We start from the raw sequence: 57,671 nt of genomic DNA, 5'->3' as shown, positions 1-57,671 counted from the left end.
TTCTAAATTATGGAAGCTATTCACCAGCAGCCCAGCTTTTGCTGAACTGGCTCCACGGACGCAGACTGATTACAGATCGTATGAAAAAAACCTGGTCCCAGTGTTCGGGAATATGCGAGCAGATGACATAAAAATTGAGATGGTCAGGATCTATATGGATAAACGTGGCCAGCGCAGCATTAACCAGGCAAACCAGGAACTCGGAGGGATGTCGCGTGTTTTCTCATGGGGATATGAGCGAGGGTATGTGAAAGGAAATCCGTGCAAAGGAGTGCGCAAGTTCTCTTTAAAAGCCCGCGACGTGTACGTGACGGACGAAGAATATCAGGCAATTTATGAAGAGGCGGCACCAGCTCTCCGGGTTGGCATGGAGATATCTTACTTATGTGCAGCTCGCGTTTCCGATGTTCTTTCTCTCAAATGGTCGCAAGTAAGCGCGGAAGGCATTTTTATCCAGCAGGGAAAGACCGGGACTAAACAAATAAAAGTCTGGACCGAGCGGCTTCATAACGCCATCGAACTTGCAAAGACCCTGGGTGGGCGGGAAACGGTTATCTGTAGCAGCAAAAAAACTAAATATTCAAAAAGTGGGTTTAATGATCTGTGGGAAACCGCAAGGGAAGCTGCAGGGAAAAAACTGGATAGAAAACTGCCGTGTACTTTTCATGATCTCAAAGCCAAGGGAATATCTGATTACGAAGGATCGAGTAAGGACAAGCAACTATTCTCAGGTCACAAAACTGAAAGCCAAGTTGTGGTTTATGACAGAAAAGTGAAAATTTCTCCCACACTGGATCTTCCAGTATTGGGCAAATCAGAAGATGATGATGGTGAGTTTTATACCAAGTGAATATACCAACACTATACCAAGTGTGACATGAGTCGTTGAAAGGAATTGAGCTAAGTGTTTGAATAGTGGCGGAGAGAGGGGGATTTGAACCCCCGGTAGAGTTGCCCCTACTCCGGTTTTCGAGACCGGTCCATTCAGCCGCTCTGGCATCTCTCCGTTCTGGTGGTTGCCATGATGCCAGGTAATTTGGCATTTTAACAGACCCAGTTCCGTCAATTTCGTTCAAGTGACGAGTTTGCGAGCAAAACGATGATTAAGTGGCCCTGGAAAGAGCAAGAAACAGCCCGGAATGATGACTGGCCCTGGGATGATGCCCTGGCAATTCCTCTTCTGGTGAATCTTACTGAACAAGAACAAGCCAGGCTTATTGCCCTGGCCGAGCGTTTTTTACAGCAAAAAAGATTGGTTGCACTACAAGGATTTGAACTGGACGCACTAAAAAGTGCACGAATTGCTCTGCTTTTCTGTTTGCCTGTTCTGGAATTAGGCATCGAGTGGCTTGATGGTTTTCATGAAGTCCTCATTTACCCTGCCCCGTTTGTCGTGGATGACGAATGGGAAGATGACATTGGGCTGGTGCACAATCAACGGCTTATTCAGTCAGGCCAAAGCTGGCAACAGGGTCCGGTGATCCTGAACTGGCTTGATATACAGGATTCCTTCGATGCTTCCGGCTTTAATCTGATTATTCATGAAGTGGCACATAAACTTGATATGCGTAATGGCGATCGCGCCAGCGGCGTTCCGGCTATCCCGCTGAGGGAAATTGCGAACTGGGAGCACGATCTCCATGCCGCGATGAACAACATCCAGGATGAAATCGATCTAGTGGGTGAAACGGCCTGCAGTATAGATGCCTACGCAGCAACCGATCCTGCAGAATGCTTTGCGGTATTATCCGAGTATTTCTTCAGCGCCCCCGAGTTGTTTGCACCACGTTTCCCGGCATTGTGGCAACGCTTTTTCCAGTTCTATCGCCAGAACCCAATGCTTCGGTTGCGCGATAGCCAGGAAGAAGACCATTTTCGCTCATCAAATGTGCATTAATACTGAATTTGAAGATTAATTAACCAATTGATATGGCGTATTAATTTTACTGTTGACACGTCATGGTGAGGTCAGTAATATGCGCCTCGTTCACACGATTCCTCTGTAGTTCAGTCGGTAGAACGGCGGACTGTTAATCCGTATGTCACTGGTTCGAGTCCAGTCAGAGGAGCCAAATTTAAAAAGCCTGCTTAGGAAACTAAGCAGGCTTTTTGCTTTATATTTGATAATCAATCATCACTTCATCAGGCTCCATTGCCTGGCGTTTAATCTCTTCCACAGATAAACCTGCGTTGCATAGCTCGATGAAGCGCCAGACGTAATTGCGCTGCAACTGACCGCGTTTGAGCCCCAGCCAAACGGTGTTCGCATCAAATAAATGCCGGGTATCAAGGCGGGTTAACGTCCCCTCCTCCTGCTCGCCACTGGATTGCTCCGCCACCAGTCCGATTCCCAGCCCAAGCGCGACATACGTTTTAATCACATCCGAGTCCTGTGCACTGAGGATAATATCCGGCACCAACCCTTTACGCGCAAATGCCTCATCAATACGTGAGCGCCCCGTAATACCCTGCCGATAGGTAATGAGCGGCCAGTGAGCAATAGACTCAAGCGTAAGCGGGGAAGCCTTAACTAATGGATGATCATGTGGAACGAGCAGGCTGTGCTGCCAACGAAACCAGGGAAACGCCACCAACAGCGGATCGCTGCTGAGTCGTTCACTGGCAATACCAATGTCAGCGCCACCATTTTGCAGAAGAACGTCAATTTCTTGCGGTGTCCCCTGGATAAGCTCCAGGCGAACCTCCGGGAAGAGTTCACGAAATGCTTTGATCACCGCAGGCAGACTATAGCGGGCCTGTGTGTGTGTGGTCGCAATGGTCAGCACACCAGACGTGTCATTGGTAAACAGGTCCGCCAGTCGGCGAACATTGCTGGCTTCATTAAGAATACGCTCAGCGATCACCAGCAACGCCTTCCCCGGTTCGGTCATGCCAAGTAAACGCTTACCACGGCGAATAAAAATTTCGATGCCAAGTTCATCTTCAAGTTCGCGAATATGCCGACTTACCCCCGACTGCGAGGTATAAAGAATATTCGCGACTTCCGTCAGGTTGTAATCCTGACGGGCCGCCTCGCGGATTATTTTAAGTTGCTGGAAATTCACTTTTCGCTCCGGGTACATCAGACATTACGCTATTGTTAAAGTCTGATGCCCGGCATAACAAATAATAAAAACCTGCATCTTATTCCTGGCTGGAATAAGGTTTAACTCACCAACTGTAGCTCACGATTGTCCAGAGCCGGACGGCTAACCAGCGACAACAGAATTTCTTTCACCGCCTGAGCCTGTGGTGTCAAACTGCCTCTGGCTGACATATTAAGCGAGAGGGGCAGATTCATTGAGGGCGTTGTAATCCGCGCCATCCAGCCATTCGCTGCATGACATAATGCTCGGGCTGCTGATTCAGGCAAAACCGTCACCCCCATACCGCTGGCAATCGCGGCCGTTAGGGTAGAGATAGAATCAATTTCACCTATTACTTTGGCCGTTAAGCGGCGCAGTGAGAAGGCTTCGTCAACACGGAGGCGAACCGCACTGTAATCCCGTGGCAGAAACAAATTCATCTGCGCGACTGCCGTTAAATCGACACTTGGCCCAGGACATTCACGCGTCCCCACCAGGAAAAGATCCTCTTTGAGTAACGGTTGACTGGAAATACCCGCGATCGGCGAGCGCTCGTAGAGCACCGCCATATCTAATTGACCACTGAGCAATTTATCGTTCAGCACCGCCCCGCTGTTTTCATGCAAATAGACCAGTACATCGGGCAGCTCGGCGCGAACGGTCTGTAATAACGGCATGGTAATTGATGATGCTGCAGTGCCAGGTGCCAGGCCAATAGAGACGTGTCCACTCAGGGTCTGCCCTACATTATTGACCGCAAGCTGTGCCTGTTCACACTGACGTAATATCGTCCGGGCGTGCGTATACAACACTTTCCCCGCCTCCGTCGGCGTCACCCCGCGTTTAGTGCGGATCAACAACTGTTGATCCAGTTCCCCCTCCAGCGTAGCAACCTGCTGGCTCAGCGCGGGCTGAGCGATATGCAATACTTCCGCTGCCTGGGTCAGGCTACCAATATCGACGATTTTCACGAAGTATTTCAGTCGTCTGAAGTTCATTTTGCCTCCTGTCGGAATACCAGAACCCATGCTGGCAGTCATGAAACTCAGGATTGCAAGATACTTGCCAGTTTCATCTGTAGACGAGTATTTAATGTTAAGCTCCCGTTAAGTAAGGGATGGCGCAGGAAAGGGATAGCTTCTCCTGATTCCGCCTTTTCCCGGACTGCCCCACAAGAGGTAGACGCGCACCAGAATGGGGCAAATGTCTAAAAAGCATGAAAGATCGCCGCTTTGTTGAATTTGTCAGCAAACGAACACACAATTTCATTTACCCCTTTGACAACCCCCATCGCCCCCGCTAATATGCGCCTCGTTCACACGATTCCTCTGTAGTTCAGTCGGTAGAACGGCGGACTGTTAATCCGTATGTCACTGGTTCGAGTCCAGTCAGAGGAGCCAAATTTAAGAAGCCTGCTTAGGAAACTAAGCAGGCTTTTTGCTTATTAATTTCTTCAATCGTCTTATTTTTCATCTTGCCCTCTTGTAAGGGATAAAATCGTTTTATCTTCACGTCTGTCGCGGTAGTCTCATTACAGTCGTTTATATCTCGACTGCAATGTGCGTAACCTAACTCCAATACTAATAATTAAAAAACAGTACAGACAGGATAACTATGGATTCCACCCTCACCTCCACGGGTCCCCAGCAGGACACCTCATCGCTTAACCGTGCCCGACGCGCCGCACTCGGCAGCTTCGCGGGTGCCGTGGTCGACTGGTATGACTTTCTGCTTTATGGCATCACCGCCGCGCTGGTATTCAACCGCGAATTTTTTCCGCAGGTTAGCCCAGCAATGGGGACGCTCGCTGCCTTCGCCACCTTTGGTGTCGGGTTTCTGTTCCGCCCACTAGGCGGAATCATCTTCGGCCACTTTGGCGATCGCCTGGGCCGCAAACGAATGTTGATGCTTACCGTCTGGATGATGGGGATTGCAACTGCACTGATTGGTATCATTCCCTCTTTCGACACCATTGGCTGGTGGGCACCTGTCCTGCTGGTGACGCTACGTGCCATTCAGGGTTTCGCCGTCGGCGGCGAGTGGGGTGGCGCGGCATTACTCTCTGTTGAAAGTGCCCCGAAAAATAAAAAAGCTTTCTACAGTAGCGGCGTTCAGGTCGGTTACGGCGTCGGGCTACTGCTCTCTACGGGGCTGGTCTCGTTGATTAGCTCGCAAACAACCGATGAGCAGTTCCTGAGCTGGGGCTGGCGTATTCCGTTCCTGTTCAGCATTGTGCTGGTTCTGGGCGCGCTGTGGATGCGCAACAGAATGGATGAATCGGCTGAATTCGAACAGCAAAAACAGGAACCCCAACCGGTGAAAAAACGACTGCCGGTTATCGAGGCACTCACCCGTCACCCAGGGGCATTTCTGAAAATTATCGCCCTGCGTCTGTGTGAGCTCCTGACGATGTACATCGTCACCGCGTTTGCTCTCAACTACTCCACCCAAAACCTCGGGCTGCCGCGCGAACTGTTTCTGAATATCGGATTACTGGTTGGTGGGCTGAGTTGTTTGACCATCCCCTGCTTTGCCTGGCTTGCCGATCGCTTTGGCCGTCGGCGCGTTTATATTACCGGAGCACTGGTCGGTACGCTCAGCGCTTTCCCGTTCTTCATGGCCCTGGAAGCGCAGTCCATCTTCTGGATAGTGTTCTTCGCGATTATGTTGGCCAACATTGCGCACGATATGGTGGTCTGCGTACAGCAGCCTATGTTTACCGGCCTGTTTGGCGCAAGCTATCGCTACAGTGGCGCGGGCGTGGGCTATCAGGTTGCCAGCGTTGTCGGCGGTGGTTTTACGCCTTTTATTGCCGCTGCATTAGTGACTTTCTCCGGCGGCGACTGGCACAGCGTTGCCATTTACCTGATGGCCGGATGCCTTATTTCGGCCGTCACCGCAATGCTGATGAGAGATAAGCAACACGCGTAAACCTTTATGCGAAGGCCATCGGGTCTTCGCATAATCTTCCTCAACGTCTGACTTTTGTTTCACATTCCTGTGACATACTATCGGGAGAGCAGTACATCTGTGGAACAAGGAGACAGACATGAACAATAAGGGCTCCAGCCTGACACCCGCTCAGGCACTGGATAAACTGGACGCGCTGTACGAGCAGTCTGTAAAGGCTCTGCGTAGTGCCATTGGTAAGTATATTGAAACAGGGACACTCCCTGACGACACCGCCCGCCAAAACGGTCTTTTTGTTTACCCATCGCTTTGTGTCACCTGGGATGGCAGTGCCACAAACCCACCGAAAACGCGCGCATACGGACGTTTTACCCATGCTGGCTGCTATACCACGACCATCACCCGCCCGTCGCTTTTTCGCCCTTATCTTGAAGAACAACTGACGCTGCTGTATCAGGATTATGATGCGCATATTTCCGTCGAGCCATCACAGCATGAAATCCCCTATCCGTATGTAATTGACGGTTCTGAACTCACGCTCGACCGCTCGATGAGTGCAGGGTTAACGCGCCATTTCCCTACTACCGAACTCTCACAAATTGGTGACGAAACGGCAGATGGTACCTACCATCCGGCAGAGTTTTCTCCGCTGTCGCACTTCGACGCCCGTCGGGTCGATTTTTCTCTGGCGCGCCTGCGTCATTACACAGGAACACCGGTTGAGCATTTTCAGCCCTTCGTGCTGTTCACCAACTACACCCGCTACGTGGATGAATTCGTCCGTTGGGGCTGTAGTCAAATCCTTGACCCGGACAGTCCCTATATTGCGCTGTCATGCGCAGGGGGGATCTGGATCACTGCAGAAACTGAAGCACCGGAAGAGGCCATCTCCGATCTGGCGTGGAAAAAACACCAGATGCCAGCCTGGCATTTAATTACCGCCGACGGTCAGGGGATCACGCTGGTTAATATCGGCGTCGGCCCCTCTAACGCCAAAACCATTTGCGATCATCTGGCCGTGCTGCGTCCTGACGTCTGGTTGATGATTGGCCACTGTGGTGGCCTGCGCGAAAGTCAGGCAATTGGTGATTATGTTCTGGCTCATGCCTATCTGCGCGACGACCATGTACTGGATGCCGTGCTGCCGCCGGATATTCCGATTCCCAGCATCGCCGAAGTTCAGCGCGCACTGTATGACGCCACCAAAGAAGTCAGCGGCATGCCGGGTGAAGAGGTTAAACAGCGGCTACGTACCGGCACCGTCGTCACCACCGACGATCGTAACTGGGAATTACGCTATTCCGCTTCTGCGCTGCGTTTTAACCTCAGTCGTGCCGTCGCTATTGATATGGAGAGTGCCACCATTGCAGCCCAGGGCTACCGCTTCCGCGTCCCTTATGGCACGTTGCTGTGTGTTTCCGACAAGCCACTGCATGGCGAGATCAAACTGCCAGGTCAGGCCAACCGTTTTTATGAAGGGGCTATTTCTGAGCACTTGCAAATTGGCATCCGGGCTATCGACCGACTGCGTGCTGAAGGCGACCGGCTGCACTCCCGCAAATTACGTACATTCAACGAACCGCCGTTCCGTTAAGGCCTGAAGGTAACTATGCACAACTCAACTCCCCTTTCCGCCCTGCGCAGTCTGCTATTAGCTCAGGGACTGGATGGCATGATTGTCCCCCGCGCCGATGCTCATCAGAGCGAAGATTGCACACCGCACGACAATAAACTGGCCTGGCTCACCGGCTTTAGCGGTTCCGCTGGTCTTGCATTGGTACTTCGCGATCGCGCGCTGATGTTTGTCGATGGACGCTATCAGGTCCAGGTGCGTAACGAAGTCTCTCTCGATGATTTTGAAATCCATCATTTGCACGATGAACCTCTGGCCGACTATCTGCAGGCTTACGTCACCTCTGGTGCGCGTATCGGCTTTGAACCTCTGCTGATGGTCAACAGTCAATTTGAAGCACTGTCGGCCACTCACTGCAAACTGGTTCCGATGGAACGCGATCCCTTCGACCAGATCTGGCTCGACCGTCCAGCTGCCCCCTGTGGTGTTATTCGTGAAATGCCCATTGAGATAAGCGGTGAAAGTAGCGCGCATAAGCGCGTACGAATAGTGGAGCAACTGACTCAGCATCAGGCCGACGTGCTGGCGATCACGCTACCGGATAACATCGCCTGGCTACTCAATGTACGTGGAGCCGATCTTGCGATGGTTCCGGTTCCTTTTTCGTTTGCCCTGCTCCATCGCAGCGGCGAACTGGAGTGGTTTGTTGATAATAATAAGACGCAGCAACTGCCTGCATCATTGCTGGAGACGGTCACGCTGGCCCCACAAGAGAACTTTCTCCCACGCTGCCAGCAACTTGCCCAAGGTAAGCGTTTCCTGGTTGATAAAGACTATGCGCCAGTCGCGCTGCGGTTCGCCATTGAGCAAAACGGGGGAGAGGTTCTCTGGGCCCCCGATCCCATCACATTAATTAAAGCGCATAAAAATGATGTTGAACTGGCAGGGTATCGGGAATGCCATGAACAGGATGGTGCCGCATGGGTAAACTTTCTGGCCTGGCTGGCGCATGAGGTCCCGCTGCGCGAGGCAGCAGGTAATCCTGTCACTGAACTGGAAGCACAGGCCAAACAGCTGGAGTTTCGCCAGCAGCAGCCAGGATTTATAGAACAAAGTTTCAGTACTATTTCCGCCTCTGCCAGCAATGCGGCGATGTGCCATTACCATTCCAGTGAGAAAACAAATACGCCTATCACCACACAGGCAATGTATCTGAATGATTCCGGCGGCCAGTATAAAAATGGTACTACGGATACAACAAGAACACTCGCCTTTGGTCCACAGGATCCGCAGCGACGACTGCATTACACCGCTGTGCTGAAAGGGTTTTTATCACTGATCTCATTGCAATTCCCCAGCGGCACGCAGGGTCATCAATTGGATGCGTTTAGCCGTCGGGCGCTTTGGGAGTTGGGTCTGGATTTTGACCACGGCACAGGACACGGTGTAGGCCACCAGCTACTGATCCATGAACAACCCCATCGAATTGCAAAAAAAGTAAATCCCTGGCCTTTGGTAGCGGGTAACATTATCACCATCGAACCCGGTTATTATCTGGCTGGACAATATGGCATCCGCATTGAAAATCAGGTGGAGATTATCAATAGCCGACCCGGTTTTTGCCGCTTCTCTACCCTGACGCTGGTCCCCATCGATCTGAACCTTGTGGAATTGCATCTGCTGAGTGATGCAGAGAAACAGTGGATTGATGATTATCATCAACAGGTAAGAGAAACGCTATCGCCACGCGTGGGCAGCGACGCGCGCCCATGGCTGTTCGCTGCAACGGCGCCGATTCGCGTTCAAGCTAATTAAAACATAAAAAAGGCAGCCCGCAGGCTGCCTTAGTTCTCCCCAACTTCTTACTGCTTAGCTGTTACGGATGTACTCATCCATTTCAGTTTTCAGGTTATCGGACTTGGTACCGAAAATCGCCTGAACACCAGAGCCCGCGACCACAACGCCTGCCGCACCCAGTTTCTTCAGGCCAGCCTGATCCACTTTGGCAACGTCAGCAACGCTGACGCGCAGACGCGTGATGCACGCATCGAGGTTAGTGATGTTTTCTTTACCACCGAACGCGGCAACCAGGGCCGGAGCCATTTCGCCAGTCGCGCCCGCTTTATTGTCTTCAGTCGCATCCTCACGACCCGGAGTTTTCAGGTCCAGCGCTTTAATCAACACACGGAAAATGGTGTAGTACACGATCGCATAACCGATACCGACAATCGGGAACAACCACAACTTGCTGCTGTTACCGGACAGAACGATAAAGTCGATCAGACCGTGGGAGAACGATGTACCGTCGCGCATACCCAGCAGAATACAGATTGGGAATGCCAGACCAGCCAGAATCGCGTGGATGATGTACAGGATCGGTGCCACGAACATGAAGGAGAACTCGATCGGCTCGGTAATACCGGTCAGGAACGAGGTCAACGCAGCGGAGATCATGATACCGCCCACTTTCGCGCGGTTTTCCGGTTTAGCAGAGTGCCAGATTGCAATAGCAGCAGCAGGCAGGCCGTACATTTTAAACAGGAAGCCACCAGACAGTTTACCCGCAGTTGGGTCACCAGCCATATAGCGAGGGATGTCGCCGTGGAATACCTGACCCGCAGCGTTGGTGTATTCACCGATCTGCATCTGGAATGGAACGTTCCAGATATGGTGCAGACCAAACGGCACCAGGCAGCGTTCGATGAAACCATAGATACCGAATGCGACAACTGGGTTCTGGTACGCCGCCCACTGGGAGAACGTCTGAATAGCAGTACCGATCGGCGGCCAAATGAAGGACAGGACTACACCGGTGAAGATGGCGGCCAGACCAGAAATAATAGGAACGAAGCGCTTACCGGCAAAGAAGCCGAGGTACTCAGGCAATTTGATTCGGTAGAAGCGGTTGAACATATACGCTGCGATCGCACCGGAGATAATCCCCCCGAGAACACCCGTATCTGCCAGGTGTTTCGCTGTGATCTCTTCAGCAGGTAAATGCAGAACCAACGGCGCAACAACAGCCATGGTCTTGACCATGATGCCGTAGGCAACAACTGATGCCAGAGCAGATACGCCGTCGTTGTTGGTGAAGCCTAACGCAACACCGATAGCGAAAATCAGCGGCATGTTCGCAAAAACAGAACCGCCTGCTTCTGCCATTACGTGCGATACAACGGCTGGCAGCCAGCTGAAGTTAGCGGAACCGACACCCAGCAGGATACCTGCAATCGGGAGTACGGATACCGGCAGCATCAGCGATTTACCGACCTTTTGCAGGTTAGCAAATGCATTCTTAAACATAATTAGGAGTGCTCCTGAGTATTTGTGCTTTTATACACTTCATCCTGCAAGCCGCCTCGGCGCTGGCTGCGTTCATTTACCCCAGTGGCTTACCCACGTAAGCTCCTGGCGATTCACTCACTTGCCGTCTTGACGCAAGCTTGCATGATATTGTGTATTTCTACGTTCTCACGCATTGGCGAGGGGGGAGAACCTCGCCGTGGACAGGGCATCTAAGTACCCTTTATTTATTACACAGAGTAAAATAATTCAGTTCATTTTTGTTTGACGGCTATCACAATTCAGCTGTGGATGGCCGAAAAACTCGCACATTCCGATAAAATGAGTATCTGAATGTTTCCAACTGGTTATTCACCGCCCATTTTGTGGCGGTGAACTTTACTCGCTTTATTTATTAATTACGAGCTTTAAAAAAACTCAGTTAGCGGACTGATTGCAGGCGAGAAGCGTCGATGTGAAACAGGCGGGCAAAGTTATCTGTGGTGATTTGCGCCAGTTCTTCAACGGCAACACCTTTCAATACGGCCATGTACTCTGCGACATCACGAACCATGGCGGGCTGATTCTCTTTTCCGCGATGCGGTACAGGCGCAAGGTATGGGGAATCAGTCTCAACCAACAAACGATCCAGAGGAACATAACGCGCGGCATCACGGAGCTGTTCGGCATTGCGGAACGTGACGATGCCAGAAAATGAAATATAAAATCCGAGATCCAGCAATTTACCCGCAGTTTCCCTGTCCTCTGTAAAACAGTGTAGTACGCCGCCACAATCCGTCACTTTTTCTTCGCGCAGAATCGACAGCGTATCGGCACGCGCATCGCGGGTATGAACGATAACTGGCTTGTGTAACTCACGGCCAATCTGGATATGGTGGATGAATGATTCCTGCTGGCGAACTTTAGTTTCCGGTGTGTAAAAATAGTCTAACCCCGTTTCACCCATCGCAACGACGCCCTCTTCGGCGGCAAAACGACGCAAATCCTCGACATCATAGGTTTCATCCTGGTTTAGCGGATGAACACCACATGAGAAAACCACATTGTCACGCTCACCAACCAGTTCGCGCATACTGCGGTATCCCGGTAGCGTGGTGGCAACGGCAAGACAGAACTTCACATCACGCGCGGCCGCTTTCGCCAACACGTCATCCACGTCCTTATGCAGAGATTGATAATCCAGACCATCAAGATGGCAGTGTGAGTCGACTAAGAACATAATGTCTCTCTCAAAGATGGGGAACAGGCAGTATGGTGCCTGGTTGCAGATAATGCTCAGTACGGAGAATAAGATCGGTTAATACCAGTTCACGGTTTACGCCGGTCACATTTAGCAATTGCTGACGACAGTGACAAACATCACCGAGTATCGCCTGTATCTGCGCAACGGATAACCGTTCTGCGATTGACGATATCAACGCCAGAGCGTCAGGATTGGTTAAATGGGCCACACCATACGGGCGTTTGAGAGCATCTGTAAACAACGTTGCCAGCCAGTGTAAACGGGTCGCAGCTTGCTCATGATTAAGTGCCGCCAACAGGATATACCAGTCGCCGGATTGCAATGTGTTCGCCAGTGCCACACAGAAGTCAGTCCGGTGCGCCCAGCTTTCAGCTTGTAGCAACGTTAATGCCGCTCCGGGCGACCCGGCACTCAGCCGTAATGCGCTCAGTAGCGCCTCCTGAGATGCCGTCACTTCGCGGGCAAGCCAGGAAATGGCATACGATTCAGGCGGGGGAGCAAGATGATGTAACCGACAGCGGCTGCGTAGCGTCGCCAATAATCTTGCCGGCTCTGTGCTGGCGAGGAAAAACCAGGTCTGTGCCGGTGGCTCTTCCAGAGTTTTCAGCAAAGCATTGGCTGCCGCATCGGTCAACTGAGCAGCATCGGGGATCCATACCACCTTTGCCCCTCCCAGCCGTGAGTGCTCGTAGAGCTTCTCACTGACTTCACGTACCGCATCAACACCCAGCGTACTTTTTCCTTTTTCTGGCAGCAGCGAATAGTAGTCAGGGTGTGTACCTGCCTGCATCAACTGACAGCCACGGCAGTGCCCGCAGCTTTTGTGTCCTTCCGGCTGCTGGCACATTAAATAGCGGCTAAGAGCGTAAATCAGCGCGTCGTCACCCATTCCGGGTAACGCCTGAATCAGTAGCGCATGGTGACCACGACCCGCCTGGTAGCTGGCTACCAGTTTTTCAAAATCTGGTCGTAACCATGGATACCATTTCATGCGCCCTGCTCCTTCACCCACTCGGTGATGGTATTGCGGATATCCTCCATCACGACATCAAGCGGCTGTGTTGCATCAATCGTACGAATACTGGCGTCTTTGGCAGCCAGTTCAAGGTAGCGTGCGCGGGTGCGATTGAAGAAATCGAAAGACTCCTGTTCAATACGATCCAGTTCACCACGTGCTCGAGCACGTTTTAACCCTACCTCGGGTGTCACATCCAGATACAGGGTCAGGTCAGGGCGAAAATCGCCGAGCACGGCATCACGCAGTGTTGCCAGCATGTTTTGATCGATGCCACGGCCGCCGCCCTGATAGGCCTGAGTCGACAGATCGTGACGATCGCCAATAACCCAGCGGCCTTTTGCCAGCGCTGGCTTAATCACGGTTTCAACCAGCTGTACGCGCGCGGCATAAAACATCAGGACTTCGGCTTTATCGGTAATCACTTCATCGCCGACCGATTTGATGTCCAGCACCAGACTTCTTAATTTCTCCGCAAGCTGGGTCCCACCGGGTTCGCGGGTAAATACCATGTCGCGAATCCCAAGCTGCTCAAGTGTCTCGACCACTACGTCACGCGCAGTGGTTTTTCCGGCACCTTCCAGGCCCTCGATGACGATGTAATTACTGCCCATTTTTTTCCTTAAGCACTTTCAGATAATCCTGCACGGAGCGGTTGTGACTGACAAGATTAGTGTTAAACGTGTGACCGCCTTTACCGTCAGCCACGAAATAGAGATACGGGGTCTTTGCCGGATGTGCGGCCGCCTGCAGCGAAGCCTCACCAGGCATGGCAATCGGACCCGGCGGCAAACCTGTGATGGTATAAGTGTTATAGGCGGTCGGCATTTCCAGATCCGCACGCGACAATTTACCATTATACCGTGCCCCCATACCGTAAATCACGGTCGGATCGGTCTGTAAGCGCATACCGATACGTAAGCGGTTAATAAAGACCGAGGCCACCTGATCACGCTCGCTGGCAACAGCGGTCTCTTTCTCAATAATTGAGGCCATCGTCACCAGTTGATTTTTGTCTTTATACGGCAGGCCGTCAGCACGCCCTTCCCAGACCGTATCTACGGCTTTAACCATCTTTTGATTCGCACGCTTCAGCAACGCCACATCGGTAGTATTCGCGGTATACATCCAGGTATCTGGCCAGAACCAGCCTTCCACCCATTCCGGGTTTTCCAGCTTCAATGCCCTGGCGACGGTTTCGTAGCTATCATCGCTCAGCGTATGCTTGATATACGGCGCATCGCGCAATTGTTTCAGGTAATCGCTCAGGCGCATCCCCTCGACCAGACGTAACGGAAACTGTGCTTCTTTGCCGCTTTCCAGCAATTGCAGCATCTCGCGTACGGTCATATCAGGCGTTAAACGGTAGGTTCCGGCTTTAAAATGCGAAAGATCGGGTTCAACACGTAACAACCACTGGAATACCCGCGGACGATTAATAACCTTGTCCGTATACAGCTGTTCCCCCAGCGCCAGACGGCCCGTCCCCGCTTTTAGCGTAAAAATAGTCTCTTCTTTGATCAATAACTTACTGTCCGCCAGATGGCGAACTTTCCACATTCCCACTCCCGCGGCAATGCCCAGCACAACCAGCAATAACAGGACAACGAGTAACAATTTTTTCATGACTAATTTGGGTGCTCACAAAGTGGGGCTAAAAAATTGAATAACAAACGTGAAGACAACGGCCTGTCATCACAGGTACGCACGGGGAGAACAGGCATTAATGCATTGCAGACGACGATTTCTTCAGCCTGCATAACCTCCTCCAACCCGGCATACACTTCGACAACCCTGAAAGGCGATTGTGCCAGCATACGTATACAGAATTGTCGCATAATGCCATTCACACCAGCCTGATCCAGCCGCGGCGTATAAACCACGTCGTCTTTTCGCCAGAACAAATTAGCCGCACAGCATTCCGTAACCCATCCCTCGCTGTCAAGCACCAGCGCTTCATCGGCATCCGTCTGTTCAAGATGAGAGCGGATCAGCACCTGCTCCAGCCGATTCAGATGTTTAAGCCCGGCAAGCATCGGATTGCGTCCCAGACGAACAGGACTTAACGCCAGCACGATGCCTTGCTTTCGCCAGCTATCATAATGTGCAGGGTAAACAGAAACGGAGAGGATACGAGTCGGCTCAAGACAGCTTGCCCCACTGTAACCACGACCGCCACTGCCACGACTGATAATCACTTTCAGTACGCCACGTGCATGGCCTGCAGCCAGTTTTTCCATTTCAGCTTGCAGTTCTGACCACTTATCGAAGGGGATAAACAATGCTTGGCATGCGTCCTGTAAACGCTGGAGATGCGCTGCAAAAAAACAAATTTTGCCGTCGGTAATATGCGCAGTGGTAAAGCATCCATCACCAAACTGCGTCGCCCGATCGCTGGCAGCCAGCATTTCCTGCTCACGGCCATTAATTAAGAACATAGTGGCTCCTTATTCGTGGTCCGCTAGTTTGGCAGGATGAGTCACCCAGGACAAGGACTGAAAATTGAATAAAAAAAGGCCCGACAAGCGGGCCTTTTCTCTTAGAGCCTGGTAGGTCACCTTCGGGTACTTAGATCTTTTTGAAGATCACTGAACCGTTGGTACCACCGAAGCCGAAGGAGTTGCACAGTGCATATTCCATACCGCTAACCTGACGCGCCTCGTGCGGAACGAAGTCCAGGTCACAACCTTCATCCGGGTTATCCAGGTTGATGGTTGGCGGAACTGCCTGATCGCGCAGCGCCAGAATAGAGAAAATAGACTCTACCGCGCCCGCAGCACCCAACAGGTGTCCGGTCATGGATTTGGTTGAACTGACCATCACGCTACGTGCAGCATCACCAAACACCGATTTCACGGCCTGGGTTTCTGCTTTATCACCTGCTGGTGTGGACGTACCATGCGCATTGACATAGCCAATACGTCCAGGTTCAATCGCCGCATCGCGCAGTGCATTGACCATCGCCAGTGCAGCACCTGCACCGTTTTCCGGAGGTGATGTCATATGGTAAGCATCGCTGCTCATACCAAAGCCAACCACTTCAGCATAGATTTTTGCGCCACGTGCTTTCGCATGCTCGTACTCTTCCAGTACCACCATACCTGCGCCGTCGCCCAGCACAAAACCGTCACGCTCTTTGTCCCACGGACGGCTTGCCGCTTGCGGGTTATCGTTACGCGTAGACAGCGCACGTGCTGCGCCAAAGCCACCCACACCCAGCGGCGTACTGGCTTTTTCTGCTCCACCCGCAACCATCGCGTCTGCATCGCCGTATGCAATGATACGCGCGGCATGACCGATGTTGTGCACGCCTGAAGTACAGGCCGTGGCGATGGAGATGCTTGGCCCTTGCAGGCCGTACATGATGGTCAGATGACCCGCCACCATGTTAACAATCGTCGACGGAACGAAGAACGGGCTGATCTTACGCGGTCCACCATTTACCAGAGAGGTATGGTTTTCTTCGATAAGACCGAGACCGCCAATACCGGAGCCGATAGCGGCGCCAACACGGTGAGCGTTCTCTTCCGTAATTTCGAGGCCAGAATCCTGCATGGCCTGAACGCCAGCGACAATTCCATATTGAATGAAGGCATCCATCTTGCGCTGTTCTTTGCGCGAGATAATGTCGTCACAGTTAAAATCCTTTACTAAGCCAGCAAATTTCGTTGCATAGGCGCTAGTATCGAAATGGTCGATCAGGCTGATGCCACTCTGACCGGCAAGGAGAGCTTTCCAGGTAGACTCTACGGTATTGCCGACAGGAGACAACATGCCCAGTCCGGTCACAACTACACGACGCTTAGACACGGTTGTCCTCCAGGGAGGGAAAAATAATTCAAGTGGGAAAAAAAGATAAAACTCAGGCGGTCGAATGACCGCCTGGAGATGTTCACTTACGCCTGGTGGCCGTTGATGTAATCAATGGCAGCCTGAACGGTAGTGATTTTCTCAGCTTCTTCGTCCGGAATCTCAGTATCAAACTCTTCTTCCAGAGCCATTACCAGCTCAACGGTGTCAAGAGAATCCGCGCCCAGGTCTTCAACGAAGGAAGCATTGTTGGTAACTTCTTCCTGCTTAACGCCAAGCTGTTCGCCGATAATTTTCTTAACGCGTTCTTCGATAGTGCTCATACTCTTAAATTTCCTATCAAAACTCGCTTTCGCGATGGTTTTCGTAGTGTATAAAATGTTGAAAAATTTGCAACTAAATCCCGGCAGGTCTTACCACGATTTTACGTTATTTTGAGGCCATTCGCCCTAATAACGCAAATATTTTTCAATCGTGGTTAAACCATGTACATCCCGCCGTTGACGTGCAAAGTCTCACCAGTGATGTAACTTGCTTCGTCGGAAGCTAAAAATGCAACCGCGCTGGCGATTTCCTGAGCGCCACCAAGGCGACCCGCAGGAACCTGCGCCAGAATACCCGCACGCTGATCATCAGACAGCGCACGCGTCATGTCCGTTTCAATAAAGCCCGGAGCAACAACGTTTACAGTAATACCACGGGACGCGACTTCACGCGCCAGTGATTTACTGAAGCCAATCAGACCCGCTTTCGCCGCAGCGTAGTTAGCCTGACCCGCATTTCCCATGGTACCAACCACAGAACCGATAGTGATAATACGACCATGACGCTTTTTCATCATAGCTCGCATTACCGCTTTTGACAGACGGAAAACAGATGACAGGTTGGTTTCGATGATATCGTTCCACTCGTCATCTTTCATGCGCATTAACAGGTTATCACGAGTAATCCCGGCATTATTGACCAGGATATCGACTTCACCAAATTCTGCACGAATATTTTCCAGAACAGATTCGATAGATGCAGGATCGGTCACATTCAACATCAGACCTTTACCATTTGCACCTAAGTAATCGCTAATGGCCTGCGCGCCGCTTTCGCTTGTTGCAGTACCGATCACTTTCGCGCCACGGGCAACGAGTGTCTCAGCAATTGCGCGGCCAATGCCACGGCTTGCACCGGTAACCAGCGCGATTTTTCCTTCAAAACTCATGGTTTTCCTCTTTTATTGCTCTAGCGCCGCAGACAACGCCGCCGGCTCATTCAGTGCCGAAGCAGTCAGGGTGTCAACAATACGTTTCGTCAAACCGGTGAGGACTTTACCCGGACCGACTTCATACAGGTGCTCTACGCCCTGAGATGCCATAAATTCAACGGTCTTAGTCCACTGAACCGGGCTGTAAAGCTGACGAACCAGCGCATCGCGAATAGCATCGGCGGTGGTTTCGCACTTCACATCAACGTTGTTCACAACGGAAACAGTTGGCGTGTTAAAGGTAATTTTCTGCAGTTCAATAGCCAGTTTCTCGGCTGCAGGCTTCATTAGCGCGCAGTGAGATGGAACACTCACTGGCAGCGGTAACGCACGCTTAGCACCAGCAGCTTTACAGGCCACGCCTGCACGCTCTACAGCTTCTTTGTGCCCGGCGATAACTACCTGACCCGGTGAGTTAAAGTTTACCGGTGAAACCACCTGACCTTCAGCAGACTCTTCGCAAGCTTTCGCGATAGCGGCATCATCCAGACCGATGATAGCAGACATGCCACCTGTGCCTTCCGGAACAGCTTCCTGCATAAATTTGCCGCGCAGTTCAACCAGGCGCACGGCATCAGCAAAATTGATAACACCTGCACACACCAGCGCAGAGTATTCACCCAGACTGTGACCCGCCATCAGCGCAGGCGTTTTACCACCCTGCTGCTGCCATACGCGATACAACGCGACAGATGCCGTCAACAGTGCTGGCTGCGTCTGCCAGGTTTTATTCAGTTCTTCTGCCGGACCTTGTTGAGTCAGAGCCCAAAGATCATAGCCCAGCGCCGCTGAAGCTTCAGCAAAAGTTTCTTCAACAATTGGGTAGCTTGCTGCCATATCCGACAACATTCCAACGGTTTGAGAACCCTGACCTGGGAACACAAATGCAAATTGCGTCATGTTAAAATCCTTATACTAGAAACGAACCAGCGCGGAGCCCCAGGTGAATCCACCTCCGAAGGCTTCAAGCAATACCAACTGCCCTGCTTTAATTCGCCCGTCGCGGACGGCTTCGTCCAACGCGCACGGTACGGAAGCAGCTGACGTATTGCCGTGTCTGTCCAGCGTGACGACGACATTATCCATCGACATACCCAGCTTTTTCGCTGTCGCGCTGATAATGCGAAGGTTTGCCTGATGTGGCACCAGCCAGTCCAGCGCAGAACGGTCGAGATTATTTGCTTCCAGCGTTTCATCAACGATATGAGCAAGTTCGGTAACCGCAACTTTAAATACTTCGTTACCCGCCATCGTCAGGTGAATCGGGTTTTCCGGATTCACGCGATCGGCATTTGGCAGCGTCAGCAGTTCGCCATAGCTACCATCAGCATGCAGATGGGTGGAGATAATACCCGGCTCTTCTGATGCACTCAGTACAACCGCACCGGCGCCATCACCAAAAATAATGATCGTCCCGCGATCGGTTGGATCACACGTGCGCGCCAGCACATCCGATCCGACAACCAGCGCATGTTTGACCGCGCCAGATTTTACATACTGGTCGGCAACGCTAAGTGCATAGGTAAAACCAGCACAGGCTGCTGCAACATCAAACGCTGGACAGCCTTTGATCCCCAGCATACTTTGGATCTGGCACGCCGCGCTTGGAAATGCGTGGGTTGATGACGTGGTAGCAACCACAATCAGACCAATTTGCTCTTTGTCGATGCCGGCCATTTCAAGTGCACGGTTAGCGGCAGCAAAGCCCATCGTCGCAACTGTTTCATTTGGCCCAGCAATATGGCGCTCGCGGATACCTGTACGAGTGACGATCCACTCATCAGACGTCTCGACCATTTTTTCCAAATCGGCGTTAGTACGCACTTGTTCAGGCAGATAGCTGCCAGTACCAATAATCTTCGTATACATGTACGCTCAGTCACTTTTTGGTTATATACCGCCACGAGCAAATCACTGGTACGTTGACAGCACCCTCAGCCGGCACTGTTACCTGTGCACTCGTGAGTTGATACTTTCGCCACCGTCCAGCAGTTCGAATCCAGCTGGGTATACAGATTCCAGGCGAGCGGCAATTCGCTGAGGAACTTGTCGCTGCACCGCCTGCACTGCCTGTTCAATCGCGACTTCAAATGCTCGCTGATTGGCAGCACCATGACTCTTAATCACCGTGCCGCGCAATCCTAACAGACAGGCGCCATTATACTGGTCGGGGTTGAGGTGACTAAATCGCCTTGTCAGGCTTTTTTGTAACCAACGTTTTAATAACAGCAGCCACCACGACCGTTTTTTGCCCTCACCCTGAGATTTCAGCAGTGAAAGGAACATTCTGACAACACCTTCCATCGTCTTTAATGTGACATTACCTGTAAAGCCGTCGCAGACCAACACATCAGTTTTGCCAGTCAGCAACTCATTGGCTTCAAGATAGCCGATATAATTAATGGAAGGGATTGTTTTTAGCACAGCAGAAGCATCCCGAATACTGTCGAGACCCTTAGTTTCTTCTTCACCGATATTGAGTAACGCAACGCGAGGATTGGCAATCCCAACCACCTCTTCTGCCAACACGGAACCCATGACGGCAAATTGCACCAACATCGTACTGTCGCAATCCACGTTGGCACCCAAGTCCAGTACCACCGTTTTGCCCTTTTGCTGATGCGGTAAAACCGTGACCAGCGCAGGACGCTCAATACCCTCAAGGGGTTTGAGCAAGAGTTTCGCAAGCCCCATTAGTGCGCCCGTATTACCAGCGCTGACACAGGCTTGCGCTCGACCTTCTTTCACGAGCTCCAGGGCGACACGCATTGAGCTTCCACGACTGGCGCGGATTGCTTGCGAGGGCCGGGCATCACTGGCAATAACTGACTGAGCAGGGATAATCTGCAGACGTGAACGTTGTTCGAAGTCAGCTTTGGCAAGTAATGGCGTGATTGTATCGGGATCCCCGACTAAAAGAAGAGTGAGTTGCGAATTAGAATTCAGTGCCTGCAATGCTGCAGGCACTGTCACGGTAGGGCCAAAATCTCCCCCCATGACATCTAACGCCAGGGTTAGACGTGTCAAGGTATCGTCGCTGCCCGGTTAGGTATTTCCCCAGTTACCCGGGGAAAGCCTCACTAAGCTTCATCACGCGTGTGCTCTCTGTCTTTCTCACCGAAGTGGGAAATCCATTGAGCCATGCGTGATTACTTAGCGATTACCTTACGGCCACGGTAGAAACCGTCGGCAGTGATGTGGTGACGCAGGTGTTGTTCACCAGAAGTTTTGTCTACAGACAGGCTGGTGACTGCGGTCAGAGCGTCATGAGAACGACGCATGCCACGTTTGGAACGGGTTGGTTTATTCTGTTGTACGGCCATGGACCTTACTCCTCAATTACTTACGCTTTAAGCTGGCTAATACGGCAAATGGGTTTGGTTTTTGCGCTTCATCAGGCAATTCGCCAAAGACCATGTCCGCCTCGGACACTTCACAGTGTTCAGAATCATGCACCGGAACTACCGGCAAGGAGAGGATAATCTCATCTTCAACCATTGCAAGCAGATCGATTTCACCGAATTCGTTTACCTCAATCGGCTCATACGCTTCCGGGAGTGCTTCAGCCTGCTCGTCAGAACGGACAGGACTAAAACAATATGTTGTGTGAACATGAAGTGGGAACGGTTTCCCGCAACGCTGACACTCGAGCGTGACCGAAACCTTCGCATCACCGGTTATAACGGCAAGGCGCTGGTTATCGATAGCGAACGACATGGAGCATTCCACATCACTGTCCACACTGACTACAGAATCGGCGACGCGCTCAACCAGATCAGAAGTATAGATACCTTCATAATCGAGGCGTTTTTGAGCCGTACGAACCGGATCAAGAGTCAGGGGTAATTTTACCTTTTGCATAGGGCGCGCATATTAACTTTGTAACGTCATATAGTCAAAGAAAAAGGCAGCCTGTGGTTGCCTTTTGCCAATAATTCGCACACATTGCGGGTCATCGACTTAAAATCGATCACGACAAGCCATCGCAGCCAGCTTGAAGGACGAAGTCCATAGTTTAAAATGGCTCTCATCATTACGCTATATGCGGGGGAAAAAATATGCCTCAACTTATTCTTGCGTCCACCTCTCCCTGGCGTCGCGCTTTGCTCGAAAAATTGGCCATCCCGTTTGAATGCGCAGCCCCAGAGGTTGATGAAACCCCCTTACCTGGCGAAACACCTCGGCATTTAGTGTTACGCCTGGCACAGGAAAAAGCGCAATCCCTTGCCCATCGGTTTCCATCACATTTGATAATTGGGTCTGATCAAATTTGTGTTCTTGATGGCGAAATAACCGGTAAGCCATTAACAGAAGAAAATGCCAGACGACAATTAACCAAAGCCAGTGGAAATATTGTCACTTTTTACACAGGACTGGCGCTTTATAATTCAGCTAACGGTCATCTACAAACCGAAGTTGAACCGTTCGACGTCCATTTCCGCCATTTAAGTGAAATGGAAATTGAAGATTACGTGCGTAAAGAACGCCCGTTACATTGCGCAGGTAGCTTTAAAAGTGAAGGATTAGGTATAGCGCTCTTTGAGCGTCTGGAGGGCCGCGACCCTAACACACTGATTGGCTTGCCGCTGATCGCGTTGTGTCAGATGCTGCGCCGGGAAGACATGAACCCGTTAAAAGCCTAGTTAATCTGCCTGATGGCGACGCGGTGCGTCTTATCAGGCCTACGGCGCATTGCGCGATTGTAGGCCTGATAAGCAACGCGTATCAGGCTTTACTGCGCAATACCTCAAGACAGCGTTTCAGCTGATTATCCATCGGCGCTTCAATACGCATAATCTCGCCCGTACCGGGATGAGTAAACTTCAACGCAGCAGCATGCAGGAACAGCCGGTTCAACCCCGTACCCGCCAGTTGCTTATCAAACTCACGGTCACCATAGCGGTCATCAAAAGCAATCGGATGCCCGGCAAATTGCGTATGAACACGGATCTGGTGAGTACGACCGGTTACCGGGCTACAGCGTACCAGCGTGGCAAACGCATAGCGTTCTTCCACTTTAAAACGGGTTTCCGACGGTTTCCCTTCCTGATTCACCCGCACGATACGCTCACCGCTTTGCAGAATGTTCTTTAACAAAGGTGCCTGCACAGTTTTGACATGCGATTGCCACTGACCCCTCACCAGCGCCAGGTAGTCTTTTTGCATCCCTTTTTCACGCAATTGTTCATGCAGTGAACGCAGCGCCGAGCGCTTTTTGGCGACCAGCAACACACCGGAGGTATCACGGTCCAGACGATGCACCAGTTCAAGGAAACGCGCTTCCGGACGTAAGGCGCGTAAACCTTCGATCACCCCAAAGCTTAATCCGCTGCCACCATGAACGGCAGTGCCAGAAGGTTTGTTAAGCACCAGAATATGGTCATCTTCATACAAAATGACATCAGTCAGCGCAGCGACCTTCTGCAAATTCGGAGAAATCGCTTCTTCTTCACGCTCAGCGACACGCACAGGTGGAATACGCACAATATCCCCGTCTTCAAGTTTGTACTCGGGTTTGATGCGTTTTTTATTCACCCGCACTTCGCCTTTACGCAAAATGCGATAAATCATACTTTTCGGCACGCCTTTGAGCTGGGTGCGCAAAAAGTTGTCGATGCGTTGCCCTGCTTCATCGGCAGTAATGGCAACTATTTTTACGGCTGGAGTCTCTGTTTTCATGGGGGCCGATTTTAAATAGCCATCAAGATTCGCGCCACACATTTTTCTATGCTTATATTAACTGCTATACCCTATTACTTAAGTTTGACATAACCGATTTGGTGGTTATTAAAGCAATCACCAGGCGGAAGTGTAAAAACTGTGAGTAACCGGGTGATAAATGGCAAAAGTCATCTTGCTATAACAAGGTTAGCAGTGGAATAATGAGCTTGTTTCCGTGTTGAATCTTGTTAAAACAAGAACTTTTCCGGAATGACCCAATTTTGCCCGACCGATCATCAACGCAGCAATGGCGTAAGACGTATTGATCTTTCAGGCAGTTAGCGGGCTGCGGGTTGCAGTCCTTACCGGTAAGTGCTCTATGGATTTCGCGTTGTAGGAAGGCGGCAAGTCTGGAATTCCCAGCAGCTTACTCCCGTAAGTAGCTGGGGTTAGAAGATGAAGCCAACGCACCAACAGCGTGAAAGACGACAAGCACAATGGAAGCTTCTCTGGAGAGTAATACCCAGACTGTTCCCCTGATAATTGCGCTGTGTTTCCGTATGAAATACAGGCAACCGACACTCTGCGCCTCTTTGAGCTGACGATAACCGTGAGGTTGGCGACGCGAATAGACACGAGGCCATCGGTTCACACCCGGAAAGGCATTTCTCTGCCCGCAGCTTAGTCGTCAATGTAAGAATAATGAGTAAGTTACGATGAAAAGAATGTTAATTAACGCGACTCAGCAGGAAGAGTTGCGTGTCGCCCTTGTAGATGGGCAACGTCTGTACGATCTGGATATCGAAAGTCCTGGACACGAGCAGAAAAAAGCCAACATCTATAAAGGTAAAATTACCCGTATTGAACCGAGTCTGGAAGCTGCTTTCGTTGATTACGGCGCTGAACGTCACGGTTTCCTCCCGTTAAAAGAAATTGCCCGCGAATATTTTCCTGCAAACTACAGTTCCCATGGCCGTCCCAACATTAAAGATGTGTTGCGTGAAGGTCAGGAAGTTATCGTTCAGATAGATAAAGAAGAGCGCGGAAATAAAGGCGCTGCACTGACAACCTTTATCAGTCTGGCAGGCAGCTATCTCGTTTTGATGCCAAACAACCCGCGTGCGGGCGGCATCTCTCGTCGCATTGAAGGCGACGACCGTACCGAATTAAAAGAAGCGCTGGCAAGCCTTGAACTGCCTGATGGCATGGGGCTTATCGTACGTACCGCGGGTGTTGGCAAATCCGCCGAAGCACTACAGTGGGACCTGAGCTTCCGTCTGAAACACTGGGAAGCCATTCAAAAAGCGGCTGAAAGCCGCCCTGCTCCGTTCCTGATCCACCAGGAAAGCAACGTCATCGTTCGTGCTTTCCGTGACTATTTACGTCAGGATATTGGTGAAATCCTTATCGATAACCCGAAAGTGATGGAGATGGCGCGTCAGCACATCGCCGCGCTGGGCCGTCCTGATTTCAGCAGCAAAATCAAACTGTACACTGGCGAAATCCCGCTGTTCAGCCACTATCAAATTGAATCTCAGATTGAGTCTGCCTTCCAGCGCGAAGTGCGTCTGCCGTCCGGCGGCTCTATCGTCATCGACAGCACTGAAGCGCTTACCGCTATCGATATCAACTCCGCACGCGCAACCCGTGGCGGCGATATTGAAGAAACGGCGTTTAACACCAACCTTGAAGCCGCCGATGAAATTGCTCGTCAGCTGCGTCTGCGCGACCTCGGCGGCCTGATCGTCATCGACTTTATCGATATGACCCCGGTTCGCCACCAGCGTGCGGTAGAAAACCGTCTGCGTGAAGCCGTTCGCCAGGACAGAGCGCGTATTCAGATCAGCCATATTTCTCGCTTCGGTCTGCTGGAAATGTCCCGTCAGCGTCTGAGCCCGTCCCTGGGTGAATCCAGTCACCACGTCTGCCCGCGTTGCTCCGGCACCGGTACCGTGCGTGACAACGAATCGCTGTCGCTCTCCATTCTGCGTCTGATCGAAGAAGAAGCGCTGAAAGAGAATACCCAGGAAGTTCACGCGATCGTCCCGGTACCCATTGCGTCTTATCTGCTCAACGAAAAACGTACTGCAGTCAATGCCATTGAGACACGTCAGAATGGTGTGCGCTGTGTGATCGTGCCAAACGATCAGATGGAAACGCCGCACTATTCCGTACTGCGTGTACGCAAAGGGGAAGAGACGCCAACCCTGAGCTATCTGCTGCCGAAACTGCACGAAGAAGCGATGGCATTACCGACGGAAGAAGAATACGTCGAGCGTAAGCAACCTGAGCAACCGGCACTTGCAACGTTCGCGATGCCTGATGTTCCGCCTGCCCCGGCGCTACAAGAACCTGTTGCTAAACCTTCCGTTGCGCCAAAAGTTGCCGCAACAACTGCCGCAACAGCCGCACAGCCTGGTTTGATTAGCCGTTTCTTCGGCGCGCTGAAGTCTATCTTTAGTGGCAGCGAAGAAGTGAAACCAGTGGAACAACCTGCACCGAAAGCCGAAGAAAAGACTGAACGCCAGCAGGATCGTCGTAAGCCGCGCCAAAACAATCGTCGCGACCGCAACGAACGCCGTGATAACCGCGACAACCGTGGCGATCGTGACAACCGCAACGAACGTTCTGAAAATGGCGAAAACCGCGATGAAAATCGTCGTAACCGTCGTCAGGCGCAACAGCAGAATGCTGAAACTCGTGACAACCGCCAGCAATCCAGCGATGTTGCAGATAAAGCGAAATCCGGCGACGAGCAGCAGGCTCCACGTCGCGAGCGCAACCGCCGTCGCAACGATGATAAGCGTCAGGCGCAGCAGGAAGTTAAAGAGCTGAACCTGGCTGAACAGCCTGCACAGGATTCCGAGCAGGAAGAACGCGTGCGTCAGCCGCAGACTCGTCGTAAACAGCGTCAGTTGAATCAGAAAGTTCGATTCACCGACAGTGCGCCGGTTGAAGCCGAAGTGGCCACTGCAGCTATTGTTGCTGAAACCGCCGTTGCTCAACCTGTTGAACAGCCCGCTCCGGTTCAACGTACCGAACTGGCTAAAGTCGATTTACCAGCAGTCGTTGCACCAGAGCAAGAAGACAACAACGAAGCACGAGATAACAACGGTATGCCTCGTCGCTCGCGTCGTTCTCCTCGCCATCTGCGTGTAAGCGGGCAGCGTCGTCGTCGCTATCGTGACGAACGTTATCCGGTTCAGTCGCCGATGCCGTTAACGGTCGCCTGTGCTTCTCCTGAATTAGCATCCGGCAAAGTCTGGATTAGCTACCCTGTTGCCCGTACTCAGGACATGCAGGTTGAAGAACAGCGCGAACAGAAACTGGAGCTGGAACAAAACGCATCTGTGGCAGTAGAGCCTCAAGTCGCTGCTGCTGTCGTTGAGCACATTGCGGATGTCCCTGTACAGGCAGACGTCGCGCAACCTGATGTTAGCGTAGCGGAAACGCAGACTATTGTGGCTGAAACAGCACATCCGAAAGTGATTGCCGCTCCGGTTGCTGAACAACCGCAGATTATCGCCGTCGCTGATGCACCTGTTGCCGAAGAGATTGCCGCACAAGCTGAGCCTGTTGCTGAAGTTGCACAAAAAGCAGTAGCCGAAGAGCCTGTTGAAACCGTGGCTTCCCAGCCAGAAGTGGTTGAAGAGGTTATCGAGGTTGCGCCAGTTGTTGAGACGGCCCCCATTGTTGAAGCACCGAAAGATGTGATGAGTGCCGTAGCGCCAGCCACAGTGGCCGAAGTTGCGACAGCCAGTGTGGACGCAGAACTGATTCACAGCCATGCGACCGCACCGATGACTCGTGCACCAGCACCGGAATATGTACCAGAAGCGCCGCGTCATAGCGACTGGCAGCGTCCTGCTTTTGCCTTTGAGGGTAAAGGTGCGGCAGGCGGACACAGTGCCAGCCATCAGGCAACCGCGCCAGCAACACGCCCGCAGCCTGTTGAGTAAATCATAAGCAATGAAAAAGCCGACCTCTGGGTCGGCTTTTTTTATACGTCGTGAACGCCCCTCATCCCCGTTACCTGTGGCATAACCTCTTTCATTAATGCCAGAAATTTGCGCAAGCGGGTTGGGTAATAACGAGCCCAGGGATAAACCAAATGCACAGGCAATGACGCCGCATGCCAGTCAGGTAATAGCGTAATCAATCTTCCACAGGCGATATCGTCTTCAACCATCCAGCTTGAGACAAGGGTAATCCCCAGCCCCGCAAGTGCAGCATTTCTGGCGACGTAAATACTGTCGGTACTTAATCTGGGAGAAATATTCAGCGTGATAGCTTCTTTACGCCTGTGGTGAAGTAACGACACGTTGTGCTGATAAAATGTATTTACCGCGATCCAGGGCAGCGCCGATAACTGTTCAGGGTGAGTCAAAATCCCAAATTGCGCGAGAAGCTCGGGACTTGCCACCATACTTCGCGGGACTTCAGCTAACAATACCGAAACCGTTGCCGGATCGACCTCAGCCCCAACCCGGATAGCGCAGTCGATATTGTCGCTGAGAAAATCAACGGTCTTATCATTCAGCATCCACTCAACGGATAACTGTGGATAGCGGGAAAGGAATTGCAGAAGCGGTTCAAGGAGTTGCTGTTGGCCGAACGCATGCGGTGCCCGAACCCGCAACGTCCCCACTGGCTCATCCTCCGTGACGTTCAACCCGTCCTCCAGCGCCAGCCAGGCATCGATAATGTGTTTGGCGTGCTGATACCCCCGTTCACCATCATCAGTCAGTTTCATTGCATGGGTGGTACGCATAATCAGCTTAACGCCCAACAGCGTCTCAAGGGATTGCAGTCGTCGACTGACGGTTGCCTGAGTGGTGCCCATTTGCTTTGCCGCCGCTGAAAGCGAACCAGCCTCAACGATGCGCACAAACGTGCGCATCAACTCCACCCTATCTATACGTTCAGTTTTTATCATTTAGTCATTATTCATACGTGTAGCGTATAACTGTTTTACCACTGCGCTCGCTACCGTGCCACCGGTTGAAGGATAAAAATAGCCGCACATCCCGTGATTGAGGAATCATTTGTGAACACACACACCGCACTTTCCCGTTGGGTTATTTTTGTTCTGGCACTGGGCGCTGGGTTCAGCGTTGCAGCAATCTATTATGCCCAGCCTCTTTTACCATTAATGGGCCAGGACCTGGCCTTAAGCATCACCGGCATGGGTCTGGTGCCAACGCTCACCCAGGCAGGATACGCGCTGGGCATTTTATTTTTGTTGCCGTTGGGCGACCGTTATGACCGCCGGACATTAATCCTGCTAAAAAGCGTCTCTCTTGCCGCACTGCTGTTGGCCTGCAGTTTTACCGGGCAGCTACATTCGCTACTGCTGGTTAGCTTAATGATGGGAATGGCAGCGACCATGGCTCAGGATATCGTGCCGGCCGCAGCCATCCTGGCACCTGAAGGCAAACAGGGAAAAACGGTGGGTACCGTCATGACAGGTCTTCTGCTGGGGATCTTACTCTCACGGACCATCAGCGGGCTGGTAGGTGAAGCCTATGGCTGGCGGGAAATGTATCAACTTGCCGCCGTCAGTATTGCCGTGATTACCGTGCTGATGTGGAAAATGCTGCCCCGCTTTGCGGTCCATTCCACGCTGAGTTATCCGGCATTAATGCTGTCCATGGCGCAACTGTGGCGACGTTATCCTCCACTGCGCCGGGCGGCGTGGGCACAGGGCTTCCTATCTGTTGCCTTCAGTGCCTTCTGGTCAACACTGGCGGTTATGCTCTCTGAACATTACCACATGGGCAGCGCGATGGCGGGAGCATTTGGTATTGCAGGGGCAGCCGGAGCGCTGGCAGCCCCAATGGCAGGTCATCTGGCAGATAAAGTAGGTGCCGGACGGGTAACACAGTTGGGTGCGCTGTTAGTCACGCTTTCTTTTGCACTTATGTTCTTGCTTCCAGCCCTGCCAGTACAGGGGCAGTGGCTGCTGATTGCCCTGTCGGCGATAGGCTTTGATCTCGGGCTGCAATCCAGCCTGGTCGCCCACCAAAACCTGGTTTACAGCCTGGAGCCTCAGGCAAGAGGTCGTCTGAATGCGTTGCTATTTACCATGGTGTTTATCGGCATGGCGCTGGGTTCCGTACTCGGAAGTCAGGTCTATGCGCTGGCAAACTGGGAAGGCGTGGTGACACTGGCCACTTTCTGCGGTGTTGTTGCACTGGTAATTAGACTGACCGGTAAATTGCCTGTTAGCCAGACAACTGCAGCCTAAAAAAATGCCCGCTCCGGGGTGTATGTGGAGCGGGCAGACAAACATATCCAGTTTCATGATATGTTTCAAAAAGGGTCGTTACCGGTTGAGCTGGAACAGTGACATTCCCTGCATATCGGTAAACGTTTTATACGATGCCTGTAGCGCAGCCTGCTGCATAACATACGAAGAAATCGCCGCATTCCAGTCAACGTCAACCAGATTGCTCATCTGCTGGGTTTGGCCTAATGCGCGATCGGCACCCAGTGAATCAAGCGAGCTTAATTCACTAAGCTGCGTACCTAGTTCTGCACGGACGCTCAAAACATTATTGAGTGAATTCTTTAAACCACGGTTGGTTTTATCAATGGCAGCAGCGGCGGTAGCTTTTGCCACGTCATCACCCTCAATAGGGGTTTTGAGCGCATCAATAGCAGTATCCAGCATTTTAAACAGGTTCTTTTCCTGAGTACCGCCACCCGGTTCCGGCACGGCATTGCTGGTGACGTTGGCAAACACCTTATCCCCAGTATGACCAATAACCATAGTGCGCGAGGCATCGACCTGTTGGGTAACGTTTGTTGTACCGCCACTGTAAGCGCCATCTGCCTGGGCAAACGGTGCCGATTCAGTTTTATATCCACCGAAAATATAGCGACCATTACCGTCGGTACTATTTGCCAGGTTCATCAGCTGATCGCGGATCCCCTGCAGATCGGTGGCCAGCGATGCACGGTCGTCATCGCTTAACGTTCCGTTCCCGGCATAAACAATTTTTTCCTGCGCAGCCTGAATTGCCGTTGTCACCTGGCTCAATACGTTCTCTTCCAGCGAGACTTTTTGCGTTGCAAACGAGCGTGCCAGCGTATATTGCGTGTTCTGCGCCTGAGCCTGCGAAAGGACCACGGCCTGTGATGCGGCAATCGGATCGTCAGACGGGTTGTTCACGCGTTTCCCCGTTGACATCTGCTCGCCAAATTTCATCCATTCAGCCTGAGAGTTGGTGATGCCGCGCATGTTCTGCTGGTACATCATCTGAGTACTGATACGCATTGAGTTCCTCTCCCTTAGCGAATATTCAGCAGTGCATCAAAGAGCGAATTCGCCGTTTGCAGCACCTGAGCGTTGGCCAGGTAATACTGCTGATAACGCTGCAAATTCCCGTACTCTTCGTCGAGGTTAACCCCGGAAATAGACTGTTGCTGATTTGAAAGCTGCGTGACCACGTTGTTTTGCGTAGTGCTGCTGGTTTTTAAGGTCGCCGTTTTGTTGCCGACATCGCTCACCAGCGTAGCGTAAGCATCGTTAAAGGTTTTATTCCCGATGGTTGCCTTGGTTTGCAGATCCAGCAGTTTCTGGCCGTTACGGTTATCGCTTTTTCCTTTATCAACATTGGGATCAGCGTCATTTTTGGACACTTCAGCCATGGCGATTTTCGACTCATCGGTCACCGCCACTTTCATATTAATAATGGCGTCCCCCACGGGTTTCACCGTAAAGCTGTCATTTGGCACCGCACCATTTTTGACGGTGATTTCCAGCCCATCAAACGACATTTTTCCGCCAGTGACTGTCGGCTTAAAGCTGGTATTGTCAGCCAGACGGGTCACCTGCCAGTCAGTACCATCAAACGTAATTTTATAGTCTGTGGCTTGTACCGACGAGCTATCCGTCATTTTTACATCAAGCGCACCGGTCCCTTTATTCTTCGTATTGCTAAGGACTGCCGGGCCACCAATATCGAAAAAGTTTTTGCCCGGGTCGCCGTTGGCATCAAAACCTTCTTTGTGCTGCGTGTTAAACGCATCAGCAAAAGCGAGAGCCAACTGACCAAGGGTATTACGCGTCTGGTCGAGTTCCTGCGAACGGAACGTCAACAGCCCGCCCAGCGAACCGGTCGTGATCAGTTTTTCCGGGATGGCAACTTCTCCGGCCACACCGTCAACATAAGCGACAGTCGTGCGAGAGGGATCATCACTGGAAGGTACAGCGGCCAGTTGGCGAGCATTGCTGCCTTGCACCAGCGAATAGCCATTCGCCATGGTCACGTTATAGGTGCCGCCGTCCTGAATACTGACTTCCACGCCGACAATCTTGTTCAGCTCACTCACCAGTTGATCGCGCTGATCGAGAAGATCGTTCGGTGACGCACCCGCGCCAACGCCCGTCAAACGGGAGATTTGGTCATTAAGGCTGGCAATTTGCTTCGAATAGTTATTGATTTGATCGACGCTGGCTTTAATCGCAATATTGACCTGCTTATCCTGATCGCGCAGATATTGGTCCGTCGTTCTGAACTGATTGACTAAGCCATCAGCTTTACCGATAAGTGCCTGACGTGCCGCCGGATCTTCTGCGTTACTCACCAACGTCTGCAGGCTGGTAAAAAAGCCCTGCATCGACGTTGAGATCGAACTGGTTTTGCTGGCGAGCAGGTTGTCGATTTTTGACATTTGCTCATAACGTGTCGTCAGACCGCTGCTCTGGTTCTGCGCCGCACGTAACTGATTAGTGATAAATGAGTCATACTCACGCTGTACGCCAGAAACATAAACACCATTGCCGACCCAGCCCCCCGCACCCAGCGTGCTGTTCGCTTGCGCCATAATTGTCGTTTGTCGGGTATATCCGGCAACGTTATAGCTGGAGATGTTATTACTGGCAGTGTTCAACGCGGCCTGCGCTGCGCTGAGTCCACTCATCGCGTTATTAATCAAGCTGGACATGGAGGTTCCTTGTAATCCTTCAATACTCGGTATTATCGGCAGCAGGTCAGCAGACTTGAGCTATTTAAAAGAGATTATCGAGATTCGTGCTGTAGGTTTTACTCACCTTTTCGCTCATCGATTTTAGCTGCTGGATCATGCTAGTTAATTTACGCGCATAGTTAGGGTCAGTGGCGTAACCGGCATTCTGCAATGCCTGGGCACCCTGCTCAGCGGTCGCAGCACCGGTCACCGCGGCGTAACGCGGATTGCGAGATATCAGACCGACATAATCCGACAGTGCTTCAAGATAGGAGCTATAAACACGGAATTTCGCTTTCACTTTTTTCGCCTCACCGTTTTCGTATTCGGTGGTGGTGATTTCAGTGGTCGGCCCTTTCCAGCTTCCCGAGGCTTTTACCCCAAAAATGTTAAAGCTCGGCTCGCCGTTCTCTCGTCGAATTTGTCGTTGCCCCCACCCGGACTCCAGCGCAGCCTGCGCCAGAATCAGATGATGAGGAACCCCACTCTGTTGACTGGCCAGTTTTGCCGGCAACGAAAGTTGAGCGAGGAAGTCTTTGCTGTCCCCCGACAGCGGCTCATCATTGCTTTCTGTGGTTCTGGGCATCGCTTTACGCACCAGTTGCGTCAGCGTCTGATTTTGATAGCTGGTCACCGTTTCCAGCGAGAACTTCATCGGCACCTGCGGCGCATCATCCGCAGGTTGCCCCTGTCCTTGCGTCATCTGCTTGACCATCATTTCTGCCAGTCCCAGTCCTTTTCCTGCCGTCATCTGCTGGGCGATCTGTTGGTCATACATGCTGGTGTATAAACGCGTGGAGTCGCTGCTAAACACACCGTCTTTTGGCAGCGCCTCGCGCATGCTTTTCAACATCATCTGCACGAACATCCCTTCAACCTGGCGGGCGACCGGGCGGATATTTGCCGCCGGGTCCTGACCCGCTTTCGCTTTCAGTTCGTTCAGTGATTGTGCATCCCAGGCTGCGCTGGTCAGCAGTTTGCTATCACCAATCATCAGATGATTTCCAGTTTGGCGCGCAGACAACCTGCACTTTGCATGGACTGCAGGATAGACATCAGATCCATCGGTGTTGCCCCCAGCGCATTCAATGCTCGTACGACGTTGTTCAGGTTGGCACTGGAACGAACGCTCTGCAACGAACCACCGCTCTGGCGCAGATCGATCTGCGTTTGTGGCGTCACCACGGTTTGTCCACCACCAAACGGTGTATCCGGCTGGCTGACATTCGCCTGGCGGTTAACCGTAATCGACAGGTTGCCTTGTGCTACAGCGCAACTATCCAGCGTCACTTCACGGTTCATTACCACCGATCCCGTACGGGAGTTAATAATCACCTTCGCGTCCTGCGGTGTGACGTTCACTTCCATATTCTGGATATCCGCGAGGAAACGTACCTGCGAGCTATTACCACTCGGGACACGTACCTGAATCGTGCGTGCATCCAGCGCAGTCGCACTGCCAAATCCGCGAGAACGGTTGATGGTGTCGGTTATCTGCTGTGCCATGGTGAAATCTTCATTATTCAGCTGCAGATTAATGGTATTACCACCACCAAACTGGGTGGGTAGCTCACGTTCAATAATGGCACCGTTGGTGATACGTCCACCATTGAGCTGGTTCACCTGGACACTACTTCCACCCGCTGCGGCACCTGCACCACCGACCAGAATATTCCCCTGCGCCAACGCATATACCTGGCTATCGACCCCTTTCAGCGGCGTCATCAGCAACGTCCCGCCACGCAGGCTTTTGGCGTTCCCCATTGAAGAGACCACCACATCGATAGTTTGTCCCTGACGGCCAAACGCCGGGAATGACGCAGTCACCATCACCGCCGCCACGTTTTTCAACTGCATATTGGTGCCCGTCGGCACGGTGATCCCCAGCTGAGAGAGCATGTTATTCAGCGTTTGCGTGGTAAACGGTGTCTGGGTAGTCTGGTCACCCGTACCGTCCAGCCCCACCACCAGCCCGTAGCCTATCAGCGAGTTTTCACGCACCCCCTGAACACTGGTCAGATCACGAATGCGATCGGCATGCGCAAAGGTGGTAGCCAGGACCAGTACCATTCCAACAAGAGTTTTAAACACTGGATACCTCGCTTACATCGGCGATAAATTAAGGAAGAAACGCTGCAACCAGCCCATATTCTGCGCCTCGTTGATATAGCCGTTACCGACATATTCAATACGCGCATCCGCAACCTGTGTTGACGGCACAGAGTTGCTACCACTAATGGTGCGCGGGTTAACAACTCCAGAGAAGCGAATGAATTCAGTGCCCTGGTTAATGGCGATCTGTTTTTCACCCACGACATGTAAATTGCCATTCACCAGTACCTGATCAACCGTCACGGTCAACGTACCACTGAAGGTGTTTCTGGCGTTCGCGCCACCTTTACCGTTAAACGAGTTGCCGCCAGAAGCCTCTACATCGGCACGCTCGTTGCCAAACAGCCCCTGCAGGTAACGGGGTACCGTGTCAAAACCAAAGTTAGTTTTGCCATCACGACTGGCATTCGCCGAGGAGCTTTTGCTCGCACTGACGTTTTCCTGCAATACGATAGTCAGCGTATCGCCAATATTGCGCGGACGGCGGTCTTCAAATAACGGCTGGTAGCCATAATTAATCGGCTGCGCAGACTGAAATATTGATCCATTCGCCACCGGCGTCGGGCCTGGAACGGGCTGGGCAGTCGTCGCGCCCTGCACGAGCGGAGTGGCCGGTATCCAGGCACATCCTGTCAGTGAAACCACCAGCAGGGCCAAAATCGGGTATGGGTGAAGCGCGTATTTTCGCATTGCCTTCATCTTCAAAATCAGTGCGCCGGTGAGGCTTTCACCCCACCGGACGTCACTTTAGAGTTGCGTCAGTTTCTGCAGCATCTGATCGGTGGTCGATACCGCTTTACTGTTGATTTCATAAGCACGTTGAACCTGGATCATGTTGACCAGTTCTTCCGCCACGTTGACGTTAGAGGTTTCCACATAACCCTGGTACAACAGGCCCGCGCCGTTCAACCCTGGCGTGCTTTCGTTCGGTGCACCGGACGATTGCGTTTCGGTGTACAAATTCTCACCAATACTTTCCAGGCCAGTATCATTCATGAAGGTCGTCAGGTTGAGTTGTCCCACCTGAACAGGCGCAGCCTGGCCCTGCTGAGTCACACTGACAATACCGTCTCGTCCAATGGTGATACTCAGCGAGTTAGCCGGGATAGTGATTGCAGGCTGTACCTGAAAACCACCCGCCGTGACCAACTGACCGTTCTGATCCACCTGGAAAGAGCCATCACGTGTATAAGCTGACGTCCCATCCGGTAACATGACCTGGAAAAAGCCCTGGCCTTTAATCGCCACATCTTTGCTGTTATTGGTCTGCGACAGGTTACCCTGGCTGTGCAAACGTTCGGTCGCAACCGGACGCACACCAGTACCAATCTGCAAACCAGACGGCAGCGTTGTCTGTTCAGAAGACTGAGCCCCCGGTTGGCGAATAGTCTGGTACAGCAGGTCTTCAAACACCGCACGCTGGCGTTTGAAACCATTCGTACTGACGTTTGCCAGGTTGTTGGCAATCACATCCATGTTGGTTTGCTGCGCGTCCAGGCCGGTTTTGGCGATCCATAATGAATTGATCATAAAATGTCCTGTATTAACTCATCGACAGCAGTTGGTTGGCGCGGCCCGCGTTATCATCCACGCTACTGATAATCTTCATCTGCATTTCGAAGCGGCGAGCGCTGGCGATCATATCGCTCATCGCCGCAACGGGTTTGACGTTACTGCCTTCCAGTACGCCCGACATCACGCGGATGCTGGGGTCGGCTTGCAGTGTCGGCCCGCGGGTAGCCTGCGCTGCCGCATTCAGACGGAACATCCCGTCATCACCACGTTGCACTTCACTTCCCGTCGCTTTAACCAGCTTCAGACGTCCTACTGGCGCCACCGTATTTGCGGGATCGCCTGGGTTGAGCGCCGAAATCGTTCCGTCAGCGGCGATAGTCACTTCCGACCCTTCCGGTACCGCTATCGGCCCAGCTTCGCCGATCACCGGATGTCCCTGAATAGTCAGCTCACCGGTTGGACTCACCTGAATAGCGCCATTGCGGGTGTATCCTTCGCTGCCATCAGCGGTCTGCACAGCTAACCAGCCATCCTGCTGCAAGGCCACATCCAGCGGACGGGAGGTATAATCCATCTGGCCTGGCGTCATATCGGCCCCAGGCGTGGAAGCAACTACCAGCGTACGCGTCGGTAGTGAAAGCCCTTCTACGGGAACCGCACGCAGCGCGTTGAGCTGAGCACGAAAACCCGGTGTGGAGGCATTTGCCAGGTTGCTGGCCGTCACCGCTTGTTGATTCAACGTCTGACTGGCCGCGCCCATGGCGGTATATATTGCGTGATCCATTAAGCCATCCCGTCAGGCGCTTAGCGCAGGTTGACCAGTGTGTTAAGGATCTGATCCTGGGTTTTGATGGTCTGCGCATTCGACTGATAGTTACGCTGAGCGACGATCATATTCACCAGTTCTTTACTCAAATCCACGTTAGAGGCTTCCAACGCACCGTTGGTCAGCTTGCCGAAGTTACCCGTACCTGCGGTACCCAGCAGCGCCACACCGGAGGCCTGAGTTGCTGCCCAGACATTATCACCCTGAGACGCCAGACCTTCGTTGTTGGCAAAGTTTGCCAGCACGATCTGTCCCAGAACCTGTTTCTGTTCGTTGGAGTAGTTACCGACTACGGTACCGTCATTGTTAATTTGGTAGCTCACCAGATCGCCTGGTTTGTAGCCGTCCTGGTTAGTGGCAACAATGTTGTTTGCCCCAGTGTTCTGCTGCATGGAGTTCTGGAAACTCATTGCGAAAGTGACGGCCGGTGCGCCATTGAGCGCGGCGGTAGTGATATCGAATGTACCGCCGCCGATTAACGCCCCATTGGTATCAAATTCCAGCGTGGACGTCGGTGCGGTTGGCACAGCGGCCTTAGGATCGCTGCTATCAATGGTATAGACAGCCCATTTGTTATCAGGCTGTTTTACAAAATAGGCGTTAACTTCGTGGGCATTACCCAGGCTGTCATAAACGGTGACAGGACCTTTTTTGTTATAGCTGTCAGCATCTTTCGGATCGAACTTTGTCGTTGCCGGAATTATTTTATCCGATGAGTTCAGGTTGATCTGCATTGAGGCCTTGCTGGTTGCCTGTGCCGCCATCAATGTATTGGGGATCGTGATCGGCCCCGGGTTCGCACCCTGCTGAACGGTCGGCGGCGTACCGGTTGCCGGATAGCCCGTCAGTTTCAGTCCCTGCATGTTTACGATGTTGCGGTTTTCATCGAGTTTGAACTGACCGTTACGGCTGAAGAAAACGGAACCATTGCTGTCAACCATACGGAAAAAACCGTTCTGGCTGATAGCCACATCCAGCCCACGTCCAGTGTTGGTGGTGGTTCCATCGGTAAAGTCCTGGGTAATACCCGCAACTTTAACGCCCAGACCCACTTTAGAACCGGCGAACATATCGGCAAAGGATGCCGTACCGGATTTAAAACCGTAGGTGGCGGAGTTGGCGATGTTGTTACCAATGACATCGAGGTTGGTCGCTGCAGCGTTCAGACCGCTGACCGCTTGTGAAAAGGCCATGACTTACTCCTGATAAGTGTGAAGGCTTAGATTATCTGCCGTACTTCGTCGAGGGTGGTGGTTCCATAGGTGCCCAGATCCAGCGTGTTACCGCCGTTACTGCGGATAACACCCTGCACCAGCGCAAACTGTAGAGGCTGCGCCACAAGCTGCGTTCCGCCATTACTGGCCGCAATCGAGACGTTATACGAACCGCTCGGCGCATCCGTGCCGTCCGTCATCGTGCCGTCCCAGGTAAAGGTATGCACACCCGCTTTCAACCCGCCAATATCGATGGTGCGTACCACCTTGCCGTCTTTATCGGTAATGGTTGCGGTAACCTTATCTGCCGGTTGCTGCAGCTCAACGCCAAACGGTGTCGTGGTCGTCGTTGCCCCTTCTTCCGCACCCTTACCGGTCAGAATGGTGGTCCCCGGGATCATGACGCCATGGCCAATCAGAGTACTGGCCTGCAACGACTGGCTGCTATCGATCTGTCCGGAGATCGATCCCAGCGTGGTATTCAATTTTTCAATGCCGCTTACGGTACTGATTTGCGCTAACTGGGTAGTCAACTCATTGTTTTGCAGCGGGTTGGTCGGGTCCTGGTTTTTTAACTGCGCAACCAGAAGCGTCAAAAAGCTGCTTTGCAGATCAGCCGCGTTGCTCCCTGTCAGCGAACTGTTGCCAGTGGCAGCATTAACACCCGACGTACTCGGGTCATTCATTTTTACAGCAACGGACATATGCGCCTCCTTTACTGGCCCAGCGTCAGCGTTTTAAGCATCAAGCTTTTCACGGTATTGAGCACTTCAACGTTTGCCTGATAACTGCGTGAAGCAGACATGGTGTTAACCATCTCGCCAACCACGTCGACATTCGGCATTTTTACGTAGCCATTCGCATCCGCCAGCGGATTGCCCGGTTCATAAACCAGCTTGTCCGGCGCCTGACTTTCAATGACGTCAGCAACTTTTACGCCACCGGTTGCTGCGCCTGGTGCTGCATCAACCTGAAAAACAACCTGCTTTGCGCGATACGGCTGACCATCAGGTCCGGTCACGCTATCGGCGTTCGCCATGTTGCTGGCAGCCACGTTCAGACGCTGAGACTGAGCCGTCAGCGCAGAACCTGCGATATCAAAAATATTGAGCAACGCCACGGGTTAGTTCCCTCCTTGCAGCACGTTCATCATGCCCTTGATTTGCCCACCTAACGCGGTAAGCCCCATCTGGTACTTCAGGCTGTTATCCGCAAACTGCGTACGCTCCCTGTCCATATCCACCGTGTTGCCATCCAGAGACGGCTGGTCAGGAATGCGATAGAGCAACTCCGTCGAAGGAGCCGAGACAGTCTGGGCAGGAATGTGTTGTGCAGAGGTCAGCGTCAACGAAACACCGCCTGTTTCTTCCCGCCCTCGCACCATGACTTTTTTTAATTCACTGGCGAAATCCAGGTCGCGCGCCTGATACCCCGGCGTGTCGGCATTGGCAATGTTGGCCGCTAATATTTCCTGGCGTTGGGCGCGCAAATTCAGCGCTTCCTGTTGAAAACGTAAGGCGGCATCGAGCTTATCGAGCATATCTCCTCCGCAAATGACAAAATTCAGCCGACAGCTTAAATCCCATCACGCGCGCGTTATCGCCGGAATAAACGCAAAATGCGTCGCTATTTGTTGCGTTGATGACTGCGTCACACAGGTAGAATCCTGCCACTACCTGAAAAAGCGCGAGGTTTTGATGCAAACGTTTAAACGTGGAATAGTCGTGGCAGCACTGCTGTTCAGCCCTATGACGCTGGCACAAGACCTGAATTCGCAGTTAACCGCGTGGTTTTCCCAGCGCCTGGCCGGGTTTAGCGATGAGGTGGTCGTCACTGTCCGTACGCCGCCAAACTTGCAGCCCAGCTGCGATCAGCCTGCGCTGAGCGTGTCCGGCAGTGCGAAACTGTGGGGTAACGTGAATGTGCTGGCCCGCTGCGCCAATGAAAAACGCTATCTGCAGGTCACTGTGCAAGCCACCGGCAACTATGTTGTCGCAGCGACCCCTGTTGCCCGCGGAAGCGCACTGAACGCGGCCAGCGTAACGCTAAAACGTGGTCGTCTGGATCAACTGCCGCCACGCGCCGTACTGGACATTAACCAGGTTCAAGATGCCGTGAGCCTGCGCGACCTGGTTCCCGGTCAGCCAATCCAGCTCACAATGTTGCGCCAGGCGTGGCGGATAAAAGCGGGTCAACGCGTGATGGTTATCGCCAACGGAGACGGCTTTCGGGTCAATGCCGAAGGGAAAGCGCTCAACAATGCAGCCGTCGCGCAAAACGCCCGAGTGCGGATGATTTCTGGTCAGGTGGTGAGTGGAATCGTCGATTCTGATGGGAATATTCTTATTAACCTATAATAGGTTAAAGATTTTTTAGCGAGTGCCGATAGATAATCAACCAATGATTAAAGCGGGCCGCTATAGCGTAACCCCTCGATGAGGATAGAAAAAATGAGTATTGATCGTACCTCACCATTGAAGCCAGTAAGCACTGTCCAGCCACGCGAAACCAGCGACTCGCCGGTACAAAAAGCGCGGAAGGAAAAAACAGCGACGACAAACAGCACCAGCGTAATGCTGAGTGACGCTCAGGCCAAATTGATGCAGCCCGGCACCAATGACATCAATATGGAACGTGTCGAAGCGCTGAAAACCGCGATCCGCAACGGCGAGCTGAAAATGGATACCGGAAAAATTGCCGACTCGCTGATCCGCGAGGCACAGAGCTACCTACAGAGTAAATAAAGTATGACTCGTTTGTCAGAAATACTTGATCAGATGACGACCGTCCTCAATGACCTAAAAACGGTGATGGATGCTGAGCAGCATCAGCTTTCTGCAGGGCAGATCAACGGTAGCCAGCTACAGCGAATTACAGAAGAAAAAAGTTCTTTGCTGGCCACCCTCGATTATCTGGAACAGCAGCGCCGCCTGGAGAATGACGCCACGCGCAGCGCCAACGATGAGATTGCCGAGCGCTGGCAGACAATCACGAAGAAGACACAGCATTTGCGCGATCTCAACCAGCACAATGGTTGGCTGCTGGAAGGGCAAATCGAACGCAATCAACAGGCAATTCAAGTGCTGAAACCGCACCAGGAGCCGACGCTGTATGGCGCGAACGGCCACACATCTGCGGCACATCGCGGCGGGAAAAAATTCTCTATTTGATCATTGCCTGATGGCATTGTGCTTATCAGGCAACGCTATTCTGCTGGCCGGATGCGGCGTGGTACCGCCATCCGGCATAGGATGTCCATTACGCCGTCCGGCGAACGAACTCTTTCACTTTAAAGCCCAGCGCAGCAAGAGCGGCGAAGTAGGCCACGATTCCCACGACCACCACCGCCAGCAAACGCATCACACGCCACACCATTGTCCCTTGTGACCAGTCCGGCATCATGTAAAGCATCCCTACCAGCGCAGCAGACATCACCAGCACTGAAATCACCAGACGCGTCAGGAACCAGGCCCAGCCTGCCTGTGGGGTGAATATTTTCTGTTTGCGCAGTTGCCAGTAGAGCAGTGAAGCATTCAGACACGCTGCCAAACCGATCGACAACGACAGTCCGGCATGCTTCAACGGCCCGATAAACGCCAGGTTCATCACCTGGGTCAGAATCAGCGTCACAATGGCAATTTTTACCGGCGTTTTAATATCCTGACGCGAGTAAAAACCAGGCGCCAATACTTTCACGATGATAATGCCAATCAGACCGACCGAATACGCCACCAGCGCACGCTGGGTCATCGCCGCATCAAACGCGGTAAATTTTCCATACTGGAACAGCGACACCGTCAGCGGTTTCGCCAGGATACCCAACGCCACGGCACTGGGTAACGCCAGCAGAAAACACAGGCGCAGCCCCCAGTCCATCAGGCGACAATACTCATCATGATTACCGCTGGAAAAACTTTTGGACAGTGACGGCAGCAGGATTGTCCCCAGCGCCACCCCCAAAACACCGGAGGGAAACTCCATCAGACGGTCGGCATAGTACATCCATGACACTGAGCCGGAGGCCAGAAACGAGGCAAAAATCGTGTTAATAATCATTGAAACCTGGCTGACGGAAACCCCAAGGATCGCCGGCCCCATTTGCTTCACGACGCGCATCGCACCTTCATCGCGGAAGTTGACACGCGGCAGTACCAGCATGCCAATTTTCTTCAAATGCGGAAGCTGATAAACCAATTGCAGCACACCGCCCACGGTGACAGCCCACGCCAGCGCCAGCACCGGCGGATGGAAATAAGGCGCGGCAAACAGCGCGAAACCAATCATGCTGATATTCAGAAACGTCGGCGCAAACGCGGGAATAGAGAAGCGATTCCATGTGTTAAGGATTGCACCTGCCAGTGAGGCCAGCGAAATCAGCAAAATATAAGGAAAGGTTATTCGCAGCAGTTGGGTGGTCAGTGTGAACTTATCGGCAGTATCAGCAAACCCTGGCGCGGTGACCATTATCACCCACGGCGCAGCAAGCATCCCGGCCACCGTGACGACGGCCAGCGCCAGCGTCAATAGACCAGAAACATAGGCGACAAACACGCGGGTGGCGTCTTCGCCCTGCTTACTTTTGTATTCGGCAAGAATCGGTACGAACGCCTGAGAGAACGCGCCCTCAGCAAAAATGCGGCGCAGCAGGTTAGGCAGTTTGAATGCCACAAAAAAGGCGTCGGTCGCCATCCCTGCGCCAAAGATTCTGGCGACAATCGCGTCACGCGCAAAACCCAGCACACGTGAGAACATCGTCATCGAGCTGACGGCTGCCAGCGATTTTAATAAATTCATCTATGTTGTATTCCAGACTCTGAGGCAGAACCCCGCATAGCCAGTCCATTGGCCGGAGAAGGCGTTGAGCCCTCATCCGGTGATGTCGCAGAGCCTGATGCCGACGCTAGAGCGTCTTATCAGGCCGACAAACTGGTCTATAGCTTGAAAAGAGGTGTTTTTTGAGTGGGCATATAGTACCTGGATTAGCGTGAATTACTACCGCCAGATGTTACAGGGGGTTATTCCTCCATCGCCTCCCGCCACAGTTTTTCAACCACACGCTGCGCCAGAATCGCCTGCTCGCCCGCCGTCTCAGGAACCGTCTGATTTTGTACGCAGGCTATAAAATGACGTGCGCATCCGGCAAACCCACGTTGTTCTAACGTCGTTTGCCATCCTGCAATGGGTTTATGTACCACACCCTGCCCGCGTTCCTCGCGCCATTCCCGCATATCCGTCACATCAATCAAGCCCCCTTCCGTCACGGCCTGGATACACTCGCGCTGGCTACCTGCACGGCGGTGCATGCTGGTGGTTATCTGTAGCTGGTCGGCAGAAAAATGATGTTCAGCATAAAGCATCTCACCGGTGTCATTTGTTAACAGCGTGCCGCCATTAAGTTGAACCTGTCCTCCTGCCAGCCACAGCGCGGTGTCTACCACGTGCAGATAATCATCCAGCAACGTAAAACGCAGATCGTGCGGCCCGACGCTATCCGTACGGTGCTTGTCCATACGAACAGACGCCGCATTACGCAACTGCGCCTTTAGATCCTGATACAGCGGCGCAAAGCGACGATTAAACCCAACCATTAGCGTCAGTTTTTTCCGCGCCGCCAGCTCCACCAGTTGTTCAGCTTCGCGCAGATTTTCTGCCAGCGGCTTGTCCACGCAAACATGAACGCCGGCATTCAGCAACTCACTCACTACAGCGTAGTGGGTGGCAGTACTGGAATGAACGAAAACGGCATCGCAGGTTGCCGCTAAATTCTGTACGGAATCAACGTATGGCATTCGCCAGGTTTCACAAATACGCAGCGCTTTTTCCCGCGAGGGCGACCATGCACCCTGCAGCGTCCAGTCTGCAGATGCACCCAACACAGGCAACCATGCCTTTTGCGCGATGCCCCCTAACCCGACCACGCCAATACGCAATTTTCCCACGTTAGTCTCCCAGGTGTGCCAATAACGAATCGAGCCGCTGTTTCAATTCTGCCACTTCGGTTTCCAGCGCTTCAACGCGCGCCTGCAAATCTCCAGACGCCGCATGCGGCTCATCTGCCGCAGCGAGTGACTCATCAACCTCGCCACAAAACAGGTGCATATAACGACTTTCTCGCTTTCCAGGTTCACGCGCCAGGCGGACTACATAAGGGCCATCTTCCCGGGTAGCCAGTTTCTCCAGCGTCGACTCCACTTCCGCCATATCGCTGAACTCATACATTCGGGATGCGCGGCTACGCAATTCACCCGGTGTCTGAGCGCCACGGAGTAACAGCGTGGTGATCAATGCCACTTCACCCGCGCTAAACTTAAGATTGCCAAACTCTGAATTACAGAACCGCTGTTCGTATTTGGTCACGCGATTACCAAAGCCGCTCACCGTCCGCAGAAAATGCCTTTTTACCAGGTTATCAAGCTGGTCCTGCACGTCGGCTTCCGACAGATTCATCACCGGTTCACGGTTGGTTTTTTGATTACACGCGGTCACCACACCATTCACGGAAAGGGGATATTGTTCCGGTGTAGTAACCTGTTTTTCTAATAAGCAGCCAATCACACGGGCTTCAGTGGCGGTTAATTCGTATTTCATCGTCTTCTCCATTATTCAGGCCGCGCGCCTGAAACTTAGCGACCGGGGGTCCATTCTGATGTTGTCAACGCCGTCAGCACATGATCGCGCCACTGCCCATCAATCAGCAGATAGTCTTTTGCATACCCTTCTTTCTCAAAGCCGAGTCGCGCCAGCAAATCGCCGCTACGCTTATTGTGTGGCATGTAGTTCGCCATAATGCGGTGAATATGTTGCGTCCGCTGCACATAACGAATAGCGGCGGTCAGGGCTTCGTACATCAGCCCCTGCCCTTGCCACTTCTGCGCAATGGAATAACCGAGATAACAGGCGTGGAAAGATCCGCGCACCACGTTCGAGAAGTTCGCAACGCCGATAATTTCTTTTTCATCCGGATCGAGCAGCGCGAAATACCAGGCCGTGCCTTGTTTATGGAATTCAGAGATCATGCTCAGACGCGCCTGCCAGCCAGAGGGATAGCAGTGGCTTTCATCGCGGATAGGTTCCCAGGGTTTTAAGAAATGACGATTCTCTGCGTAATAATCTGCCAGACGCCAGGCATCACGCTCATGCACCAAACGCACGACCAGGCGGTCCGTGGTTAAGCGCACTTTTGGCACGTTACTGCGATAGCCAAACATTCTATACCTACTCCTTCCCGTAACGTCTTCAATACGCAATTCGCATTACTATACCTGTGCAAATACACCCTGTGAAAAGAGCAAAATGCCATTTTTTGAATTATTCACACATTTTGATGAAAACTCTCTATCAAGACTGACTTTTGATAAAAAAATATTGTCCCGCCAAGGGTGGGAAAAGCGCAAACGACACCGCAGAATAGAAGGTGCTTATCTTTTAAACTCTCCACCGAGTGACGAGTTTTTTCCCTGGAGGGGAAATGTCGCAAGTCTCGCAGGCAAGGAACCTGGGTAAATATTTCCTGCTCATCGATAATATGCTGGTCGTGCTGGGTTTCTTTGTCGTTTTCCCACTGATCTCTATCCGTTTCGTCGACCAAATGGGCTGGGCCGCCGTGATGGTCGGTATCGCACTTGGATTGCGCCAATTTATTCAGCAAGGTCTGGGGATTTTTGGCGGCGCAATTGCTGACCGCTTTGGTGCCAAGCCTATGATTGTGACCGGCATGTTGATGCGTGCCGCCGGGTTCGCCACGATGGGGATTGCGCACGAACCCTGGCTATTGTGGTTTTCCTGTTTCCTCTCCGGCTTAGGCGGTACATTATTCGACCCGCCCCGTTCGGCACTGGTGGTCAAACTGATCCGCCCGGAAAAGCGCGGGCGCTTTTTCTCCATCCTGATGATGCAGGACAGTGCCGGTGCCGTTGTTGGCGCATTACTCGGCAGTTGGCTGTTACAGTACGATTTCCGTCTGGTCTGCGCTACGGGTGCGATCTTGTTCGTTTTGTGCGCTGCGTTTAACGCCTGGCTGCTTCCGGCATGGAAGCTGTCCACCGTGAAAATTCCCGTGCGCGAAGGCATGAGCCATGTGATGCATGACAAACGATTTGTCACCTATGTCCTGACGCTGGCGGGGTATTACATGTTGGCGGTACAGGTTATGTTGATGCTGCCGATTATGGTTAATGACATTGCCGGTTCGCCGGCCGCCGTGAAATGGATGTATGCCATCGAAGCGTGTCTCTCTTTAACGCTGCTCTACCCTATCGCCCGCTGGAGTGAGAAACGTTTTCGTCTTGAGCATCGGCTGATGGCAGGCCTGCTGATCATGTCTCTTAGCATGATGCCCATCGGTCTGGTCGGAAATTTACAGCAGCTTTTCACCCTGATTTGCACCTTCTATATCGGTTCTATCATTGCGGAACCGGCACGCGAGACGCTGAGCGCGTCGTTGGCAAATGCGCGCGCACGGGGCAGCTACATGGGCTTTAGCCGCCTCGGGTTAGCCATCGGCGGTGCCATCGGTTATATCGGTGGCGGCTGGCTGTTTGACATGGGTAAAGCATTGTCACAGCCAGAACTCCCGTGGATGATGCTCGGCATTATCGGCTTTATCACCTTCCTCGCGCTGGGCTGGCAGTTTAGCCATAAACGCCCGTCACGCGGCATGCTGGAACCTGATGCCTGATAGCTGACCAGACGTCCCGGACTCAATTTCAGTTTTTTCTGCTGGTGTCCGGGTCGCTGGTGCTTGATGCTGCTTTGTGTCACGATTACGCCACAAGCATCATGTTGAGGAACCCCATGAAAAAGATTTTTTTTGCTGCTGCACTGATTGTCAGCGGCCTGTTGGTTGGTTGTAATCAACTCACACAATACACGGTTAGCGAGCAAGAGATTAATCAGGCACTGGCTAAGCATAACGACTTCTCGAAAGATATTGGTCTGCCTGGCGTTGCTGAAGCCCACATCGTACTGACCAACCTCGCCAGCCAGATTGGTCGCGAAGAGCCGAATAAAGTGACGCTGACAGGCGATGCCAATCTGGATATGAATTCCCTTTTTGGTAGCCAGAAAGCGACCATGAAATTGAAGTTAAAAGCATTGCCAGTCTTCAATAAAGAAAAAGGCGCGATTTATCTGCAAGAAATGGAAGTGGTCGACGCGACCGTCACACCAGAGAAAATGCAATCTGTACTGCAAACTCTGATGCCCTACTTAAATCAGTCGCTGCGCAATTACTTTAACCAGCAACCGGCCTATATTCTGCGTGAAGACAGCAGCAAAGGCGAAGCGTTAGCGAAAAAACTGGCGAAAGGGATTGAGGTTAAACCGGGCGAAATCATTATCCCGTTTACCGATTAATCAACAACAGGGCGCGAATGCGCCCTTTTTTTTCGTGCAAACGAAAACGTTTCCGCTTATCCTTTGTTTCCGGCAAAAAAGACTATCCTCAGCCGGAGCATATTGATGACTGCACCATCCCAGGTTTTAAAGATCCGCCGCCCAGACGACTGGCACCTTCACCTTCGCGATGGCGACATGTTGAAAACTGTCGTGCCTTATACCAGTGAAACTTATGGTCGCGCGATTGTTATGCCAAACCTCGCTCCGCCGGTCACTACCGTTGACGCGGCCATTGCGTACCGCCAGCGCATTCTGGACGCTGTACCCGCCGGACATAACTTTACGCCATTAATGACCTGCTACTTAACGGACACGCTGGATCCTAATGAACTTGAGCGTGGATTCAACGAAGGTGTCTTCACCGCCGCTAAACTGTATCCCGCCAATGCAACAACCAACTCTACACACGGTGTAACCTCAGTCGATGCCATTATGCCGGTACTGGAGCGCATGGAAAAATTGGGGATGCCACTGTTGGTGCATGGTGAAGTAACGCATGCTGATATCGATATTTTCGATCGCGAAGCACGTTTTATCGAAACGGTGATGGACCCCTTACGTCAGCGTTTAACCGCGCTAAAAGTGGTGTTTGAACATATCACGACCAAAGATGCCGCCGAGTACGTTCGCGAGGGCAACGAGCTTCTTGCCGCAACCATCACACCGCAGCATTTAATGTTTAACCGCAACCATATGCTGGTCGGCGGAATTCGTCCGCATCTGTACTGTCTGCCGATACTCAAACGTAATGTTCACCAGCAGGCGCTGCGCGAACTGGTTGCCAGCGGATTCAGTCGTGCATTCCTTGGCACCGACTCCGCACCGCATGCGCGTCATCGTAAAGAGTCCAGTTGCGGCTGTGCGGGCTGCTTTAATGCGCCGACCGCGCTGGGCAGCTATGCTACCGTGTTTGAAGAGATGAATGCCCTGACTCATTTTGAAGCCTTCTGCTCGCTGAACGGTCCACAGTTCTACGGCCTGCCAGTCAATGATACCTTCATTGAACTGGAGAAAATTGAACATCAGGTCCCGGAGAGCATCGCACTGGAAAATGACACGCTGGTACCATTCCTTGGCGGTGAAACCGTACGCTGGTCAGTAAAACGCTAAAAAAGTGTAGCCCACTGTTGTCAACTGGCGCAGTTAACTGTATAAATAACCAGTACATCCAACAGGGGGCTATTATGCGTATTGAAGTCACTATTGCCAAAACTTCACCTTTACCAGCCGGTGCTATCGACGCGCTGGCAGGTGAACTCTCCCGCCGTATTCATCATCATTTTCCGGATAACGAAGGTAACGTTACCGTTCGTTATGCCGGGGCCAACAATCTGTCGGTTATTGGCGCATCAAAAGAGGACAAAGAACGCATCAGCGAAATCCTACAGGAAACCTGGGAAAGCGCGGATGACTGGTTCATCAACGAATAAAAAATGATATGCAGTGATGTTTTTTTGCCGGGTCGCCCCGGCTTTTTTATACGTGAATCCTTTAAATCAATCTTGCATTCACCACGCTGGCAGATAATTTATATTAAACACCTTGATTATCTTTTAATCAAATCACCAAAATAATTGCACAACATGCTAAAAAAAAATGAATAACATGTTGTTTTATTAGTCAGATAACACTGAAAACAAAAAATTTATGCGCCGCCCTCTTTAAATTTTCAATGAATACCCTTATTTATTGATATACTGAAGTTGCTTCAGAAAAAAACGCATTGAACCTCGAAAACCGTTGTCTAGTAACACGAATTAGGGGGCATGATGGAAAAGAATAATGAAGTCATTCAGACTCATCCGCTTGTAGGGTGGGACATCAGCACTGTTGATAGCTACGATGCGCTGATGCTGCGTTTGCACTACCAGACCCCGAATCGTCCGGACCCGGATGGGACTGAAGTCGGTCAAACGCTCTGGTTAACCACTGATGTTGCCAGGCAATTTATTTCGATATTAGAAGCCGGAATCGCCAAAATTGAATCTGGCGATTACCAGGTAAATGAGTATCAGCGACATTAAACCTGATACATCACACCATCAAAAGGCACCTTCGCGGTGCCTTTCTTATTTGCAGGTTGAATATTCCGGTTCAGTTATTTACCCTGCTATACCTGTCTTACTTCAAGTTGCATGTGCGTTGGCTTTACTCGGCCTTTGGCCTCGCCCCTTTGGGGCCAGCGTAAGCGCTGTTCAAAACCGCCAGGGCGTTTTGTCCTGCAACTCGAATTATTTAACGTATGCTATCGCGATTGCAGAGAGAAGCGGATGAAATACGACTTAATCATTATTGGCAGCGGTTCCGTGGGCGCCGCAGCCGGATACTACGCCACTCGCGCTGGTCTCAACGTTTTGATGATCGATGCGCATATGCCACCGCATCAACAGGGCAGCCATCACGGCGATACACGATTAATTCGTCATGCGTATGGCGAAGGTGAAAAATACGTTCCACTGGTGCTACGTGCGCAAACATTGTGGGATGAACTTTCCGCACAAAATGAAGAGCCTGTTTTTGTTCGCTCTGGCGTTATCAACCTGGGCCCAGCAGATTCAACCTTCTTAGCGACCGTGGCGCAAAGTGCCAAACAGTGGCAGCTCAATGTCGAACAGCTGGATGCAGCAGCCATCATGGCTCGCTGGCCAGAAATTCGCGTGCCTGAAAACTATATCGGGCTGTTTGAAGCCGAATCCGGTTTTTTACGCAGTGAGTTAGCCATTAAAACCTGGATTCGCCTGGCTGAAGAGGCGGGTTGTGCACAGCTGTTTAAATGCCCCGTCACGGCGATCCATCACCACGATGATGGCGTAACGGTTGCAACAGCCGATGGTGACTACCACGCGAAAAAAGCCGTCGTCAGCGCTGGCACCTGGGTCAAGGCATTACTGCCTGAACTGCCGATACAACCGGTGCGTAAGGTGTTCGCATGGTATCAGGCTGACGGGCGCTACAGTGTCAAAAACAAATTCCCGGCATTTACCGGCGAACTGCCAAATGGCGATCAATACTACGGTTTTCCGGCTGAGAATGACGAGTTAAAAATTGGCAAACATAACGGCGGACAGGTCATTCATTCACCTGAAGAACGTAAACCGTTTGCCGCTGTCGCCAGCGATGGTTCTGAGGCTTTCCCATTCCTGCGCGCTATTTTGCCTGGCATTGGCTGTTGTCTGCATGGCGCATCCTGTACTTACGATAACTCGCCAGATGAAGACTTCATTATCGATACGTTGCCAGACCATGACAACACGCTGGTGATTACCGGACTCAGCGGACACGGTTTTAAGTTTGCTTCCGTACTGGGCGAAATTGCGACTGATTTTGCCCAGGGTAAACCGTCAGCCTTTGACCTGACGCCATTCAGGCTGTCCCGTTTTAAGCGATAATTGATCAATGGCCTCGTTGGTGAGGCCATTTTTAATGACAGGAAAAACATTGATGCGCCGCATCTTTCACTATCTGGTTAATAATATTCGCGAGCATTTCATGCTCTACATTATTTTATGGTCGCTGCTGGCGATTATGGACGTCATATATATTATGTTCTTCTAATCGATATGCGCTGACATTAATTGACAAAAACTGATAATTACTTAATTTCATTGCAATAAACTGAATAACATAATTCTCATCCCTCCTTGTTTCCAAGCTCTTCTCCTTGTTCACTCACACTAACGATTTGATGATTGCGCCTTTAATTAATCAACTTTATTGAAATAAGAATAAATATCATCACCATTGTTATTTATTAGTTGCATTAATGTCTTTTACACGCCATTTTCATTCAATTCTAAAATATCTAACGGTGTGTTTATGCAATTCAATAATAGTCCACAGCGCTATGGCGTGGTGTCTGCCGCATTACACTGGCTGGTCGCTATTGCCGTCTATGGCATGTTTGCTCTGGGTTTATGGATGGTAACACTCAGTTATTACGATGGTTGGTATCACCAGGCGCCTGAACTGCATAAAAGTATCGGTGTGTTGCTGATGATGGGACTGGTTGTCCGCATTGTCTGGCGGGTTGTTTCCCCTCCCCCTGCCGCGCTGAAAAGCTATTCCCGTCTAACCCGCATTGCGGCGGCATTGGGCCACCTCACGCTATATACCCTGCTTTTTTCTATTGTCATCAGCGGCTATCTGATCTCTACCGCAGACGGTAAAGCAATAAGCGTATTTGGTTGGTTCGATGTTCCCGCCACGTTTGCCAACGCAGGCGTACAAGCCGACATCGCCGGTAACGTGCACTTATGGCTCGCCTGGACCGTGGTGGTTTTATCACTTCTGCATGGGCTAATGGCCCTGAAACATCACTTTATCGATAACGACGATACCCTTAATCGCATGTTGGGAAAATCGTCATCTGACTATGGAGCTTAAAATGAAAAAAAACCTGCTGGGACTCACACTCGCCTCTTTATTATTCACGACCGGCTCTGCCATCGCGGCGGATTACAAAATTGACAAAGAGGGACAGCATGCCTTTGTTAATTTCCGCATTCAGCATCTGGGATACAGCTGGCTGTACGGCACATTTAAAGATTTCGACGGTACATTTACCTTTGACGAGAAAAATCCGGCTGCCGATAAAGTCAATGTCACCATCAACACCAACAGTGTTGATACCAATCATGCCGAGCGTGACAAACACCTGCGTAGTGCAGAATTCCTCAATGTGAGCAAGTTCCCGCAGGCCACCTTTACGTCCACCAGCGTGAAGAAAGAGGGCAACGATTTGGATATCACCGGTAACCTGACCCTGAACGGTGTCACCAAACCGGTAACATTGGACGCGAAGCTGATGGGTCAGGGTGGCGATCCATGGGGTGGCACACGCGCCGGTTTTGAAGCTCAAGGGAAAATAAAGCTGAAGGATTTCAACATTACCACCGATCTCGGTCCCGCTTCTCAGGAAGTTGAATTAATTATCTCGGTGGAAGGCGTACAGCAGAAATAACGTCCTATTGATGCCGGATGAGGCTTTTGCCACCATCCGGCATCGTGTTATTGCGCAGGATCGGGAATACCGAGCTTAGTATTTAAACGCCCCCGCGATTTATTAAAGATCTTATTGCCGTTCTCACGCCCGGCGCGACGACGACGCTGCTCTTCTTCTGGCAGTTCGCTCTCTTCACAACACAGTTCGCTACAGCAGCCTTTATACTTTTGCGCACAGGCTGGACACTGAATAAACAACAGATGGCAGCCATCGTTTTTGCAATTAGTATGGCTGTCACATGCAGTACCGCACTGGTGACAATGCGAAATCACATCGTCAGAGATCCTCTCCCCCATGCGTTCATCGAAAACAAAATTTTTGCCGATAAAACGCACAGGCAACCCCTGCTCGCGCGCTTTGCGGGCATACTCAATAATGCCGCCTTCGATGTGCCAGACTTTGCTAAATCCATTATGTTTCATCCATGCACTGGCTTTCTCACAACGAATCCCCCCAGTACAATACATAACGATTTTTTTATCCTTATGCTCCTGCATCATTTCTACCGCTTTCGGCAGCTGATCGCGGAAGGTGTCTGCCGGGATCTCCAGTGCATTTTCGAAGTGACCCACTTCATATTCGTAGTGGTTGCGCATATCAATAAACACCGCATCCGGATCGTCCAGCATAGCATTCACTTCAGCAGCTTTCAGATAATCACCCACGTTGCTGGCGTCAAAATCAGAATCATCAATGCCATCCGCGACAATTCGCTCACGGACCTTCATGCGCAGAACCCAGAATGATTTGCCGTCATCATCTAATGCAATATTGAGACGCAACCCGGATAATGCAGGATCAAATGCGTATAACTGTTGGCGAAACGCATCAACGTGACTTTGCGGTACACTGATTTGTGCGTTAATGCCTTCCCGTGCAAGATATACGCGGCCAAACACATTCAGTGTAGTGAACAGTTGATACAGTGCATCACGCGTTTGCTGAGGATCAGCGATGGTAAAATATTTATAGAATGAAATCGTCGTACGCGGCTCAGATTCCGCCAGCATTTTAGCTTTGAGCGCGTCATTCGAAATGCGGTTGTGTAACACTGGCATGGTGTACGTATCCTGCAATCAGTAAAAATGAAAATCGGCCGGCATGATAAAGCAAACATCGCCAATTTACATCCACACATTTTACGCTACATTTCATACTTCACGATAAAAACGCAACAACAATTGATGGTTTAATCACCGTTCTCCCGTCGTAAATTTTAGATACGCGCAAAAAAATGCGACAATACAGGGAATTGGTCGTTAGAAGACAGGATAGACATGACGAATTTACCCAAGTTTTCGGCTGCACTACTGCATCCGCGTTATTGGTTAACCTGGCTGGGTATTGGCATCCTTTGGTTAATCGTGCAGTTACCCTACCCAGTGCTCTATAAATTGGGATGTGCACTAGGCCGTCTGGCATTGCGTTTGATGAAACGTCGGGCAAAGATTGTTTCCCGCAATCTGGAACTGTGCTTCCCGCAAATGAGCGAGCAGGAACGCCAGCAGATGATGGTAAAGAACTTTGAGTCTGTCGGTATGGGCGTAATGGAAACCGGCATGGCCTGGTTTTGGTCTGACAGGCGAATATCACGCTGGACTGAAGTTATCGGAATGGAGCATATCCGGGACGTTCAGGCACAAAAGCGTGGGATCCTGTTAGTTGGTCTGCACTTTTTGACGCTCGAGTTGGGCGCACGCCAGTTTGGCTTACAAGAGCCGGGAATTGGTGTGTATCGTCCTAACGACAATCCGCTGCTCGACTGGCTACAAACCTGGGGGCGTATGCGCTCCAATAAATCAATGCTCGATCGTAAAGACCTGAAAGGGATGATTAAAGCGTTGAAAAAAGGTGAAGTGGTCTGGTACGCGCCGGATCACGACTACGGCCCTCGCGCCAGTGTATTTGTGCCTTTGTTCGCCGTTGAACAGGCTGCAACGACGTCCGGAACCTGGATGCTGTCACGAATGTCGAATGCCTGTCTGGTGCCATTTGTTCCCCGCCGTAAACCTGACGGCAAGGGGTATCAATTGATTATGCTGCCACCGGAGTGTTCACCACCGCTGGACAATGCTGAAACAACGGCGGCCTGGATGAACAAAATCGTTGAAAAATGCATCATGATGGCCCCCGAGCAATACATGTGGCTACATCGCCGCTTTAAGACACGTCCTGAAGGCTCCCCCTCTTTGTACTGAGTCTTTGTTGCAGTCCTGTGGACTGCAACACCTTCTCTCCCCTTTTAGGTTTAACTGCTATCCGCATTGCAGCAACTATCAACCAGGCGCATAATTAGCCTGCTTATTTATATTTAATCGATAGCGCAAACAGCGCATCACACTGCGGATCGCTATGTCACCCTCTGATGCTCCCATAAACTGGAAACGCAACCTTACCGTTGCCTGGCTGGGCTGTTTTTTAACCGGTGCAGCATTTAGCCTGGTCATGCCATTTTTACCCCTTTACGTCGAGAGTCTTGGCGTGACGGGTCACAGCGCCCTGAATATGTGGTCAGGGCTGGTATTCAGCATCACTTTCCTGTTTTCAGCGATTGCCTCGCCTTTCTGGGGTGGGCTGGCCGACCGTAAAGGCCGGAAAATTATGCTCTTACGCTCGGCACTGGGCATGGCCATCGTCATGCTGCTGATGGGGCTGGCGCAAAATATCTGGCAGTTCTTGATCCTGCGCGCCCTGCTGGGTTTGCTCGGTGGATTTATTCCTAATGCCAACGCACTGATCGCAACCCAGGTGCCACGCAATAAAAGCGGCTGGGCGTTGGGGACACTTTCCACTGGCGGCGTCAGCGGTGCTTTACTTGGGCCATTGGCGGGCGGGTTACTCGCCGATCAGTATGGTCTGCGCCCCGTATTTTTCATCACAGCCCTGGTGCTGTTGATCTGTTTTATTCTGACACTCTTTTTTATCCGTGAACGCTTCCAGCCAGTGAGTAAGAAAGAGATGCTGCACGTTCGCGAAGTCGTGACGTCGTTAAAGAATCCAAAGCTGGTGCTGAGCTTGTTTGTCACTACCCTGATAATTCAGGTTGCAACCGGCTCCATTGCGCCAATCCTGACGCTGTATGTACGGGAGCTTGCGGGCAATGTCAGTAATATCGCGTTTATCAGCGGGATGATTGCCTCTGTACCCGGCGTTGCGGCCTTAATCAGCGCACCAAGGCTCGGCAAATTGGGCGACAGGATTGGTCCGGAGAAGATCCTGATCGTGGCATTGGTTATCTCCGTACTGTTGTTGATCCCAATGTCATTCGTCCAGACACCCTGGCAGCTAGGCGTGCTGCGCTTTTTACTGGGTGCCGCTGATGGTGCATTGCTGCCTGCCGTACAGACCTTGCTGGTGTATAACTCAACCAACCAAATCGCCGGGCGCATCTTTAGTTACAACCAGTCATTTCGTGATATCGGCAACGTGACTGGGCCGTTAATGGGAGCTGCTATATCGGCAAATTATGGCTTCCGTGCCGTCTTCTGCGTCACCGCGGGTGTTGTGTTATTCAACGCGATCTACTCATGGAACAGTCTGCGCCGCCGCCGGGGATCTCAGGTCCTGGGATGATTTTGTACATTCATTCTCAACGGTCCCCCAACATATCAATTGGCTTAATGTGGGGGGATACGCAGAGTGAACGCAATTACAATTCTGATCGTACTGGCTGCACACTTTTTTAAACGTCATGACACGCAATAACGCTTAATATTATTCTAGCTGTTATAGTAAACCACTTTATTTCTACCTGAGTTTTTCGCTTCATACAGCGCAGCATCAGCATATGATACGACTTTATCAGCAGAATAATCATCAGATATACTACAATATACACCAATACTGATAGTCATTTTCTCTTTCAAACCATATATATTGGGTACCGCTGTTTCAGTTTCAACATTTTTTCTTATTCTTTCCGCAACAAACATTACTTCAGCTTTATCTTTACACTTAATCAGTATCCCAAACTCTTCCCCACCAATTCTCGCAAAAATATCGGAGTCCCTGATCGATTTATTAACAATATCAACAATGCTCTTTATAACACGATCGCCTTCCTGATGGCCATAAGTATCATTGATGCGTTTGAATTTATCTATATCCAGTATCATTATACAAACAGCACCTTTTACTAAAGATGACTTCAGTGCCTTATAGAATAATTTACGGTTATATATCTTAGTCATAGCATCTTTGATTGCTGAATCCGTCTCTCTCTTAAGAATAATGAACGTGTTGTACATTAATATTGATATGATACATAAGGTGCTGATAACTTCGATACCCCTACTGACATACCAAATATACATACTATATTCATCCAGACTTAACAGCAGAACATTCGTCAGGATTGCAGAGCAACACAGTAACGCGATGCTTTTCCATAAGATACTGTGCAGTTTGGTTTTCACTGCCAGATACAATAAGACCGTTCCCCATGCGATAATCAGTGAATATATGTAGCCAATATGCCAGTGCACCGTTTTATTGTCAGCTTTGAGACTGGTAATTTCAATTGTGACATCAGTATTATAACTGGATAAGTTATGCGAAAGGAATGCAATTGCCAGCATAATCAGCAATGCTATAATGATGTAACATGGTTCTCTTTCTTTAGTCTCAATAACGGTGGAAGTCGCTTTATACGCTGTCAATGATACAAAAAGCAATGCAATAAAACTCACCTGCCTAAAATAATAGAAGATAGCGATATCATTTGTACGTTTTTCTATCAAAACACTATCATTAATTAAATTCTGAACGATATATATAG

The 57,671-nt window shown here is 51.5% G+C and carries 57 protein-coding genes and 3 tRNA genes (1 of these 60 running past the window's edge); 24 read left to right on the top strand and 36 right to left on the bottom strand.

The genetic code is table 11. The features are described from left to right. Positions 1-850, top strand: the 3' portion of a protein-coding gene (locus NNO08_RS12085) for a tyrosine-type recombinase/integrase (RefSeq protein WP_216144161.1). Its footprint begins 194 nt before the window's first position; 850 of the gene's 1,044 nt are visible here — the last part of the coding sequence; its start codon lies beyond the left edge, outside the window; it ends in the stop codon at positions 848-850. Between the two features lie 66 nt (positions 851-916). Here the strand turns inward: NNO08_RS12085 and NNO08_RS12080 are convergent. After that, positions 917-1,006 (bottom strand) — tRNA-Ser (locus NNO08_RS12080). Positions 1,007-1,099: 93 nt separating this feature from the next. Between NNO08_RS12080 and mtfA the strand changes: the two genes are divergently transcribed. Together mtfA and NNO08_RS12070 are read left to right on the top strand one after the other, a co-directional pair. After that, entirely contained in the window at positions 1,100-1,897 is a 798-nt protein-coding gene (mtfA, locus tag NNO08_RS12075) for a DgsA anti-repressor MtfA (RefSeq protein ID WP_271441750.1), read from the top strand. Between the two features lie 99 nt (positions 1,898-1,996). Next, positions 1,997-2,072, top strand: a tRNA-Asn gene (locus NNO08_RS12070). A 42-nt stretch (positions 2,073-2,114) separates the two neighbouring features. Here NNO08_RS12070 and cbl read toward each other — a convergent pair. Together cbl and nac are read right to left on the bottom strand one after the other, a co-directional pair. Then, on the bottom strand, positions 2,115-3,065 hold the full coding sequence (gene cbl, locus NNO08_RS12065; RefSeq protein ID WP_005127780.1) for an HTH-type transcriptional regulator Cbl: 951 nt from the start codon (positions 3,063-3,065) through the stop codon (positions 2,115-2,117). Between the two features lie 101 nt (positions 3,066-3,166). Continuing rightward, positions 3,167-4,084, bottom strand: coding sequence for a nitrogen assimilation transcriptional regulator NAC (gene nac, locus NNO08_RS12060; RefSeq protein WP_271441749.1), 918 nt, complete (start codon positions 4,082-4,084; stop codon positions 3,167-3,169). A gap of 326 nt (positions 4,085-4,410) precedes the next feature. Between nac and NNO08_RS12055 the strand changes: the two genes are divergently transcribed. The 4 genes from NNO08_RS12055 (at position 4,411) to NNO08_RS12040 (ending at position 9,384) form a co-directional block, all read left to right on the top strand. Further along, positions 4,411-4,486: transfer RNA gene (locus NNO08_RS12055), tRNA-Asn, on the top strand. Between the two features lie 214 nt (positions 4,487-4,700). Continuing rightward, positions 4,701-6,017: a shikimate transporter gene (shiA, locus tag NNO08_RS12050; RefSeq protein WP_271454559.1), complete on the top strand. Its 1,317-nt coding sequence runs from the start codon at positions 4,701-4,703 to the stop codon at positions 6,015-6,017. A gap of 118 nt (positions 6,018-6,135) precedes the next feature. Further along, on the top strand, positions 6,136-7,590 hold the full coding sequence (locus NNO08_RS12045; protein WP_271441747.1) for an AMP nucleosidase: 1,455 nt from the start codon (positions 6,136-6,138) through the stop codon (positions 7,588-7,590). A 15-nt stretch (positions 7,591-7,605) separates the two neighbouring features. After that, positions 7,606-9,384, top strand: coding sequence for an aminopeptidase P family protein (locus NNO08_RS12040; protein WP_271456773.1), 1,779 nt, complete (start codon positions 7,606-7,608; stop codon positions 9,382-9,384). Between the two features lie 54 nt (positions 9,385-9,438). On the opposite strand, the gene ptsG is transcribed toward NNO08_RS12040, so the two are convergent. From ptsG to yceD, 14 genes are all read right to left on the bottom strand, one after another. Further along, positions 9,439-10,872, bottom strand: a complete 1,434-nt coding sequence (ptsG, locus tag NNO08_RS12035; protein WP_137383018.1) for a PTS glucose transporter subunit IIBC — start codon at positions 10,870-10,872, stop codon at positions 9,439-9,441. A 421-nt stretch (positions 10,873-11,293) separates the two neighbouring features. Further along, entirely contained in the window at positions 11,294-12,091 is a 798-nt protein-coding gene (locus NNO08_RS12030) for a metal-dependent hydrolase (RefSeq protein ID WP_101742067.1), read from the bottom strand. A gap of 10 nt (positions 12,092-12,101) precedes the next feature. Then, on the bottom strand, positions 12,102-13,106 hold the full coding sequence (gene holB / locus NNO08_RS12025; RefSeq protein WP_271450144.1) for a DNA polymerase III subunit delta': 1,005 nt from the start codon (positions 13,104-13,106) through the stop codon (positions 12,102-12,104). Continuing rightward, complete coding sequence (gene tmk, locus NNO08_RS12020) at positions 13,103-13,744, bottom strand: dTMP kinase (RefSeq protein WP_271441744.1); 642 nt, start codon at positions 13,742-13,744, stop codon at positions 13,103-13,105. The genes holB and tmk overlap by 4 nt, the downstream gene beginning before the upstream one ends. Next, the gene (gene yceG / locus NNO08_RS12015) at positions 13,734-14,756 is read right to left on the bottom strand and encodes a cell division protein YceG (protein ID WP_271456772.1); all 1,023 of its coding nucleotides are present in this window, start codon (positions 14,754-14,756) and stop codon (positions 13,734-13,736) included. The genes tmk and yceG overlap by 11 nt, the downstream gene beginning before the upstream one ends. 2 nt (positions 14,757-14,758) lie before the next feature. After that, positions 14,759-15,568 (bottom strand): aminodeoxychorismate lyase, encoded by an 810-nt coding sequence (gene pabC, locus NNO08_RS12010; RefSeq protein WP_271456771.1) that lies wholly within the window; start codon positions 15,566-15,568, stop codon positions 14,759-14,761. 130 nt (positions 15,569-15,698) lie between these two features. Beyond that, positions 15,699-16,940 carry a beta-ketoacyl-ACP synthase II gene (fabF, locus tag NNO08_RS12005; RefSeq protein ID WP_005129014.1) on the bottom strand — a complete coding sequence of 414 codons (1,242 nt, stop codon included), beginning with the start codon at positions 16,938-16,940 and terminating at the stop codon, positions 15,699-15,701. Between the two features lie 86 nt (positions 16,941-17,026). Next, positions 17,027-17,263, bottom strand: coding sequence for an acyl carrier protein (gene acpP / locus NNO08_RS12000; protein WP_000103754.1), 237 nt, complete (start codon positions 17,261-17,263; stop codon positions 17,027-17,029). A 155-nt stretch (positions 17,264-17,418) separates the two neighbouring features. Further along, positions 17,419-18,153: a 3-oxoacyl-ACP reductase FabG gene (gene fabG / locus NNO08_RS11995; protein ID WP_003036255.1), complete on the bottom strand. Its 735-nt coding sequence runs from the start codon at positions 18,151-18,153 to the stop codon at positions 17,419-17,421. Between the two features lie 12 nt (positions 18,154-18,165). Further along, on the bottom strand, positions 18,166-19,095 hold the full coding sequence (fabD, locus tag NNO08_RS11990) for an ACP S-malonyltransferase (protein WP_271441741.1): 930 nt from the start codon (positions 19,093-19,095) through the stop codon (positions 18,166-18,168). A 15-nt stretch (positions 19,096-19,110) separates the two neighbouring features. Then, positions 19,111-20,064, bottom strand: a complete 954-nt coding sequence (gene fabH / locus NNO08_RS11985; RefSeq protein WP_271441740.1) for a beta-ketoacyl-ACP synthase III — start codon at positions 20,062-20,064, stop codon at positions 19,111-19,113. 78 nt (positions 20,065-20,142) lie between these two features. Then, a complete protein-coding gene (gene plsX / locus NNO08_RS11980; protein ID WP_271441739.1) occupies positions 20,143-21,222 on the bottom strand; it encodes a phosphate acyltransferase PlsX in 1,080 nt (359 codons plus the stop codon). Positions 21,223-21,344: 122 nt separating this feature from the next. Continuing rightward, positions 21,345-21,518, bottom strand: coding sequence for a 50S ribosomal protein L32 (gene rpmF, locus NNO08_RS11975; RefSeq protein WP_003036242.1), 174 nt, complete (start codon positions 21,516-21,518; stop codon positions 21,345-21,347). A 16-nt stretch (positions 21,519-21,534) separates the two neighbouring features. After that, a complete protein-coding gene (gene yceD, locus NNO08_RS11970) occupies positions 21,535-22,056 on the bottom strand; it encodes a 23S rRNA accumulation protein YceD (protein WP_003036239.1) in 522 nt (173 codons plus the stop codon). A 197-nt stretch (positions 22,057-22,253) separates the two neighbouring features. Between yceD and NNO08_RS11965 the strand changes: the two genes are divergently transcribed. Next, complete coding sequence (locus NNO08_RS11965) at positions 22,254-22,838, top strand: Maf family protein (RefSeq protein ID WP_271441738.1); 585 nt, start codon at positions 22,254-22,256, stop codon at positions 22,836-22,838. Between the two features lie 82 nt (positions 22,839-22,920). Here the strand turns inward: NNO08_RS11965 and rluC are convergent, their stop codons facing one another. Continuing rightward, on the bottom strand, positions 22,921-23,874 hold the full coding sequence (gene rluC / locus NNO08_RS11960) for a 23S rRNA pseudouridine(955/2504/2580) synthase RluC (RefSeq protein ID WP_271441737.1): 954 nt from the start codon (positions 23,872-23,874) through the stop codon (positions 22,921-22,923). Between the two features lie 698 nt (positions 23,875-24,572). On the opposite strand from rluC, the gene rne reads away from it, so the two are divergent. Then, the gene (gene rne, locus NNO08_RS11955) at positions 24,573-27,815 is read left to right on the top strand and encodes a ribonuclease E (RefSeq protein ID WP_271456770.1); all 3,243 of its coding nucleotides are present in this window, start codon (positions 24,573-24,575) and stop codon (positions 27,813-27,815) included. Between the two features lie 41 nt (positions 27,816-27,856). Here rne and NNO08_RS11950 read toward each other — a convergent pair whose 3' ends face one another. Further along, a complete protein-coding gene (locus NNO08_RS11950) occupies positions 27,857-28,792 on the bottom strand; it encodes a LysR family transcriptional regulator (protein WP_271441735.1) in 936 nt (311 codons plus the stop codon). A gap of 111 nt (positions 28,793-28,903) precedes the next feature. On the opposite strand from NNO08_RS11950, the gene NNO08_RS11945 reads away from it, so the two are divergent. After that, complete coding sequence (locus tag NNO08_RS11945) at positions 28,904-30,103, top strand: MFS transporter (RefSeq protein WP_271456769.1); 1,200 nt, start codon at positions 28,904-28,906, stop codon at positions 30,101-30,103. 78 nt (positions 30,104-30,181) lie between these two features. On the opposite strand, the gene flgL is transcribed toward NNO08_RS11945, so the two are convergent. From flgL to flgB, 11 genes are all read right to left on the bottom strand, one after another. After that, positions 30,182-31,135, bottom strand: a complete 954-nt coding sequence (gene flgL, locus NNO08_RS11940) for a flagellar hook-associated protein FlgL (RefSeq protein WP_271441733.1) — start codon at positions 31,133-31,135, stop codon at positions 30,182-30,184. A gap of 14 nt (positions 31,136-31,149) precedes the next feature. Next, positions 31,150-32,808 carry a flagellar hook-associated protein FlgK gene (flgK, locus tag NNO08_RS11935; protein WP_271450137.1) on the bottom strand — a complete coding sequence of 553 codons (1,659 nt, stop codon included), beginning with the start codon at positions 32,806-32,808 and terminating at the stop codon, positions 31,150-31,152. 64 nt (positions 32,809-32,872) lie between these two features. After that, positions 32,873-33,823 (bottom strand): flagellar assembly peptidoglycan hydrolase FlgJ, encoded by a 951-nt coding sequence (flgJ, locus tag NNO08_RS11930; RefSeq protein ID WP_121584801.1) that lies wholly within the window; start codon positions 33,821-33,823, stop codon positions 32,873-32,875. Beyond that, the gene (locus NNO08_RS11925; RefSeq protein ID WP_137383046.1) at positions 33,823-34,899 is read right to left on the bottom strand and encodes a flagellar basal body P-ring protein FlgI; all 1,077 of its coding nucleotides are present in this window, start codon (positions 34,897-34,899) and stop codon (positions 33,823-33,825) included. Before NNO08_RS11925 ends, flgJ begins: the two co-directional genes overlap by 1 nt. 33 nt (positions 34,900-34,932) lie before the next feature. Further along, the gene (gene flgH / locus NNO08_RS11920) at positions 34,933-35,631 is read right to left on the bottom strand and encodes a flagellar basal body L-ring protein FlgH (protein WP_003836756.1); all 699 of its coding nucleotides are present in this window, start codon (positions 35,629-35,631) and stop codon (positions 34,933-34,935) included. A 57-nt stretch (positions 35,632-35,688) separates the two neighbouring features. Then, positions 35,689-36,471 (bottom strand): flagellar basal-body rod protein FlgG, encoded by a 783-nt coding sequence (gene flgG, locus NNO08_RS11915; RefSeq protein ID WP_005129045.1) that lies wholly within the window; start codon positions 36,469-36,471, stop codon positions 35,689-35,691. Between the two features lie 13 nt (positions 36,472-36,484). Next, positions 36,485-37,240 (bottom strand): flagellar basal body rod protein FlgF, encoded by a 756-nt coding sequence (locus tag NNO08_RS11910; RefSeq protein ID WP_045441661.1) that lies wholly within the window; start codon positions 37,238-37,240, stop codon positions 36,485-36,487. A 20-nt stretch (positions 37,241-37,260) separates the two neighbouring features. After that, the gene (gene flgE / locus NNO08_RS11905; RefSeq protein ID WP_271456768.1) at positions 37,261-38,475 is read right to left on the bottom strand and encodes a flagellar hook protein FlgE; all 1,215 of its coding nucleotides are present in this window, start codon (positions 38,473-38,475) and stop codon (positions 37,261-37,263) included. A gap of 26 nt (positions 38,476-38,501) precedes the next feature. Further along, entirely contained in the window at positions 38,502-39,200 is a 699-nt protein-coding gene (gene flgD / locus NNO08_RS11900) for a flagellar hook assembly protein FlgD (protein WP_271441729.1), read from the bottom strand. Positions 39,201-39,211: 11 nt separating this feature from the next. Further along, positions 39,212-39,616 (bottom strand): flagellar basal body rod protein FlgC, encoded by a 405-nt coding sequence (gene flgC / locus NNO08_RS11895; RefSeq protein ID WP_045441655.1) that lies wholly within the window; start codon positions 39,614-39,616, stop codon positions 39,212-39,214. 3 nt (positions 39,617-39,619) lie between these two features. Further along, positions 39,620-40,036: a flagellar basal body rod protein FlgB gene (gene flgB / locus NNO08_RS11890; RefSeq protein ID WP_003036189.1), complete on the bottom strand. Its 417-nt coding sequence runs from the start codon at positions 40,034-40,036 to the stop codon at positions 39,620-39,622. Positions 40,037-40,193: 157 nt separating this feature from the next. On the opposite strand from flgB, the gene flgA reads away from it, so the two are divergent. From flgA to flgN, 3 genes are all read left to right on the top strand, one after another. Then, positions 40,194-40,853 carry a flagellar basal body P-ring formation chaperone FlgA gene (gene flgA / locus NNO08_RS11885; protein ID WP_271441728.1) on the top strand — a complete coding sequence of 220 codons (660 nt, stop codon included), beginning with the start codon at positions 40,194-40,196 and terminating at the stop codon, positions 40,851-40,853. Positions 40,854-40,946: 93 nt separating this feature from the next. After that, positions 40,947-41,240 carry a flagellar biosynthesis anti-sigma factor FlgM gene (gene flgM / locus NNO08_RS11880; protein ID WP_005129057.1) on the top strand — a complete coding sequence of 98 codons (294 nt, stop codon included), beginning with the start codon at positions 40,947-40,949 and terminating at the stop codon, positions 41,238-41,240. 3 nt (positions 41,241-41,243) lie between these two features. Next, entirely contained in the window at positions 41,244-41,666 is a 423-nt protein-coding gene (flgN, locus tag NNO08_RS11875) for a flagella biosynthesis chaperone FlgN (protein WP_271441727.1), read from the top strand. Between the two features lie 88 nt (positions 41,667-41,754). On the opposite strand, the gene murJ is transcribed toward flgN, so the two are convergent. The 4 genes from murJ to rimJ all read right to left on the bottom strand — a co-directional run bounded on the left by murJ (position 41,755) and on the right by rimJ (position 45,704). Continuing rightward, positions 41,755-43,290, bottom strand: a complete 1,536-nt coding sequence (murJ, locus tag NNO08_RS11870; RefSeq protein WP_271441726.1) for a murein biosynthesis integral membrane protein MurJ — start codon at positions 43,288-43,290, stop codon at positions 41,755-41,757. Between the two features lie 221 nt (positions 43,291-43,511). Further along, a complete protein-coding gene (locus tag NNO08_RS11865; protein WP_271450133.1) occupies positions 43,512-44,435 on the bottom strand; it encodes a Gfo/Idh/MocA family protein in 924 nt (307 codons plus the stop codon). A 1-nt stretch (position 44,436) separates the two neighbouring features. Beyond that, positions 44,437-45,084 carry a YceH family protein gene (locus tag NNO08_RS11860; RefSeq protein WP_271456767.1) on the bottom strand — a complete coding sequence of 216 codons (648 nt, stop codon included), beginning with the start codon at positions 45,082-45,084 and terminating at the stop codon, positions 44,437-44,439. A gap of 35 nt (positions 45,085-45,119) precedes the next feature. Continuing rightward, entirely contained in the window at positions 45,120-45,704 is a 585-nt protein-coding gene (rimJ, locus tag NNO08_RS11855) for a ribosomal protein S5-alanine N-acetyltransferase (protein ID WP_005129064.1), read from the bottom strand. A 260-nt stretch (positions 45,705-45,964) separates the two neighbouring features. Here rimJ and mdtH point away from each other — a divergent pair, with 260 nt between their 5' ends. The 9 genes from mdtH (at position 45,965) to NNO08_RS11810 (ending at position 52,852) form a co-directional block, all read left to right on the top strand. Then, entirely contained in the window at positions 45,965-47,173 is a 1,209-nt protein-coding gene (gene mdtH, locus NNO08_RS11850; protein ID WP_137383040.1) for a multidrug efflux MFS transporter MdtH, read from the top strand. 116 nt (positions 47,174-47,289) lie between these two features. Further along, positions 47,290-47,850 (top strand): lipoprotein, encoded by a 561-nt coding sequence (locus NNO08_RS11845; protein WP_061068127.1) that lies wholly within the window; start codon positions 47,290-47,292, stop codon positions 47,848-47,850. Between the two features lie 105 nt (positions 47,851-47,955). Beyond that, the gene (gene pyrC, locus NNO08_RS11840; RefSeq protein WP_271456766.1) at positions 47,956-49,002 is read left to right on the top strand and encodes a dihydroorotase; all 1,047 of its coding nucleotides are present in this window, start codon (positions 47,956-47,958) and stop codon (positions 49,000-49,002) included. 74 nt (positions 49,003-49,076) lie between these two features. Beyond that, a complete protein-coding gene (dinI, locus tag NNO08_RS11835) occupies positions 49,077-49,322 on the top strand; it encodes a DNA damage-inducible protein I (protein WP_202038314.1) in 246 nt (81 codons plus the stop codon). A 339-nt stretch (positions 49,323-49,661) separates the two neighbouring features. Then, positions 49,662-49,916, top strand: coding sequence for a biofilm formation regulator BssS (gene bssS, locus NNO08_RS11830; RefSeq protein ID WP_003036154.1), 255 nt, complete (start codon positions 49,662-49,664; stop codon positions 49,914-49,916). A gap of 246 nt (positions 49,917-50,162) precedes the next feature. Next, the gene (solA, locus tag NNO08_RS11825) at positions 50,163-51,281 is read left to right on the top strand and encodes an N-methyl-L-tryptophan oxidase (RefSeq protein WP_271456765.1); all 1,119 of its coding nucleotides are present in this window, start codon (positions 50,163-50,165) and stop codon (positions 51,279-51,281) included. 52 nt (positions 51,282-51,333) lie between these two features. Further along, complete coding sequence (locus tag NNO08_RS11820; RefSeq protein ID WP_003846814.1) at positions 51,334-51,447, top strand: YceO family protein; 114 nt, start codon at positions 51,334-51,336, stop codon at positions 51,445-51,447. A 261-nt stretch (positions 51,448-51,708) separates the two neighbouring features. After that, positions 51,709-52,275: a cytochrome b gene (locus tag NNO08_RS11815; protein ID WP_271442812.1), complete on the top strand. Its 567-nt coding sequence runs from the start codon at positions 51,709-51,711 to the stop codon at positions 52,273-52,275. A gap of 1 nt (position 52,276) precedes the next feature. After that, complete coding sequence (locus NNO08_RS11810; RefSeq protein ID WP_061068131.1) at positions 52,277-52,852, top strand: YceI family protein; 576 nt, start codon at positions 52,277-52,279, stop codon at positions 52,850-52,852. Between the two features lie 47 nt (positions 52,853-52,899). Here NNO08_RS11810 and trhO read toward each other — a convergent pair whose 3' ends face one another. Next, the gene (trhO, locus tag NNO08_RS11805; protein ID WP_271456764.1) at positions 52,900-53,952 is read right to left on the bottom strand and encodes an oxygen-dependent tRNA uridine(34) hydroxylase TrhO; all 1,053 of its coding nucleotides are present in this window, start codon (positions 53,950-53,952) and stop codon (positions 52,900-52,902) included. A 219-nt stretch (positions 53,953-54,171) separates the two neighbouring features. Here trhO and NNO08_RS11800 point away from each other — a divergent pair, with 219 nt between their 5' ends. After that, positions 54,172-55,092, top strand: coding sequence for a Kdo(2)-lipid IV(A) acyltransferase (locus tag NNO08_RS11800; RefSeq protein ID WP_005129093.1), 921 nt, complete (start codon positions 54,172-54,174; stop codon positions 55,090-55,092). 154 nt (positions 55,093-55,246) lie between these two features. Then, entirely contained in the window at positions 55,247-56,467 is a 1,221-nt protein-coding gene (gene mdtG / locus NNO08_RS11795) for a multidrug efflux MFS transporter MdtG (protein WP_271450127.1), read from the top strand. A 146-nt stretch (positions 56,468-56,613) separates the two neighbouring features. Here the strand turns inward: mdtG and NNO08_RS11790 are convergent. After that, positions 56,614-57,671, bottom strand: a 1,058-nt coding sequence (locus NNO08_RS11790) for a sensor domain-containing diguanylate cyclase (protein ID WP_271456763.1), incomplete at its 5' end; no start/stop codon positions are given.

This window comes from Citrobacter sp. Igbk 17, from assembly GCF_028069775.1.
Taxonomy (GTDB): Bacteria; Pseudomonadota; Gammaproteobacteria; order Enterobacterales; family Enterobacteriaceae; genus Citrobacter.
This window is presented reverse-complemented; position numbering and strand designations above follow the sequence as displayed.

What these genes read in the sequence shown, in the direction of transcription:
- pabC (WP_271456771.1), bottom strand. Translation starts at nt 15,568, where the DNA reads ATGTTCTTAATTAATGGCCGTGAGCAGGAAATGCTGGCTGCCAGCGAT.
- fabH (WP_271441740.1), bottom strand. Translation starts at nt 20,064, where the DNA reads ATGTATACGAAGATTATTGGTACTGGCAGCTATCTGCCTGAACAAGTG.
- rpmF (WP_003036242.1), bottom strand. Translation starts at nt 21,518, where the DNA reads ATGGCCGTACAACAGAATAAACCAACCCGTTCCAAACGTGGCATGCGT.
- NNO08_RS11800 (WP_005129093.1), top strand. Translation starts at nt 54,172, where the DNA reads ATGACGAATTTACCCAAGTTTTCGGCTGCACTACTGCATCCGCGTTAT.
- nac (WP_271441749.1), bottom strand. Translation starts at nt 4,084, where the DNA reads ATGAACTTCAGACGACTGAAATACTTCGTGAAAATCGTCGATATTGGT.
- solA (WP_271456765.1), top strand. Translation starts at nt 50,163, where the DNA reads ATGAAATACGACTTAATCATTATTGGCAGCGGTTCCGTGGGCGCCGCA.
- fabG (WP_003036255.1), bottom strand. Translation starts at nt 18,153, where the DNA reads ATGAGTTTTGAAGGAAAAATCGCGCTGGTTACCGGTGCAAGCCGTGGC.
- fabD (WP_271441741.1), bottom strand. Translation starts at nt 19,095, where the DNA reads ATGACGCAATTTGCATTTGTGTTCCCAGGTCAGGGTTCTCAAACCGTT.
- pyrC (WP_271456766.1), top strand. Translation starts at nt 47,956, where the DNA reads ATGACTGCACCATCCCAGGTTTTAAAGATCCGCCGCCCAGACGACTGG.
- NNO08_RS11925 (WP_137383046.1), bottom strand. Translation starts at nt 34,899, where the DNA reads ATGGTACTGGTCCTGGCTACCACCTTTGCGCATGCCGATCGCATTCGT.
- rluC (WP_271441737.1), bottom strand. Translation starts at nt 23,874, where the DNA reads ATGAAAACAGAGACTCCAGCCGTAAAAATAGTTGCCATTACTGCCGAT.
- NNO08_RS11860 (WP_271456767.1), bottom strand. Translation starts at nt 45,084, where the DNA reads ATGAAATACGAATTAACCGCCACTGAAGCCCGTGTGATTGGCTGCTTA.
- mdtH (WP_137383040.1), top strand. Translation starts at nt 45,965, where the DNA reads ATGTCGCAAGTCTCGCAGGCAAGGAACCTGGGTAAATATTTCCTGCTC.
- rimJ (WP_005129064.1), bottom strand. Translation starts at nt 45,704, where the DNA reads ATGTTTGGCTATCGCAGTAACGTGCCAAAAGTGCGCTTAACCACGGAC.
- flgN (WP_271441727.1), top strand. Translation starts at nt 41,244, where the DNA reads ATGACTCGTTTGTCAGAAATACTTGATCAGATGACGACCGTCCTCAAT.
- NNO08_RS11965 (WP_271441738.1), top strand. Translation starts at nt 22,254, where the DNA reads ATGCCTCAACTTATTCTTGCGTCCACCTCTCCCTGGCGTCGCGCTTTG.
- flgJ (WP_121584801.1), bottom strand. Translation starts at nt 33,823, where the DNA reads ATGATTGGTGATAGCAAACTGCTGACCAGCGCAGCCTGGGATGCACAA.
- NNO08_RS11815 (WP_271442812.1), top strand. Translation starts at nt 51,709, where the DNA reads ATGCAATTCAATAATAGTCCACAGCGCTATGGCGTGGTGTCTGCCGCA.
- NNO08_RS11950 (WP_271441735.1), bottom strand. Translation starts at nt 28,792, where the DNA reads ATGATAAAAACTGAACGTATAGATAGGGTGGAGTTGATGCGCACGTTT.
- NNO08_RS11845 (WP_061068127.1), top strand. Translation starts at nt 47,290, where the DNA reads ATGAAAAAGATTTTTTTTGCTGCTGCACTGATTGTCAGCGGCCTGTTG.
- bssS (WP_003036154.1), top strand. Translation starts at nt 49,662, where the DNA reads ATGGAAAAGAATAATGAAGTCATTCAGACTCATCCGCTTGTAGGGTGG.
- acpP (WP_000103754.1), bottom strand. Translation starts at nt 17,263, where the DNA reads ATGAGCACTATCGAAGAACGCGTTAAGAAAATTATCGGCGAACAGCTT.
- holB (WP_271450144.1), bottom strand. Translation starts at nt 13,106, where the DNA reads ATGAAATGGTATCCATGGTTACGACCAGATTTTGAAAAACTGGTAGCC.
- ptsG (WP_137383018.1), bottom strand. Translation starts at nt 10,872, where the DNA reads ATGTTTAAGAATGCATTTGCTAACCTGCAAAAGGTCGGTAAATCGCTG.
- NNO08_RS11910 (WP_045441661.1), bottom strand. Translation starts at nt 37,240, where the DNA reads ATGGATCACGCAATATATACCGCCATGGGCGCGGCCAGTCAGACGTTG.
- NNO08_RS11820 (WP_003846814.1), top strand. Translation starts at nt 51,334, where the DNA reads ATGCGCCGCATCTTTCACTATCTGGTTAATAATATTCGCGAGCATTTC.
- trhO (WP_271456764.1), bottom strand. Translation starts at nt 53,952, where the DNA reads ATGCCAGTGTTACACAACCGCATTTCGAATGACGCGCTCAAAGCTAAA.
- flgL (WP_271441733.1), bottom strand. Translation starts at nt 31,135, where the DNA reads ATGCGTATCAGTACTCAGATGATGTACCAGCAGAACATGCGCGGCATC.
- NNO08_RS12030 (WP_101742067.1), bottom strand. Translation starts at nt 12,091, where the DNA reads ATGTTCTTAGTCGACTCACACTGCCATCTTGATGGTCTGGATTATCAA.
- flgA (WP_271441728.1), top strand. Translation starts at nt 40,194, where the DNA reads ATGCAAACGTTTAAACGTGGAATAGTCGTGGCAGCACTGCTGTTCAGC.
- rne (WP_271456770.1), top strand. Translation starts at nt 24,573, where the DNA reads ATGAAAAGAATGTTAATTAACGCGACTCAGCAGGAAGAGTTGCGTGTC.
- mdtG (WP_271450127.1), top strand. Translation starts at nt 55,247, where the DNA reads ATGTCACCCTCTGATGCTCCCATAAACTGGAAACGCAACCTTACCGTT.
- shiA (WP_271454559.1), top strand. Translation starts at nt 4,701, where the DNA reads ATGGATTCCACCCTCACCTCCACGGGTCCCCAGCAGGACACCTCATCG.
- dinI (WP_202038314.1), top strand. Translation starts at nt 49,077, where the DNA reads ATGCGTATTGAAGTCACTATTGCCAAAACTTCACCTTTACCAGCCGGT.
- tmk (WP_271441744.1), bottom strand. Translation starts at nt 13,744, where the DNA reads ATGGGCAGTAATTACATCGTCATCGAGGGCCTGGAAGGTGCCGGAAAA.
- flgE (WP_271456768.1), bottom strand. Translation starts at nt 38,475, where the DNA reads ATGGCCTTTTCACAAGCGGTCAGCGGTCTGAACGCTGCAGCGACCAAC.
- flgD (WP_271441729.1), bottom strand. Translation starts at nt 39,200, where the DNA reads ATGTCCGTTGCTGTAAAAATGAATGACCCGAGTACGTCGGGTGTTAAT.
- flgH (WP_003836756.1), bottom strand. Translation starts at nt 35,631, where the DNA reads ATGCGAAAATACGCGCTTCACCCATACCCGATTTTGGCCCTGCTGGTG.
- NNO08_RS12045 (WP_271441747.1), top strand. Translation starts at nt 6,136, where the DNA reads ATGAACAATAAGGGCTCCAGCCTGACACCCGCTCAGGCACTGGATAAA.
- mtfA (WP_271441750.1), top strand. Translation starts at nt 1,100, where the DNA reads ATGATTAAGTGGCCCTGGAAAGAGCAAGAAACAGCCCGGAATGATGAC.
- flgB (WP_003036189.1), bottom strand. Translation starts at nt 40,036, where the DNA reads ATGCTCGATAAGCTCGATGCCGCCTTACGTTTTCAACAGGAAGCGCTG.
- NNO08_RS11810 (WP_061068131.1), top strand. Translation starts at nt 52,277, where the DNA reads ATGAAAAAAAACCTGCTGGGACTCACACTCGCCTCTTTATTATTCACG.
- yceD (WP_003036239.1), bottom strand. Translation starts at nt 22,056, where the DNA reads ATGCAAAAGGTAAAATTACCCCTGACTCTTGATCCGGTTCGTACGGCT.
- NNO08_RS12040 (WP_271456773.1), top strand. Translation starts at nt 7,606, where the DNA reads ATGCACAACTCAACTCCCCTTTCCGCCCTGCGCAGTCTGCTATTAGCT.
- flgM (WP_005129057.1), top strand. Translation starts at nt 40,947, where the DNA reads ATGAGTATTGATCGTACCTCACCATTGAAGCCAGTAAGCACTGTCCAG.
- murJ (WP_271441726.1), bottom strand. Translation starts at nt 43,290, where the DNA reads ATGAATTTATTAAAATCGCTGGCAGCCGTCAGCTCGATGACGATGTTC.
- yceG (WP_271456772.1), bottom strand. Translation starts at nt 14,756, where the DNA reads ATGAAAAAATTGTTACTCGTTGTCCTGTTATTGCTGGTTGTGCTGGGC.
- flgG (WP_005129045.1), bottom strand. Translation starts at nt 36,471, where the DNA reads ATGATCAATTCATTATGGATCGCCAAAACCGGCCTGGACGCGCAGCAA.
- flgK (WP_271450137.1), bottom strand. Translation starts at nt 32,808, where the DNA reads ATGTCCAGCTTGATTAATAACGCGATGAGTGGACTCAGCGCAGCGCAG.